The 57,671-nt window shown below is 65.1% G+C and carries 41 protein-coding genes (2 of these 41 running past the window's edge); 20 read left to right on the plus strand and 21 right to left on the minus strand.

What is annotated here, in order from left to right:
* On the minus strand, nt 1-1,726 hold the 5' portion of the coding sequence (locus tag ACYQ3G_RS15250; RefSeq protein ID WP_459827043.1) for a transporter substrate-binding domain-containing protein. The gene continues 1,433 nt to the left of window position 1, outside the view; 1,726 of the gene's 3,159 nt are visible here — the first part of the coding sequence; the start codon lies at nt 1,724-1,726; the stop codon falls past the left edge of the window.
* Nucleotides 1,727-2,414: 688 nt separating this feature from the next.
* On the opposite strand from ACYQ3G_RS15250, the gene ACYQ3G_RS15255 reads away from it, so the two are divergent.
* Together ACYQ3G_RS15255 and ACYQ3G_RS15260 are read left to right on the plus strand one after the other, a co-directional pair.
* Nucleotides 2,415-5,078, plus strand: coding sequence for an ATP-binding protein (locus ACYQ3G_RS15255; protein ID WP_459827045.1), 2,664 nt, complete (start codon nt 2,415-2,417; stop codon nt 5,076-5,078).
* A gap of 219 nt (nt 5,079-5,297) precedes the next feature.
* Nucleotides 5,298-8,309 (plus strand): PAS domain S-box protein, encoded by a 3,012-nt coding sequence (locus ACYQ3G_RS15260; protein WP_459827047.1) that lies wholly within the window; start codon nt 5,298-5,300, stop codon nt 8,307-8,309.
* A gap of 13 nt (nt 8,310-8,322) precedes the next feature.
* On the opposite strand, the gene ACYQ3G_RS15265 is transcribed toward ACYQ3G_RS15260, so the two are convergent.
* The 4 genes from ACYQ3G_RS15265 to ACYQ3G_RS15280 form a co-directional block, all read right to left on the minus strand.
* Nucleotides 8,323-8,994 (minus strand): ABC transporter ATP-binding protein, encoded by a 672-nt coding sequence (locus tag ACYQ3G_RS15265; protein ID WP_459827049.1) that lies wholly within the window; start codon nt 8,992-8,994, stop codon nt 8,323-8,325.
* Nucleotides 8,995-9,002: 8 nt separating this feature from the next.
* Nucleotides 9,003-10,166 (minus strand): ABC transporter permease, encoded by a 1,164-nt coding sequence (locus ACYQ3G_RS15270; RefSeq protein WP_459827051.1) that lies wholly within the window; start codon nt 10,164-10,166, stop codon nt 9,003-9,005.
* The gene (locus tag ACYQ3G_RS15275; protein WP_459827053.1) at nt 10,163-10,612 is read right to left on the minus strand and encodes a Fe-S-containing protein; all 450 of its coding nucleotides are present in this window, start codon (nt 10,610-10,612) and stop codon (nt 10,163-10,165) included. The genes ACYQ3G_RS15270 and ACYQ3G_RS15275 overlap by 4 nt, the downstream gene beginning before the upstream one ends.
* 249 nt (nt 10,613-10,861) lie before the next feature.
* On the minus strand, nt 10,862-11,794 hold the full coding sequence (locus tag ACYQ3G_RS15280; protein ID WP_459827055.1) for a putative 2-dehydropantoate 2-reductase: 933 nt from the start codon (nt 11,792-11,794) through the stop codon (nt 10,862-10,864).
* A gap of 225 nt (nt 11,795-12,019) precedes the next feature.
* Between ACYQ3G_RS15280 and ACYQ3G_RS15285 the strand changes: the two genes are divergently transcribed.
* From ACYQ3G_RS15285 to ACYQ3G_RS15295, 3 genes are all read left to right on the plus strand, one after another.
* Nucleotides 12,020-12,484: a hypothetical protein gene (locus tag ACYQ3G_RS15285; RefSeq protein WP_459827057.1), complete on the plus strand. Its 465-nt coding sequence runs from the start codon at nt 12,020-12,022 to the stop codon at nt 12,482-12,484.
* A complete protein-coding gene (locus ACYQ3G_RS15290) occupies nt 12,481-13,203 on the plus strand; it encodes a hypothetical protein (protein ID WP_459827059.1) in 723 nt (240 codons plus the stop codon). The genes ACYQ3G_RS15285 and ACYQ3G_RS15290 overlap by 4 nt, the downstream gene beginning before the upstream one ends.
* 76 nt (nt 13,204-13,279) lie before the next feature.
* A complete protein-coding gene (locus ACYQ3G_RS15295) occupies nt 13,280-14,194 on the plus strand; it encodes an AEC family transporter (RefSeq protein ID WP_459827061.1) in 915 nt (304 codons plus the stop codon).
* A gap of 104 nt (nt 14,195-14,298) precedes the next feature.
* Here ACYQ3G_RS15295 and ACYQ3G_RS15300 read toward each other — a convergent pair whose 3' ends face one another.
* Together ACYQ3G_RS15300 and ACYQ3G_RS15305 are read right to left on the minus strand one after the other, a co-directional pair.
* Nucleotides 14,299-14,871 (minus strand): 2-oxoacid:acceptor oxidoreductase family protein, encoded by a 573-nt coding sequence (locus ACYQ3G_RS15300; protein WP_459827063.1) that lies wholly within the window; start codon nt 14,869-14,871, stop codon nt 14,299-14,301.
* A gap of 10 nt (nt 14,872-14,881) precedes the next feature.
* A complete protein-coding gene (locus ACYQ3G_RS15305) occupies nt 14,882-16,744 on the minus strand; it encodes a thiamine pyrophosphate-dependent enzyme (RefSeq protein ID WP_459827065.1) in 1,863 nt (620 codons plus the stop codon).
* Between the two features lie 108 nt (nt 16,745-16,852).
* Here ACYQ3G_RS15305 and ACYQ3G_RS15310 point away from each other — a divergent pair, with 108 nt between their 5' ends.
* Together ACYQ3G_RS15310 and ACYQ3G_RS15315 are read left to right on the plus strand one after the other, a co-directional pair.
* Complete coding sequence (locus tag ACYQ3G_RS15310; protein ID WP_459827067.1) at nt 16,853-17,215, plus strand: carboxymuconolactone decarboxylase family protein; 363 nt, start codon at nt 16,853-16,855, stop codon at nt 17,213-17,215.
* 242 nt (nt 17,216-17,457) lie between these two features.
* Nucleotides 17,458-18,768, plus strand: a complete 1,311-nt coding sequence (locus ACYQ3G_RS15315; RefSeq protein ID WP_459827069.1) for an ATP-binding protein — start codon at nt 17,458-17,460, stop codon at nt 18,766-18,768.
* A 199-nt stretch (nt 18,769-18,967) separates the two neighbouring features.
* On the opposite strand, the gene nspC is transcribed toward ACYQ3G_RS15315, so the two are convergent.
* The 3 genes from nspC to speA are packed head-to-tail and all read right to left on the minus strand — an operon-like array spanning nt 18,968 to nt 23,327.
* Complete coding sequence (gene nspC, locus ACYQ3G_RS15320; RefSeq protein WP_459827071.1) at nt 18,968-20,137, minus strand: carboxynorspermidine decarboxylase; 1,170 nt, start codon at nt 20,135-20,137, stop codon at nt 18,968-18,970.
* On the minus strand, nt 20,137-21,327 hold the full coding sequence (locus ACYQ3G_RS15325) for a saccharopine dehydrogenase family protein (RefSeq protein ID WP_459827073.1): 1,191 nt from the start codon (nt 21,325-21,327) through the stop codon (nt 20,137-20,139). Before ACYQ3G_RS15325 ends, nspC begins: the two co-directional genes overlap by 1 nt.
* Before the next feature lie 32 nt (nt 21,328-21,359).
* Nucleotides 21,360-23,327 (minus strand): biosynthetic arginine decarboxylase, encoded by a 1,968-nt coding sequence (gene speA, locus ACYQ3G_RS15330; protein WP_459827075.1) that lies wholly within the window; start codon nt 23,325-23,327, stop codon nt 21,360-21,362.
* 203 nt (nt 23,328-23,530) lie between these two features.
* On the opposite strand from speA, the gene ACYQ3G_RS15335 reads away from it, so the two are divergent.
* Nucleotides 23,531-24,091: a manganese efflux pump MntP gene (locus tag ACYQ3G_RS15335; protein ID WP_459827077.1), complete on the plus strand. Its 561-nt coding sequence runs from the start codon at nt 23,531-23,533 to the stop codon at nt 24,089-24,091.
* 9 nt (nt 24,092-24,100) lie between these two features.
* On the opposite strand, the gene ACYQ3G_RS15340 is transcribed toward ACYQ3G_RS15335, so the two are convergent.
* Nucleotides 24,101-24,694: a hypothetical protein gene (locus ACYQ3G_RS15340; RefSeq protein WP_459827079.1), complete on the minus strand. Its 594-nt coding sequence runs from the start codon at nt 24,692-24,694 to the stop codon at nt 24,101-24,103.
* A 154-nt stretch (nt 24,695-24,848) separates the two neighbouring features.
* On the opposite strand from ACYQ3G_RS15340, the gene ACYQ3G_RS15345 reads away from it, so the two are divergent.
* From ACYQ3G_RS15345 to ACYQ3G_RS15390, 10 genes are all read left to right on the plus strand, one after another.
* The gene (locus ACYQ3G_RS15345) at nt 24,849-26,792 is read left to right on the plus strand and encodes an aldehyde ferredoxin oxidoreductase family protein (RefSeq protein WP_459827081.1); all 1,944 of its coding nucleotides are present in this window, start codon (nt 24,849-24,851) and stop codon (nt 26,790-26,792) included.
* 131 nt (nt 26,793-26,923) lie between these two features.
* Nucleotides 26,924-30,190, plus strand: a complete 3,267-nt coding sequence (locus ACYQ3G_RS15350; protein ID WP_459827083.1) for a PAS domain S-box protein — start codon at nt 26,924-26,926, stop codon at nt 30,188-30,190.
* Between the two features lie 77 nt (nt 30,191-30,267).
* Nucleotides 30,268-31,356, plus strand: a complete 1,089-nt coding sequence (locus ACYQ3G_RS15355; protein ID WP_459827085.1) for an HD-GYP domain-containing protein — start codon at nt 30,268-30,270, stop codon at nt 31,354-31,356.
* Nucleotides 31,357-31,381: 25 nt separating this feature from the next.
* A complete protein-coding gene (locus ACYQ3G_RS15360) occupies nt 31,382-32,518 on the plus strand; it encodes an FIST signal transduction protein (protein ID WP_459827087.1) in 1,137 nt (378 codons plus the stop codon).
* Nucleotides 32,519-32,520: 2 nt separating this feature from the next.
* Entirely contained in the window at nt 32,521-35,988 is a 3,468-nt protein-coding gene (locus tag ACYQ3G_RS15365; protein ID WP_459827089.1) for an EAL domain-containing protein, read from the plus strand.
* On the plus strand, nt 35,985-36,728 hold the full coding sequence (locus ACYQ3G_RS15370) for a UPF0280 family protein (RefSeq protein ID WP_459827091.1): 744 nt from the start codon (nt 35,985-35,987) through the stop codon (nt 36,726-36,728). Before ACYQ3G_RS15365 ends, ACYQ3G_RS15370 begins: the two co-directional genes overlap by 4 nt.
* A gap of 441 nt (nt 36,729-37,169) precedes the next feature.
* Complete coding sequence (locus tag ACYQ3G_RS15375; RefSeq protein WP_459827093.1) at nt 37,170-39,821, plus strand: hypothetical protein; 2,652 nt, start codon at nt 37,170-37,172, stop codon at nt 39,819-39,821.
* 1 nt (nt 39,822) lies between these two features.
* The gene (locus ACYQ3G_RS15380; RefSeq protein ID WP_043775889.1) at nt 39,823-40,023 is read left to right on the plus strand and encodes a YnbE family lipoprotein; all 201 of its coding nucleotides are present in this window, start codon (nt 39,823-39,825) and stop codon (nt 40,021-40,023) included.
* Nucleotides 40,024-40,033: 10 nt separating this feature from the next.
* Nucleotides 40,034-40,405 (plus strand): YdbL family probable chaperone protein, encoded by a 372-nt coding sequence (locus ACYQ3G_RS15385; RefSeq protein ID WP_459827095.1) that lies wholly within the window; start codon nt 40,034-40,036, stop codon nt 40,403-40,405.
* A 258-nt stretch (nt 40,406-40,663) separates the two neighbouring features.
* Nucleotides 40,664-41,539: a DMT family transporter gene (locus ACYQ3G_RS15390; RefSeq protein WP_459827097.1), complete on the plus strand. Its 876-nt coding sequence runs from the start codon at nt 40,664-40,666 to the stop codon at nt 41,537-41,539.
* A gap of 82 nt (nt 41,540-41,621) precedes the next feature.
* Here the strand turns inward: ACYQ3G_RS15390 and ACYQ3G_RS15395 are convergent, their stop codons facing one another.
* The 9 genes from ACYQ3G_RS15395 to ACYQ3G_RS15435 all read right to left on the minus strand — a co-directional run bounded on the left by ACYQ3G_RS15395 (nt 41,622) and on the right by ACYQ3G_RS15435 (nt 52,812).
* Nucleotides 41,622-42,941 (minus strand): (Fe-S)-binding protein, encoded by a 1,320-nt coding sequence (locus ACYQ3G_RS15395; RefSeq protein WP_459827099.1) that lies wholly within the window; start codon nt 42,939-42,941, stop codon nt 41,622-41,624.
* Nucleotides 42,942-43,030: 89 nt separating this feature from the next.
* A complete protein-coding gene (locus ACYQ3G_RS15400) occupies nt 43,031-43,945 on the minus strand; it encodes a universal stress protein (protein ID WP_459827101.1) in 915 nt (304 codons plus the stop codon).
* 23 nt (nt 43,946-43,968) lie between these two features.
* Nucleotides 43,969-44,886: a CoB--CoM heterodisulfide reductase iron-sulfur subunit B family protein gene (locus tag ACYQ3G_RS15405; protein ID WP_459827103.1), complete on the minus strand. Its 918-nt coding sequence runs from the start codon at nt 44,884-44,886 to the stop codon at nt 43,969-43,971.
* Nucleotides 44,883-45,449 carry a 4Fe-4S dicluster domain-containing protein gene (locus ACYQ3G_RS15410; RefSeq protein ID WP_028578043.1) on the minus strand — a complete coding sequence of 189 codons (567 nt, stop codon included), beginning with the start codon at nt 45,447-45,449 and terminating at the stop codon, nt 44,883-44,885. The genes ACYQ3G_RS15405 and ACYQ3G_RS15410 overlap by 4 nt, the downstream gene beginning before the upstream one ends.
* A gap of 18 nt (nt 45,450-45,467) precedes the next feature.
* Nucleotides 45,468-48,896 (minus strand): 4Fe-4S binding protein, encoded by a 3,429-nt coding sequence (locus ACYQ3G_RS15415; protein ID WP_459827106.1) that lies wholly within the window; start codon nt 48,894-48,896, stop codon nt 45,468-45,470.
* A gap of 16 nt (nt 48,897-48,912) precedes the next feature.
* Nucleotides 48,913-50,055, minus strand: coding sequence for a 4Fe-4S dicluster domain-containing protein (locus ACYQ3G_RS15420; RefSeq protein WP_459827108.1), 1,143 nt, complete (start codon nt 50,053-50,055; stop codon nt 48,913-48,915).
* Between the two features lie 20 nt (nt 50,056-50,075).
* Nucleotides 50,076-50,501, minus strand: coding sequence for a hydrogenase iron-sulfur subunit (locus tag ACYQ3G_RS15425; RefSeq protein WP_028578040.1), 426 nt, complete (start codon nt 50,499-50,501; stop codon nt 50,076-50,078).
* Between the two features lie 10 nt (nt 50,502-50,511).
* Complete coding sequence (locus ACYQ3G_RS15430) at nt 50,512-52,521, minus strand: FAD-dependent oxidoreductase (RefSeq protein ID WP_459827112.1); 2,010 nt, start codon at nt 52,519-52,521, stop codon at nt 50,512-50,514.
* A gap of 21 nt (nt 52,522-52,542) precedes the next feature.
* Entirely contained in the window at nt 52,543-52,812 is a 270-nt protein-coding gene (locus tag ACYQ3G_RS15435; protein ID WP_459827115.1) for a transposase, read from the minus strand.
* A gap of 453 nt (nt 52,813-53,265) precedes the next feature.
* Between ACYQ3G_RS15435 and ACYQ3G_RS15440 the strand changes: the two genes are divergently transcribed.
* Entirely contained in the window at nt 53,266-54,666 is a 1,401-nt protein-coding gene (locus ACYQ3G_RS15440; protein WP_459827118.1) for a sigma-54-dependent transcriptional regulator, read from the plus strand.
* Nucleotides 54,667-54,787: 121 nt separating this feature from the next.
* The gene (locus ACYQ3G_RS15445) at nt 54,788-57,622 is read left to right on the plus strand and encodes a PAS domain S-box protein (RefSeq protein ID WP_459827121.1); all 2,835 of its coding nucleotides are present in this window, start codon (nt 54,788-54,790) and stop codon (nt 57,620-57,622) included.
* Nucleotides 57,623-57,668: 46 nt separating this feature from the next.
* Here ACYQ3G_RS15445 and ACYQ3G_RS15450 read toward each other — a convergent pair whose 3' ends face one another.
* A protein-coding gene (locus tag ACYQ3G_RS15450) for a PaaI family thioesterase (protein WP_459827124.1) crosses the window boundary here: on the minus strand, nt 57,669-57,671 show its 3' portion. It continues 450 nt past the right edge of the window; 3 of the gene's 453 nt are visible here — the last part of the coding sequence; its start codon lies off the right edge, out of view; it ends in the stop codon at nt 57,669-57,671.

Raw genomic sequence — 57,671 nt, forward strand, 5'->3', positions numbered from 1 at the left:
GGATGACGCCCTTGTCGTGAATGGTGATGCCGCCGAAAGAGGCGTTGTGCAGGACCTTGAAGCGTTCCTCGCTTTCGCGGAGTTCCCCTGTCCTCATTTTGACCTGCCGGCGCAGCGTCCACGACCAAAGGAAAAATCCGAGCAGCAGGAGGAGCAGCGGCACGAGGACCATGGCGAGTTTGCGCAGGATGGTGATAAGCGACAGCGTTGGCGGCTCGTACACGCCCATCCATTTCTCGTAGAGGCGCCGGTATTCGCCGGAATCCTTGAGAACCCGCAGCCCCTCGCCGAACTGAGCCAGAAGCGCCGCATGCCCATTGGGCACGGCATAGCAGTAATCCAGGGAAAGGAACGTATTCTGGCCCAGCTGCAGATTCGTCCAGCCGCGCTCCTTGATGATGTGCAGGGCGATGATGCGGGGGGCCAGGGCGCAGTCGTATTTCCCCTCGGCCACCCCCCGCAGCATGTCCTCCTGGGTCTCGACGGCGGACACCTGGGACTCCAGGCCCTGCTCCAGAAGGTAGTCGTGGCTGACGTCCCCCTTCTGGACGGCGACGCTCTTGTCTTTGAGGTCGTCGAGTGAAGCCGGAGGATCGATGACCCCACGCCGCACCACGACGACGTAATTGTTCACCGAATGCGGTTGGGAGAAGTCGAATTTCCGGTCCCGTTCAGCAGAATAGAACATGCCTTGAACCGCGTCGATGTCGCCCCGCTCCAGATCGTGCAGCACGCCCGTCCAGGGCCCGAGACGGATTTCAACGTCCAGCCCCATCTCCTTGGCGATCATCCGGGTAAGCTCGACATTGAAACCGGCCGGGTTCCCGTGTTCGTCCAGATACTCGAACGGAGGATAGCGATGATCGCCGCCCACGACGATGCGGCGGTCCTTCGGCAACTCCAGGGCGGCGAACCACCGGGAGTGAAGACGGCGGTATGTCCCGTCGGCGATGGCGATGGCGAGCCCTTCGTTCAGCAGGGCCAGCATGCGGCTGTCGCCCTTTTTGACGGCGAAACAGAAATCCTGACGAAAGTCCTCGATGGGCTTGTCGACGATCCGCAGATTCGCAAGCCCGGTTTGCGGAATGAGACGCAGCGCCACAAGCCGTTGCACGACCACGGCGTCGTAACGCCCCTCGGACAATTCGAGCAGGGCTTGCTCAAAGGTGGGGGTGGTCGTGATCAGTATGCCGCGGTCTTCACGACGCAGAAACTCCTCGGCGTTGTCGCCCTGCATGACAGCCACGCGATGTCCCCGGAGATCAGCCAAGTCATTGATATCCTCCGTCCCGGAGCGCACCACGATGGCCCCGTGCAGGGTCATGTAGGGCACCGTGAAATCGAAGAACTCTTCGCGCTCGGGCGTGCGGCCGACCAGGGGCAAAACCTGCACCTCGCCCTTTTCCAGCCAGCCGCGGACCTCGGCCCAGGGGCCCGTCCAGAAGGTGACGTCGCGGCCCATGGCGGCCAGGGAGGCGCGCAGAAGCTCCACGGAAAAACCGTCGGCGCGGCCCGTTCTGTCGACAACGGAAAAAGGAGGGTAATCGATCTCGGCAGCGGAAACGATCGGCGAGGATGGGTCGGATGCGTCGGCAACGAGCGGCGTTTGCAGCACGAGGACGAGCAGCAGGAACGCCAGCGACACGGCGGCGTGCAGCCCCGATCCGCGCACATGCTTGCCCAAATGGTTCAAATCTCCGCCCACGAAGAGAATCTGTTCGCTCATCTTTCGGAACACCTTGGGGTATCGTCCTCCGTATTTTGATACCCTTGTGGATCAAATTGCTCAAAATCTCAAGGCATGGGAACAATTCGATTCGAGTTTTCCTGCACCAGGCACACATCTGGAGGCCGAATGACAGGATGGACCTCGGCAGGCATGGCCTGAAAGGCCGCCCGAGGGAATCGACGCACGCATCATGCCTTGGGCCGGAATCTTTCCGACCGCCATGATGCTATCCGTAAGCAGTACCGAATGACGGATTCATGCCATTCCGCACAACAAGGTATCGGTGCAGAATAATCCGCGAACGAGTCCAAGCGCCATTCCCGCGCAGGCCGGCCACGTCGGGAAGAGACATTAAACCAAATTTTTTCAGTAAGTTAAAGAAAAAACTTCTTCAAGGGGTTGCGACTTTTTGCCGTGACGTCACGGCAGTTCGCCGCCTTGACCTGCGACACCGACAAGAGAAACTTCCGCAATGATTTGAGCATAATAAAGGACATGCTGGATCCAAAAAGCAGACAATGCCGCTCAGCTCTCTTCTTTCCGGTTGTGCCCATGAGCAACCTGAACTAGCCTCGTTTCAGCGGTACGCGAATCGGCTGCACGATATTGCCGTCGACGTGTCGCGACAGGTCTGTTCGCAAGGGCTCCACACGAATTTACCACCCCGAATTCCGGAAGCAGGGAAATGCTGAAACACCTCCTCCACGGATCCATTCGCAAGAAGCTCGCCATCCTCTTTCTCGCTTCGGCCCTACCCGCCTTCGCCGTCATTTTCCTTTACGGCCTGCAAAGCCGCAGCGAGTCCATCGCCCGCTCGGAAAACGAGTTGCTCCGCTTCGCCGCACACGTGGCCGACATCCAGGAGACGACAACCCTCTCGATCAGGATTCTGCTGGAAAACCTGGCCATGCTGCCCGACATTCGCGACGGCCATGCCGCTGCGTGCAAACAGGTCCTGGACCGCGCCCTGAAAACAAACCCGAACATCAGCGCCATCACCCTCGCCGACCCCGACGGGCGCGTCATTGCCACCACGCGGCCACAGGCAGTCGCCAACCTCTCCGGCAGCAAGCACTTCCGGGATGCCGTGGCTACCGGGAAATTCGCTTCCGGCGAGTTTTTCATCGGCCGTCTTGCACCTATCCCCCTCTTTCCCTTCGCCTGCCCCGTGCTCGATGACGCCGGTCATGTCCGAGGAGTGCTGCTGGCGAGCATCCCCCTGGAAAGCTTCAGCACGCTGTTCAACACCATGGAGCTTCCCCCCGATTCCTTCATCGGCGGCTGCGACCATGCCGGCATCCGGATTTTCCGCTATCCTTCCGCAAGCCCCGGACCCGTTGGCGAGCCCATCCGGCGGCCGATGTTCCAGGCTGCGGCGGCGGGAGGCGTCGAGGGCATCAAGACGGATAGCGGCACCGATGGCATCGAACGCATCGTCGCCTTCCGGAACGTGCGCCTTGACCCGGATGGACCCGCGTACATGACCATCTTCATCGGCGCGCCGAAAACCATCGTGCACGCCAACGCCCAGCGGGAGATGGTCCGCAACCTGGGCATCTTCCTGCTGGCCATGGCCATGACCCTGATCAGCGGCTGGTTTTTCGGCGGCAAGCGGTTGGGGCGCAAACTCGAAGAACTGGCCGACGCGTCCGGGCGGTTCGGCCAGGGGGACCTCGCGGCCCGGGTGGAACCGGACCCGGATGTCACGGAAATCGCCACGCTGACGTCGGCCTTCAATGACATGGCCGCATCCCTGAGCCGCGAGATCGAGGGCATGAAGCGGACGGAAGAGGCCCTGCGCCTGAGCCAGGAACGCCTGGCGCTGGCCCTGGACGCAACAAGCGACGCCATCTGGGATTGGGATCTCGAAAACAACCAAGTGTATTTCAGCCCCCGGTACGCCACCATGCTCGGCTACACGCCCGACGACTTCCCGCCCGCCCTGGTCACGTGGGAGGGGCTGCTCCACCCAGACGACCGCGAGAACGCAAAACGCATCGTGGCGGACCACATCGAACGCGGCGAACCGTTCACGCTGGAATTCCGCCTCAAGACGAATGACGGCCGGTGGCGCTGGGTCATGGGACGCGGAAACGTCGTTTCCAGAAACGCATCGGGCAAGCCGACCCGCCTCATCGGCACGCACGTCGACATCCACGACCGCAAGCAGATGGAACTGGAACTGCTCAATGCCAAGGAAGCCGCCGTGGCCGCCAACCAGGCCAAATCGGAATTCCTGGCCAACATGAGCCACGAAATCCGCACACCCCTGAACGGCATCATGGGCATGCTCCAGCTTCTTGAAGCCGAGGTCCGGGACTCGGAACAGCAGAAATTCTGCGCCTTGGCCCTGCAATCGACGAACCGGCTGACGCGCCTGCTTTCGGACATCCTCGACCTTTCGCGCATCGAGGCGGGCAAGATGGAAATTCGCCAGGAGCCTTTCGACTTCCGGGGAATGCTGCAGCAGACCATCGACCTCTTCATGCCCATTTCCGTGCAGTCACAGGTCGCACTCCAACTTCACGTGGACCCCGCTGTCCCGTCAAACGTGAAGGGGGACCCTCTCCGGCTGCAGCAGGTGCTGACAAACCTTCTCGGCAACGCCTTCAAATTCACGCGCCATGGGCGCGTCGCCGTGGAGGTCTACCCGCTGCCAAGCCGCAACGAAAACGATACCCGGATCTTTTTCACGGTCTCGGACACGGGCTGCGGCATTTCCGAAGAGTCCCTGCGCAACTTGTTCCAGCCGTTCACCCAGGCCGCCCAGGGCTATGCCCGGAACCACCAGGGCGCCGGCCTGGGCCTGACGATCTGCAAGAATCTGGTCACGCTCATGGGCGGATCCATCGCCGTCGAGAGTGAGGTCGGGACGGGCACGAATTTTCATTTCTGCGTCACCCTCGGGAGCCTACCCAAGGCCCTGGCCGCACGGGCGCAGACGGACACGCCGCAGCAGGCGCAGGCCACGGGCCGGGTTCTTCTGGCCGAGGACGACGAAGTGACGCACTTCTCCGTGCGCAGGATGCTGGAAAACAAGGGATATTCCGTGACCTCGGCCCGAAACGGGCAGGAGGCCCTGAACCGTCTGCGCCACGAGGACTTCGACACCGTGCTCATGGATGTCCAGATGCCCGTCATGGACGGTCTGGAGGCCACCCGTCTCATCCGCGCCTCGCACGACCTGGGCCCGAAGCGGAACATCCCCGTCGTGGCCCTGACCGCCTACGCCATGCCCGGCGACAGGGAGCGTTTCCTGCAGGCAGGCATGAACGCCTATCTGGCCAAACCGGTCTCCATTGCGGAACTGACGTCGACCCTCGACAAATTCATGCGCGGGGGGGCATGATCCCGGCCGGAAACACCACGATACGGCGCATGCGCCAGTCCAACCGGTGCCTCCCGCTTTCAGACTTTTCAGGGTCCGCGTCCCGAACTCTAGGCAGCAGCTGCAAAAACAGATACGTGCATCATGCCGGATTCATCCGGCATGATGCACGTAAATCGGTCCGTTCGCCGGCGCTCCCGGCTGGATAAAGAGAGCCACACCTTCCGCCCGGAAAAAAACATGCTGACACGCACCCTTCACGGTTCGATACGCAAGAAACTCGCCCTGCTCTTCATCTTCTCGGCCCTTCCGGCCATCGTCATCGTCCTCTTGACCGGCCTGAACAACCGTCACAAAGCCATCACAGAGGCCGAAAAGGATCTGCTTCATTTCTCCTGGCATATCGCCGAAACCCAGACCAAAACCACCGAGAACATCAAGACGCTGCTGGAGAGCCTGTCGGCGTCGGAGGAAGTGCGCAGCAAGGATGTGGCTGGCTGCGAAAGGCTTTTCGCCGACGTGCTGCGCATCAACCCGCTGTACGGTGCCCTGCATCTGGTCGACACCCAGGGCAACCTCATCGCTTCAGGCACCGCCCACAAGCCCGCGAACTTCGCCCGGACCAAACATTTCAGGGACGCCTTGGAGACCAAACGCTTCTCCACGGGTGAATATCTCATCGGCGTCACCTTGCACGTGCCGGTCTTCGCCTTCGGCTGCCCCGTTTTCGGCGAGCGGGGCGAAGTCACGGGCATCCTGCTGACCAGCATCCGACTGGACCTTTACCGCGACGTGTTCAGCAGCGGAGCCTTTCCGCCCGATTCCTTCATCGGCATCTGCGACCGAAACGGCAACCGGCTGTACCGTTACCCGGAAAGCCCCGCCACACCCGTGGGTGGCCCCATCAAAAAGGAAATCTTCGATGCGGCCAAAAACGGCGGGACCGAAGGCCTGGTCGTGGGAAAAGACTCCGACGGCGTGGAACGCATCCATGCCTTTCACCAGGTGCGCGTCGCCCCCGACCAACCGCCCTACATGTACGTTTTCACCGGCGCTCCGAAAGCAGCCTTCTTTGCCGCCAGCCAGGCCCAGATGATCCGGGATTTCGGCCTGCTCTTCCTGGCCATTGGCCTGACCCTGATCATCGGATGGTACCTCGGAGGCCGAACCGTTGGCCTCAGGTTCGAGGAGATGGCCGCGGCCGCCAAGCGCATTGGCAGGGGGGACCTCTCGGCCAGGGTGCAGCCGGCTCCAGACATCGAAGAACTCGATATCCTGGCCGAAGCGTTCAACGGCATGGCAGAGTCGCTGGCCGCGGACACCGTCAGGCGCCAAAATGCCGAGGCGGCCCTGCGCGAAAGCGAGCAGCACCACAGGATCATCTTCCGGAACTCGGCGCTGGGCGTGGTCTTTTTCGACCGCGAAGGCACCATCATCGACTGCAACCCGCCCTTTGAAAAGCTCATGGGCTCCCCGCGGGAAAAACTGATTGGCTTCAACACCGCCCGCCAAAGCACCCCGAAAATGCGGGAAACCATCGTCAGGGCACTGGCCGGCGAGGTCGCGGTCTTCGAAGACCAGTATACCTCCATCACCGGAGGTCTGAGCAAACACCTGCGGGTGGTCTTCAACCCAATCACCGACGGGGGGAAATGCACGGGCGTCATCGCCACCCTTGAGGACATCGGCGAGCGCAAGCGGACCGAGGAGGCGTTGCGCGAAAGCGAGGCGCGCTTCCGCAACCTTTTCGAGCAGGTCCCCTCCGTGGCGGTCCAGGGCTATGACCTGGCCGGCACAACGATATACTGGAACGCAGCCTCGGAAACCCTTTACGGGTATACGGCGCAGGAAGCGGTCGGAAAAAACCTGGTGGATCTGATCATCCCGCCGGAGATACGGGAATTCGTGCAGCAGGACATGCGGTCCATGGCCGAGACGGGCATCCCCATCCCCGCCGGGGAGCTGTCGCTCATGCGTAGGGACGGTTCGAGGGTGCTCGTCTTCTCGAGCCACGTCATCGTCAAAAAGCCGGACAGCCCCCCCGAACTCTTCTGCCTCGACGTGGACCTGACGAGCAGAAAGCTGGCCGAAGACGCCCTGTTGAAGGCCAAGGAGGCGGCCGAGGCGGCCAACCAGGCCAAGTCGGAATTCCTGGCCAACATGAGCCACGAAATCCGCACGCCCATCAACGGCGTCATGGGCATGCTGCAGCTCATGGAGACGACGTCCCTCGACGCCGAGCAGTCGGAATACGTGGACCTGGCCAAAGGATCCATCGGCCGGCTGAACAGGTTGCTCGCGGATATCCTCGACCTGTCGAGAATCGAGGCAGGCAGGATGGAGATCCGCAAGGCGGAGTTCGGCCTCGGCGAGATCGCGGAGTCCGTGTCGACGCTTTTCGCGCCGACGGCCAACGCCAAGGGCGTCAGTCTGGGATGCCGCATCGATCCGGCCCTGCCCCTCCGCTTCGTCGGGGACGAGACGAGAGTGAGGCAGGTCCTCTTCAATCTGGTGGGCAACGCCCTCAAATTCACGGATCAGGGACGGGTCGACCTGACAGTGGAGGCCTTGTCGTCGCCCGGGCAGGGCGGGCTGAAGGTCGGCTTCACCATCACCGACACGGGCATCGGCATTGCCGAAGACAGGTTTAAGGAAATATTCGAACCGTTCCGCCAAGTGGAAAATTCCTACACCCGCACCTATCAGGGGGCAGGCCTCGGCCTGGCCATCGTCCAACGACTGGTCAACCTGATGGATGGCGAGATCTACGTCGAGAGCAGCCCGGGGCACGGCACCACGATGCGCGTCGTGCTGCCCCTGGAACCGGCGTCCGCCCCAGCGACGCACGAAACGGCTGAAGCTGCGGACGGCCAGGGGCGGCTGCGCATCCTTCTGGTGGAAGACGACCCATCCAACCAGATGCCCATCCAGATCATTCTGACCAGGGCCGGACACGAGATCGTCCTGGCCGAAGACGGCGGGAAGGCCGTCGAGGCCCTTGAGGGGCAGCGCTTCGACTGCGTGCTCATGGACATCCAGATGCCCGTCATGGACGGCGTCCAGGCCACGATGGCCATCCGGCAGTCCGAGAGCCTCCGGGGAAAACGGCGCGTCCCCATCATCGCCATGACGGCCTACGCCATGACCGGCGACCGGGAGAAGTTCCTGACCGCGGGCATGGACGGCTATATCGCCAAGCCCGTGGTCGTCGCGGATCTCATGAGGACCATCGCCGAAGTCATGCAGGGCTGAGCCGACCTCCCGTTCACGCCTCTGCGAGCACGACCCCGTCGGCCATGCGCACCACCCTGTCGGCGCGGCGGGCGTAGGATTCGTCGTGGGTGACCATGACGATGGACAGGCCGTCCCGCTTCAGGTCCGCCAGCAGCGACATGACTGACTCCCCCGTGGTCTTGTCCAGATTGCCGGTGGGCTCGTCGGCGAAGAGGATCTTCGAGTCCTTGACCAGGGCGCGGGCGATGGCCACGCGCTGCTGCTCGCCGCCGGACAGGTGTCCGGGCAGCTTGCATCCCTTGTCCGCCAGGCCCACGCGGGCCAGGCACTCGTCCGCCCTGGCCCGTTCATGGCCGCCCACGCGGCCCAGACCCGTCATGAAGGGCAGCAGCACGTTCTCGCGGGCCGTCAGGTACGGCAGCAGGTAGTGGAACTGGAAAACCACGGCGAAGTCGCGGTTGCGCAGCCTGTTCAGACGCTCGGGGGAGAAGGCGGTCACGTTCTCGCCGCCGTAGAGAATCTCTCCGCCGTCGGGAGTCAGCAGGGTCGAGAGGACGTTCAGAAACGTCGTCTTGCCGGAGCCCGAGCGCCCGACGATGCTGACGAACTCCCCTGCCCCGACGGTCAGGCTGACGCCCCGCAGGGCCGGGGTGGCGACCCCTTCGGAGGTGAAGATCTTGGTGATGTCTTTGGCTTCAAGCATTGCGTGCCTCACAGGGAGATGAGCGCCGTGGACGGCTCGATGGAAGCGGCCTTCCACGACGGGAAGAAGGCGGCCAGGACGGAGACGCCGACGATGAGCGCGCACGTCAGCACGAGATGCCCGGGGTGCATGGCAGCCTCGGCCTCCTGGGCCATGCCCAGGAGATCCAGAACCTCGACGCTCAGGAAAAATCCACCGAAATACCCGACGACCCCGGCCGCCAGGCCGATGAGCACCGCCTCGAAACAGAACACGCCGAAGATCCCGGCGCGGGAAAAGCCCAGGGAGCGCAGCAGGCCTATTTCGCGGACCCGCTCGTTGACCGAGGAGAGCATGGTCGCGCCGACCATGCAGCAGGCAATGAGGAGGATGACCAGGCTGACGGTCAGGATCAGGTGCTCGACGAAGTGGACCGAGTACATGCGCTGCTTGACGATGGACTGCATGGCCTGGATGTCCGTGTCGGGGAGCTTTTCCTCCAGCTGGCGCACGATGTCCTCGATGGGGCAGCCCGCGCACAGGGCGGCCACCTCGACAAAGCTGACCTTGCCCTCCTGCCCGAAGGCCGCCTGGGCGAAACCCAGGTCCGCGAACATGACGGAGTCGTCGTCGCTGCCCGTGGGGTCGAGGATGCCGGAGACCACCGCCGGCCGCCCGGCCAAATCGAACCCGTCCCCGACCTTCAGGCCGAGCCGGGCCGCGGCCTTGGAGCCGGCCAGGACGCCGTTCTCCGCGGCCGGAAAATCGCCCTGCATGGACCAGTAGCCCTTGAGGACCTTCTCACGCTCGAAGCGAACCCCGACCACGCCCACGGCCACATCGCCGACCCTGGCCATGGACACGAGCTTGGGCGCCACGACGCTGATGCGGTCGCGGTAGCCGATGGACAGGATGCGCTCCTCCGCGTCGGTCTCGCGCAGATCCGTCATGCCCATGAGCATGTCGCCCATGGAAAACCCGCCGTAGCTCACGGTCAGCTTCTCGCTCCTGGGCGAGACCAGGATGTTGGCGCCGAAGGCCGTCAGCTTCTTTTCGAGGGAATGGCCCACTTCCCGCGAGACGTAGTTGAGGGAGACGATGGCCACCACGCTCAGGGCGAACACCGTGAACAGAAGCGACGTCTTGAGCCACTTCTTTCGCATGGTCCGCAGGGGGATGGTCAGGATGTTCACTTGAAGAACTCCGCGCCGGCTGCCAAGTCGGCCACGGAAATGACGATATCGCCGCCCTCGACCCGGTGCGCAAGCGGCGCGGGGTTGCAGCCGCCCTTGACGTCGCCGATGCGGGAGGCGTGGAAGCGCATGCCGCAATTGTTGCAGATCACGAACTCCTTGTCCTGGGTGTAGCCCTTCTTGGCGTGGTAGCAAACGTCGCAGGCGTCGAAGGCGGCCCGCAGCCTGTCTCCGCTCTCGATCAGAAAGAACTTCAGCTCCGGCCCGTCTCCCGCGAAGCGGAAATGGTGGACCTTGCCGTCGGAGACCTCGGATGCCGGGATCCTGACGACGCCGTTCTCGGCCTGCACGTCCTTGGGCCCGGAAAACATGTCGAGAAAGGCGAAGGCCTGGGTAGCGGCCAGAGACATCAGGACAGCGAGAAACACGGCGCGAACGGTTTTCATGATCATCCCCCGAAAAATTCGTATTAATATGATCTGAATTTGAAAGCACGAAGCGTACCAACGAAAAATCGAATCATTCCAGTGGATGGACAGCACGAAATGCAGAACCTGGCACATGTGCGCGTAGCGGCATCAATCCTTTTGCACATGTGCAGGCCAGTCGCGACGCGAGGGCAGGCAGGCCCGCTCGGAGCGGGAAAACCCGGAGGCGCGGGGCCTCCGGGGGGACAGTCCGTATGAAGGGCGAATTCAGGCTGAGCGCAGGCGCTCGTCGAGAAAGAGCAGCTGAAGGTAGATGGTCCGCACCGCGGGCAGGTCCACGCCACGCTCGGCGGCGGTGCGCAGGGGCTCGCCGTAGATGGCCTCGGCCTCCAGGGGACGGCGGTTCTCGGCGTCGAGCATCATGCTCGGCTTGTAGGGGGCCATTCTGTCCGTGGAATCGAGGATGTCGCCGATGAAGGATTCGGGAATGTCGCGGCCCATGGACAGGGCGCCGGCCCGGACTTCGACCATCAGGTCGCGAGCCAGCCGGCGCGTGGCCGGACAGCTGACGATGAGGTCCGTGGTGGCGCCGAGCAGGGCGCACGGGCCGTTGAAGGCGATGTTCCAGAACAGCTTGCGCCATCGCGTCAGGATCAGGTCGTCGCATTTCTCCACCGGGATCCCCGCACCCTCGAAAAGCGTGGCGGCCCGTTCCAGTTCGGGCGTGACCCCGGCCGGGCGGTCGCCGCAAAGATAGTGGCCCAGGGTCACCTTGCCGTAATCGAGATGCGCGACGTGGCCTGGCCCGACCTTGTTGCAGCATACGAAGCACAGGCAGCCGATGACCGTCACACCCAGGCCCAAACGGTCGATGGCCCGCTCGCCGTTCAGGCCGTTCTGCATCAGCACCACGACACTCCCCGGGCCGCAGACCGGGGGCAGGAGCTTTTCCAGCAGATGGTTGGTGGTCGTCTTGGTGGCCACGAGGACGACGTCGCAGCGCGGCATGTCCTCGACGCGCCCGTAGGCGTTGACCTGCGGGAAGAACATGTCGCCGCGCACGGAATCCACGCGCAGGCCGTTGTCACGGACGTGTCCGTAGTCCGAGTGGAACAGGAAATGGACCTCATGCCCGGCACTCAGCAGCCGGGCCCCGTAGTAGGTGCCGATGGCGCCGGAACCGATGACGGCGATCTTCATGGATGCATCCTTGGGAATTTTTGTGGCGTCGGCCCCGCCGGTCCGGATTTCGGACCACCTGCGCGGTCTGGACCGGTACGGAAAACCGAAATGCTTCCGGGAGGCGGTTACGTCTCGCACGAGCGGCGCCCTGTCAAGAACGCCCTCTCGGCCGGCCAGCCCATTTCCCCTTGAACCGTCGCCGCCTCCCGCGCTATTCGTCCACGCACGAAACAAGGAGCGAACATGGACACCGCCGCATACAGAACGCACATCGACGCCTTCCAAAACCTCATGGACGCCAGCGCTCACCTGGCCGACATCCGCCTGACCGAAGACACATGGACCCTCAAGGAGATGGTCACCCATCTCGTGGACTCCGCCGCCAACAACCACCAGCGCTTCGTGCGCCTGCAGCTCGAGCCCGTCCTCGTCTTCCCCAAGTACGACGCCGAAGAGTGGCGGAATGTGACCGGCATCGGCCCCTTCGGCTACGCCGACGTGCTGGCCCTGTGGAAAAGCTACAACCTGTTCCTGCTGCACCTCATCGAAAGCGTGAACCCGGCCGCCCTGCATCATGTCTGGAGACGCGAGGACGGTGACATCACCCTGGAGGCGCTGATCCGCGACTATTTCGTGCACATGGAGTTGCACCGGAAGCTGTTCGCCGAGCGCGCCGCCGAAATCCGGGCCGTGAAAGGAAAGGCATGAGTCACGCCGCACGGGGCGAAATCCCGGACCGCGCGAAGGAAAGGACAGCGCAGCGCCCCAACCTGGTCCTGATCCTCGGCACCGACGCCTCGGGCAAGGATCACGTGGCCCAGCTGGTGATGGCGCATCTGCAGGAGGCCGGCGTATTCGTGGAGAAGCGACGCGGCTGGCTCTCGGCCCCGGCCTGCGCGGCCGAGTCCTCGGAGCACAAGGGGCCCGTGCGCCTGTTCGCCGAGAGGCTTTTCCTGCGCATCTATCCCCTCATCGCCTGGGCGCTGCCGACGACGCTGTCCCTGTGCATCCTGGCGGACGTCCTGGCCTACCGGCTCCTGCGCCGCAAGCCGGTCATGGTCGTCAGCCACACGGCCCTGCGCCTGCTGGCCTTCCACATGGGGCACGACGAGTCCTTCCGCATGCCCACCCTCCTCCGCGGAGCCCTGGCATCCCTGCGCGGCCAGGGGTTGCAGACCCTGTTCGTGACCACGGAGCGCGACATCCGCATCCGGCGCATCGACGACCGCATCCGGCGGGACAAGGTCGACCACTTCGACCTCTACATGGCCAGGCGGCCCCGTCACGGGGAGCGCGTAACGGACGCCCTGGAACGCATCGCCGCGGACTTTCTGCACGCGCACACGGTCCGCAACGATGCCCATGGGGACGAGCACATCGCCGCCGCACTGCACGAAATCTGGCCGGAGCTTCGCGCACGGTCCTGAGGCGCGAAAACGGGCGGCAGGCCCGCTGGACAGCCGCCAACCATGGGTCTAGTGTTCGCCGCTACGGAGGTGCGCGGTGAACGTTCTTCAAACCATCCTGCCGATTTTCCTGCTCATTTTGACCGGCTTCATGCTGCGCAGGGCCTCCTTCCCGAGCCTGGAGTTCTGGCCCCAGGCCGAACGCCTGACCTACTACGTACTCTTCCCGGCCCTGCTTATCGACAAGCTGACCTCCATGCAAACCGGGCAGCATCCCCTGCTGGCCATGGCCGCGAGCCTCGTCGCCGCCATATGCGTCATCGCCGCGGCGCTCATGGCCGCCCGGCCCCGGCTGCAGAACGACGGCCCGGCCTTCACCTCCATTTTCCAGGGGGCCATCAGGCCCAACACCTACGTCGGCCTTTCGGCCGTGGGCGGCCTTTTCGGGGACGAAGGGCTGTCCCTCTCCGCCGTGGCCCTGATGACCGTCATCCCCACCGTCAACGTGCTCTGCGTGCTGGTCCTGACCCGCCACGGGCGAAACACCCAGGCGCGCGGCCTGCGCGACACCTTGGTGCAGCTCGGCCGCAACCCGCTCATTCTGGCCTGCGCCGCAGGCTTCGCCCTGCACGGGACGGGCGTCACGCTGCCGTCCATGCTGCAGGAAGGGCTGCACATCCTCGGCAACGCCTCCCTGCCCCTGGGCCTGCTGGCCGTGGGCGCGGGGCTGTCCTTCTCCGCCGCCCTGGACGGCTGGAAGGACATCATCTCCAGTTCGTTCTGCAAACTGCTGGCCCTGCCCCTGCTGGCCTTCGCCGCAGGCAGGGCGCTGGGCCTTTCGGGCACGCCCATGGGCGTCTGCCTGATCTTCACCGCCGTGCCGGTCTCGGTCTCGTCCTACATCCTGGCCCGGGTCCTGGGCGGCGACCACGACCGCATGGCCGCCATCATCACCGTGCAGACCATGCTGGCCATCGTCTCCATGCCGCTGCTGCTGGGTCTGCTGCTCTGAGGCCGGCCCGGCCTCAAACTGCCTCCCAAAAAACAATAACGCGGGAACCCGACCGTCCGTCGGGCCCCCGCGTCAAGCCGCATCCGCTCACCCACGCCGCGACGTTACCCCGCGGCCCTGAACAGCCCCAGGTTCGCTTCCAGGGCAGCCCCCTTCAGCAGGTCGTCCATGGCCCTCTCGTAGTGTTCCGCCGCCACGCCGGGGATCAGGCCCAGCTTGTTCACGGCCGAGAGCACGGCGACGTTCTGCATGCGCGGATCCTTGATGTCCAGGCGCGTCACGGCATGGACCGTGATGGAGCGTGCGGCCGCCGCACGGGCGACGTCATCCTCGTTCACCTCTGCGGCCGTTCCGAGGCGCACGGGCAGGGGCTGCAGCACCGTGTCGTAGTAGACCAGGGTTCCGCCGTCGCGCAGGACCGTCTGCATGGCGCGCAGTGCCTCGTGCCGCTCCAGGCCCACGACGAGGTCCGCCTCCCCTGCGGGGATGATGGGACTGTGGGCAGCCTTGCCGAGTCGGATCTGCGAAACGACGATGCCGCCGCGCTGGGCCAGACCGTGGGTGTCGACGGCCTTGGCCACGTGGCCGGCGTGGTCCGCGGCACGCAGGATGATCTCGCTCAAAAGGCCGATGCCCTGCCCGCCGACGCCGCAAAGATGGATATTGAATATGGTCATGTGACGCTCCTTAGCGGGTGATGGCCTTGCTGGGACATGTCTGCATGCACGAGCCGTCGCCGATGCACAGCTCCGGGTTCACGGTCACGGCCCCGTCTGCAGCACGGGTGAAGCTCGGGCAGGCGAAGTCCTGCACGCAGACGTGGGAGCGGGTGCAGAGTTCCTGGTCGATGGTCACGTGGCGATCCACGTATCCGCTCTTGCGGCGCTGGTTGCGGGTGAAGAGCAGCATGCAGGGGTGACGGGCGATGACCACGCTGAAGGCGTCCACGTCCAGTGCCTGGCGCATGAGATCCGTCAGTTCGGTCTGCTTGTAGGTGTCTGTCTCGAATATGTGCGTGACCCCGAGTCCTTCGAGGACCTGCCGCACCGGGATGGCGTCGGTCGGCTCGTTGAAGTTGCGCCCGGACCCGGCGTGGTCCTGGTGCCCGGTCATGGCCGTGGTGCCGTTCTCCATGAGCACCAGGGTCAGGTTGTGCCGGTTGAAGAGCGCGTTGACAATGCCCGGCAGTCCGGCGTGGAAGAAAGTCGAGTCGCCCAGGAAGGCCACCACCTTGCGCGTGTCGTTGAACAGAGTCAGCCCCGCCCCCATGCTCGTGGACGCGCCCATGCACAGCAGAATCTCGCCCATGCGGTAGGGCTCCATGAAGCCTAGGGTATGGCAGCCGATGTCGGCCACGGTGATGGCGCCTTCGGGCAGGGCCTTCTTTATGGCGTGGAAGGCGCTGCGGTGGCCGCAGCCCGGACACATCTGGGCCGGACGGGCGGGAACGGGGGCCAGGGGCTCGGCCGCCGCCCTGCGGGCTGGGATCATGTCGGGCCAGGTGCGGTGCAGGATGTCCCGGACCTTGTCCGCCGTGTACTCGCCCACCCAGTCCTCGTCGTCGGCCTTGCCCATGACCCGGGCGGCGAGGCCACGGTCGTAGGCCAGGGCCTTGATGTCCTTCTCCAGGGTGTCGTCCAACTCCTCCAGCACCTTGACCTCGGCGTGGCTCTGCAGAAAGTCGGCGACGGCGCGCGACGGCATGGGATACGGCATGGCCAGCTTGAGCACGTCGGGCCGGCTCGGGAGGCCCTCCAGGACGTCGGCCACGGACAGGGCGACCATGCCCGAAAGGATGATGCCGCGCGGGCTCCCATCGCCCGTGACCGTGTGCAGGCCGCGCTCGTTCACCCAGCGCTCGGCCTTCCTGAGGTTTTCCAGGGCAGTGCGCTTCTTGGGGAAGACGGCGGCCGTGAGGGGGATGTACGGGCCGTTGGCCGCGTCGAAGCGCGGGTTGTTCTCGAAGGCTTGCGGCTCCCAACCGGCGAAGGCGACCTTCTCCTTGGCGTGGCAGACGTGGGTTGTCAGGCGCAGGATGACCGGGCGGCACAGGCTGCGGGCCAAGGCCGCGGCCTCCTTGTAGTAGGCGTAGACCTCGGCCGGGTTGGCCGGCTCCAGGAGCGGCGTGTAGCTCATGGCCGCGTAGTGGCGATTGTCCTGTTCGTTCTGGGAGGAGTTGGCGCCGGGGTCGTCGCCGAGCACGACGACCATGCCGCCGATGAGGTTCAAAAGCGACAGCTGCACGAAGGCGTCGGCGGCCACATTGAGCCCCACACTCTTGAAAAAGACCGTCGACAGGTAGCCGTTCAGGGATGCGCCGAGCGCAACCTCCGTGGCCACCTTCTCGTTGGTCGAGAACTCGAAATAAAAAGGCCGCCTCTCCGGCGCGATGGACTGGATCGCCGTGGCGATCTCCGGTGTCGGCGAACCGGGGTAGGACGTGACCACGCGCGTCCCGGACTCGACCATGGCCCGCACCAGGGCCGTGTTGCCCATGACGATCTCCGAAAACGGCGCCCGGGTCAGGAGCATTTCACCCATGTACTTCATGTGCTTCCTCGCTGTAGGGAGGTTTCGGACCCCCGAAAACGGAAATCCTGACATTCGTACCGCCTACCCCACACGGAAGCGGGAGGCAATGACCCCACGGAGGAAACCATGTCCGACCTGAGCTTCATGAAGATCGAGCAGAGCATCAAGGACCGCAAGCGCCTGCACCTGACCTTCCTCAAGAACGTCAAGACCTACTCCCCCTTCCTGGAACTGGAGGAAAAGGCCTTCGCCGACGGCGCCCTGGACCGGAAGACCAAGGAACTCATGGCCCTGTCCATCTCCCTCGTCACCAAGTGCGAGCCGTGCATGGAATGGCACCTGGACCAGGCCATGCAGCACGGCGCCACGGACCAGGAGATCTACGAAACCATCGACGTGGCCATCGAAATGGGCGGCGGCCAGGCCGGGGCCTACGCGCGCTTCGTGCTCAAGGCCATGGAGTATTTCAAGGGAAGGCGGGAGGAATGAGCGGGCCAGACCATCGGAATCCAGAACCCAAGATTTCAGCGCATAAAAGGAGACAAGTTTGACCCCACACCGTCTCGTTAAACTTTGAAATTTCAAAAATCTAATTGTCTAAATTATTAAATTTATATCGATATCCATACATTAAAACTGACACATGGACGAACATCAACTTGCACCTGGACGAGCATAAATTTTCAATTAGACGAACATAAACTTGCAATTGGACGAACAACGATCTACATATGGACGCCATGGAACCGACAGACCTCTACCCACGTTTCATCCGTCCACGCCTGTTGGAAGCGCTCGCCGATGCTCCGGTCGTCCTCATCCATGGCCCCCGCCAGTGCGGCAAGACGACATTAGCCCGTCAGGCGGGCGAGACCGTGGGCTTCGACTATATCAGCTTTGATGACGACGTGCAGCGCGCCGCCGCACAGAGTGATCCTGTGGGATATGTCGCAGACCTTTCGGCACGGGTTATCCTGGATGAAATTCAGCGGGTGCCGGAACTGTTCACGGCGCTCAAAGCGGCCGTGGACGCCCGCCGGGAGCCCGGCCGTTTCATCCTGACCGGCTCGGCCAACGTTCTCCTGATTCCCCGCCTGGCGGATTCGCTGGCCGGAAGGATGGAGATACTCAGACTCCACCCGCTGGCCCAGGCGGAACTCTCCGGGAAGAACCCGGAATTCCTGACCGCGTTGCTGCAAGGACGATTCAAGGCAGGCATCACAGGCCGGCGTCTGGGCCGGGATCTGGCCGAACGCGTGGCCGCAGGGGGCTATCCGCCCGCCTTGAAGCGAACTGCGGCCAAACGCAGAGCCGTCTGGTACCGCGATTACGCCGAAACCCTGGTCCAGCGGGACATCCGCGATCTGGCCCGCATCAGCCAGATGGACGCCCTGCCCCGCCTGCTGACACTGGCGGCCGGACAGACGGCCCGCCTGCTTAACGTGTCCGACCTGTCTGCGCCCTTCCAGGTCACCCGCCCCACCATCCGCGAATATGTGACCCTGTTGTCACGGATTTTCCTGCTGGAGGAACTGCCCCCCTGGCACAGCAATCGGCTCAGCCGGCTCATCAAAACTCCGAAACTGCACCTCGGAGACACGGGCCTGGCCTGCGCCCTGCTCGGCCTGGACGCCGACGCCCTCTGGAACGACCGCGCCGTGTTTGGCCAGGTCCTGGAAACCTTCATCTATCAGGAACTGAGGCGCCAGGCCGGCTGGCTGGATGACGCAATCTCGTTCAGCCATTTCCGGGACAAGGACAAGACGGAAGTGGATATTGTGCTGGAATGCGGCGGACGGATCGCAGGGGTCGAGGTCAAGGCGTCATCGACCGTGACCGCCAACGATTTCAAAGGACTGCGCAAACTCCAGCAGGCCGTTGAAAACCGCTTCGCGGCCGGGATCATAATGTACGACGGCGAGGCCGTCGTTCCTTTCGGGAATCAGCTTTATGCCGTGCCGATCTGCTGCTTGTGGGAAACTACGCGGTCATCGCCATCGCAGAAACAAATTGACGGAGCACCCGAAGATATTTCGAGATAATTACCCGATATAAAAACAATAATAGCGCTACGATATTTTTACTCAATGGAACGGGCAAAAATACTCAGCCATTGAGTAAAGTTACTGCTATGGATATATTTTCTTATCTCATAAGCGGTTACGCTCTGAATCGTTCATAATAAAAGCGGGAGCCCGGATGATCCGGACTCCCGCTTTTTTGCATCTTTCCCAAAAACCTTCAGGACAACCGGCCCTTGAAATCCTCGTAGCCGAAGCTCCGCACGACCCGCATGGAGTCGTTCTCGGGTTCGAAGACCGCGATGCTTGGCAGTTGGATGCCGTTGAAGGTGTTGGTCTTGACCATGGAGTAGTGGGCCATGTCCGTGAAGACCAGGCGGTCGCCGGGGACCAGCGGCCGGTCGAAGGAGTACTCGCCGGCCACGTCGCCGGCCAGGCAGGATTGGCCGCCCAGGCGGCAGGTCCAGGGTTTTTCGCCGGGCAGGCCGGAACCGACGATATGCGGGCGGTACGGCATTTCGAGCACGTCGGGCATGTGCGCCGGGACCGAGGTGTCGAGGATGACGATGGGCATGTCGGCGTCGGTCACGTCGAGGACGGTCGAAACCAGATAACCCGTGTTCAGGGCCACGGCCTCGCCCGGCTCCAGATAGACCTGCACGCCGTGGCGCGCCTTGAACTCACTGATGAGTCGGCACAACAGGTCCAAGTCGTAGTCGGGGCGGGTGATGTGATGGCCGCCACCGAAGTTGACGTACCGCATGCGCGAAAAGAACTCGCCAAAACCCTTCTCGGCGGCGGCAATGGTCCGCTCCAGGCAGTCGGAGTTCTGCTCGCACAGGTTGTGCCAGTGCAGGCCCGTCACCCCGTCCAGCAGGTCGGGGCGGAAGTCCTTGCGCCGCACTCCAAGGCGCGAGCCCGGCGAGCACGGATCGTAGATGGGCACCGCACCTTCCGAATGCTCGGGATTGATGCGCACGCCAAGCTCGATCTCGCGTCCCAGACGCGCCGCCTCGGTGGCGATCAGCCCCCGGAATTTTTCCAGCTGTCCGAAGGAATTGAAGACGATGTGGTCGGCTGTCGTGCACAGGTCGAAGATGTCGGCCTGGGAAAAGCCCGCCGCGAAGGCGTGCACCTCGCGCCTGAACTCTTCCCGCCCGAGCCTGGCCTCGTGCGGTGAACTTGCGCAGACGCCGTCGAGCACCTGCCGCAGGACCGGGAAGACGCTCCACATGGCGAAGCCCTTGAGGGCCAGCAGGATCTTGCAGCCCGTGCGCTCCTTGACTCCGGCCAGCACATCCAGGTTGCGGCGGATGAGGCCCAGATCGACCACGAAGGACGGCGTGGCGACTTGGTGCGTGTCGAAGCGGTACGCGGTACGCCCGTCCATCACAGGTCGACCACCACCCAGGGCAGGCCGTGGATGTTGAGCTTCTCCATGAACGGATCCGGGTCGAGCTGCTCCATGTTGAAGACGCCTGTGCCGCGCCATTTGCCGGTCAGCATCATCATGGCCCCGATCATGGCCGGCACGCCCGTGGTGTAGGAGATGGCCTGGGAGCCGACCTCGCGGTAGGCCTCCTCGTGGCTACAGATGTTGTAGATGTAGGCCTTGCGCTCCTTGCCGTCCTTCACGCCCTTCATGACGCAGCCGATGCAGGTCCGCCCCTTGGTCAGGGGCCCCAGGGAGCCCGGCTCGGGCAGCACGGCCTTCAGGAACTGCAGGGGCACGATCTTCTGGCCCTTGTAGTCCACGGGCTCGATGGAGGTCATGCCGATGCCTTCAAGCACCTTCAGGTGGTTGAGATAGTTTTGGGAGAAGGTCATCCAGAAGCGGGCGCGCTTGAGGCCCCGGATGTTCTGCACCAGGGATTCGAGCTCCTCGTGATACATGAGGTAGCAGTCCTTGGGGCCGATGCCCTCGGGAAAGTCGTAGCTCATGCGCCAGGACAGGGGATCGGTCTCGACCCACTCGCCCCGCTCCCAGTAGCGGCCGCGCTGGGTGATCTCGCGGATGTTGATCTCGGGGTTGAAATTGGTGGCGAAGGGCTGGCCGTGGTCGCCGGCGTTGCAGTCGATGATGTCGAGCTCGTGGATCTCGTCGAAGAGGTGCTTCTGGGCGTAGGCGCAGTAGACGTTGGTCACGCCGGGGTCGAAGCCCGAGCCCAGCAGGGCCATGAGCCCCTTCTCCTTGAAGCGCTCCTGGTAGGCCCACTGCCACTTGTATTCGAACTTGGCCTCGTCGAGGGGCTCGTAGTTGGCCGTGTCGAGGTAGTCCACGCCGGTTTCGAGGCAGGCGTCCATGAGGGCCAGATCCTGATAGGGCAGGGCCACGTTCAGGACCAGCTTGGGCTGAAACTTTTTGATGAGGGCCACGGTCTCGGTCACGTTGTCGGCGTCGAGGGCCGCGGTCTGGATGGTGCGTCCGGTCCTCTCCTTCACCGACGCGGCGATGGCGTCGCACTTGGACTTGGTCCGGCTGGCCAGCATGATCTCGCTGAAGACTTCGGGCGCCTGGGCGCACTTGTGGGCCACCACATGGCCGACGCCGCCGGCGCCGATGATGAGCACTTTGGACATGGCGATCCTCCTTCAATAAGGCATGGTTCGAATTACACGCCGGCCGTGGGGCCGCTCGCGCACACATCGGGATTGTCGCAATCCCGGCCCTCGTTCAGATAGGTGTAGCCGCGCAGGCCGCGCTCGTAGGCGCGCATGATCATGAAGCGCTCCTGGGGGCTGATCTTGCCCTCGCGGACGCCCTGCTCGGCCACCTTGCGGAAGTTCTCCAGGACCTGTTTGGGTTCGAACTCGACGTAGGACAGCACGTCGGCCACGCTGTCGCCCTCGAGCTCGCGGATGAAATCGTAGGTGCCGTCCTCGTTGATGCGCACGCTGACGACGTTGGTGTCGCCGAAGAGGTTGTGCAGGTCGCCCAGGGTCTCCTGGTAGGCGCCGACCAGGAACGCGCCCAGATGGTAGGGCTCGCAGGGCTTGACCGAGTGCAGCTCCAGCACGCGCTTGACGCCGTGGATGTCGATGAAGCTGTCGAGCTTGCCGTCGCTGTCGCAGGTGATGTCGGCCAGGATGGCCTGCTCCGTGGGCAGTTCGTCGAGCCGGTGCACGGGCATGATGGGGAAGAGGTGGCCGATGGCCCAGGCGTCGGGCAGGGACTGGAACACGCTCATGTTGCAGTAGTAGATGCTGGCCAGGGCCAGGTCCACGTCCTTCAGGGCCGAGGGCGGGTTCTTCATCTCGGGCAGCTTCTCGGCGATGGCGCGGATCACGGCCCAGAAAATGGTGTCGGACAGGGCGCGCTGGCGCAGGCTGCACTGGCCCAGACGGAAGAGCTGCCGGATCTGGTCGCGGTAGTAGATGGCGTCGTTGTAGCACTCCTGCAGGTTTTTGAGCGACAGGGAGTTGTAGACCTCAAGGAGGTTGTGCACGGCCTCGGGGTCGTCCTCGTCCAGGGTCTGGGGCACGGGGCGGTTCTCCAGGAGGCTCACGTCCAGCACGTTGAAGAGCAGCACCGAGTAATAGGCCACGGTGGCGCGGCCGGACTCGGTGATGATGTTCGGGTGGGGCAGGTCGTGCTCGTCCACTGTGGCCATGACGGACTCGACGATGTCCGTGCAGTACTCCTCCAGGGTGTAGTTGCGGCTGCTGGCGTAGTTGGTGTGGGAGCCGTCGTAGTCCACGGCCAGGCCGCCGCCGAGGTCCAGAAAGCCCATGGCGCAGCCTTCCTTGGCCAGCTCGGCGTACATGCGCGCGGCCTCGTGCACCGCGGTGCGGATGTCGCGGATGTTGGGGATCTGGGAGCCCAGGTGGAAATGCAGCAACTGCACGCAGTCGAGCATGTCGCGGGAGCGCATGAGGTCGAGCACATCCACGACCTCGGCCGTGGACAGGCCGAAGATGGACAGGTCGCCGGCCGACTCAGCCCAGTGGCCGCCGGCCTGGGTCGAGACCTTGATGCGCACGCCGATACGCGGCTTGATGCCGAGAATCCTGGCGCGGTCAAGGATAAGGGGCAGTTCGCTCGGCATCTCCAGGACCAGGAAGCAGAGGAAGCCCATCTTGCCGGCGTAGAGGGCCAGGTCGATGTAGTCCTGGTCCTTGTAGCCGTTGCAGACCAGGCAGGCCTTGGGGTTCTTCAGGAAGGACAGGGCCGCGATGAGCTCGGCCTTGCTGCCGACCTCGTAGCCGTGGTTGTAGCGGTCGCCGACCTTGGAAATCTCCTCGAAGACCTGCTGCTGCTGGTTGACCTTCACGGGATAGACGCCGCGGAACTCGGCGCCGTACTGCAGCTCCTTGATGGCCTTGGCGAAGGAGTCGTGCAGCAGGGAAATCTGGGCGTCGAGCAGGTTCTCGATGCGCAGCAGCACCGGCAGCCCCAGGCCGCGTTCCTGCAGGCCGCTGATGATGGACGGGATCGGCACGCAGACGTCCTTTCCCGGGAACGGCGTGATGCCCATCTTTCCGTCGGGCGTGATCCTGAAATAGCCGCCGCCCCAGTTGTCCACGCCGTAGAGCTCCGAAGAGCGTTCAACCGTCCATTTTTCGAGAGTCCGAGATCGCATCGATGTCCTCCGCCTTCATACCATAGAATATGCAGGCCACGGCGAGAACCTGGCCAGCGCACCCCTCTAAACGCGAGGGGTCCCGTCGTCAATAAAACTTGTGCGGGCCCGCAATTTCCGCCGCAAACACGCAAAAAGGTCCTGGCCTTGGGCGCGGGCCTGGGCTATCTGCCTTGTGCCTACTTCATCCCCGGGAGTCCCGCATGTCTTTTCTAGAACTGATGGCCGTGGCAGTGGCCCTGGCCATGGACGCCTTCGCCGTGGCCATCGCCGCCGGCGTGGCCCTCAAGGTCGTCACCCGCCGCCAGACCTTCCGCCTGGCCTGGCACTTCGGCCTGTTCCAGGCCGCCATGCCCGTCATCGGCTGGTTCGGCGGCCTGCTGGTGCGCGACTACTTCCTGCGCTTCGGGCACTGGATCGCCTTTGCCCTGCTCCTCTATATCGGAGGACACATGCTCTGGGAAGGTCTGCACCACGACGAGGACGACACCTGCCAGGACCCGACCGTGGGCTCGCGCCTGATCATGCTGTCCGTGGCCACAAGCATCGACGCCCTGGCCGTGGGCTTCACCCTGGCCATGCTCGCCGTCCCCATCTGGGTCCCCGCGGCCGTCATCGGCGTGGTGGCCTTCGCCTTCACCGCCGCGGGCCTGCACCTGGGCATGCTGCTGGGCTGCCGAACCCGCCTCGGACAGCGCGCGGAAGTGCTCGGCGGACTGGTGCTCCTGGGCATAGGGGTGAAAATTTTGTGGCAGGCGCTTTGACATCCCCACCTACCCCTTTTTGCAGTCGTCGAAGTCCTTCCTGATGTCCCCCAATTCGCGCCGGTAGCCCTCGGCGTCGCCGTAGTCCACGAAGCGGTCGTAGCGCGAGTGGGTGCTCTTCGGCAGACGCGCGTGCCGGATGGGGCACCAGTACTGTTCGGTGCGGCCGGCGATTTCGCGCAGGTAGGCCATGAGGCCGTTGAAGTAGCCGCAGTACATGCAGTTGCACTTCTCCACCCAGTTCAAATACTTGAGCCTGTGCCGGTCCAGCACGATGTAGTCGCTGCGCCTTACCAGCGGGATGCCGTAAACCGGGAAGCAGATCACCTGATACAGCATGACGAACACATCCAGGAACATCGCCGGGATGAGCGCGAACCAGATGATCGGTATGGTCAGAACCTTGAACACGCCGGATTCATAGGCGTAGGCCGTCCAGCGCGTGACCAGGGCGCGGTGCGCCTCCTGCACCTCGCGGCTGAAACGGACCTTCTTCTTCTCGACGGTGTAGCGGAACTCCTCCTGCTTGGCGGCCAGTTCCTGACGCAGCTGCTGCTCCAGTTCGTCCATTCTGGAGCGAATTTCCCTGAACGTGTCTCTCATCGCATCTCCTTTTTGGTGTGCAGACTGGTCTATACGCTCCGGCTCATCCCCACAACCCGCGAAGCGGGACCTTCCAACCACCCGTCCATCTAGGCAGGGCGCCTGCGCTCTGGTATGGTTTCATCGCCGCCAACTTTTTTCCCAGGAGGCCCGCATGAACGGCTGGACCGGAAGGACCATCGACATCGACCTGACCGCCATGATGGTGCGCACTCCCACCCTCGACCGGGAATTGGCCCTCTCCTTTCTCGGGGGACGGGGCCTCAACTCCAAGATTCTCTTCGACCGCGTCCCCCCCGGGATCGATCCCCTCGCCCCGGAAAACGTGTACTGCATCGCCCCCGGTCCCCTGTCCGGCACGATACTGGGCATGACCAGCCGCATGGAGGTCTCCACCCTCTCGCCCTATTCGGGCATCCTGGGCGACGGCAACGCCGGTGAGCGTTTCGCCTCAGTCATGAAACACGCCCGGGCGGACCAGATCATCATCACGGGCCGCGCCGCTTCCCCCCGCTACCTGCTGGTCACGCCGGACTCGGCCGAGCTTCTCGACGCCCGCGACCTCTGGGGCAAGGACACCTGGCAGACCACGGACCTGCTCATGGCCCGGCACGGCGCGAAGGCCTCGGTGGCCTGCATCGGCCAGGCCGGGGAGAACCTGGTCCGTTTCGCCTCGACCATCGTCGACAAGTACGCCTCGGCCGCGCGCGGCAGCGGGGCGGTCCTGGGCTCCAAGAACCTCAAGGCCGTAGTGGTCCTGGGTGACCACCGCGTGCCCCTGGCCGACCCCGAGACCTTCAAGGAACTGGCCAGGCTCGACCGGGAATACTTCGCCCGGGACGATTTCCAGCGCAACGTGGCCAGCCGCTACGGTTCGCATCACGGCGTGGTCAACTGGCGGCCTGGCTTCCAAAACTACAAAAAGTATCTGGAACCGGAAGAGATCCCGCAGCAACTGCGCCCCGAAGCCTGGAAAGAGTTCGAGACCGGCCGCACGGGCTGCGGCAACTGCCCTGTGCGCTGCAAGAACGTCTACGAGATCCCGTCGGGCGCCCGCAAAGGCGAGCACGGCGAGGCCCTGGAGTACGAGTCCATCTTCTGCATGGGCACCAACTGCGGCGTGACGGACCCCGTGGCCATCATGGAGATGAGCAATCTCGGCGACATCTACGGGCTCGACGTCATTCCGCTGGGCAACGCCATGGCCCTGGCCAAGGACCTCTTCGCCCGCGGCATCCTGACCCGCGAACTGACCGGCGGCCTGGACCTGTCCTGGGACAACGTCGCCGACCAGGTGGAACTCGTGCACCTCACGGCCATGCGCGAGGGCTTCGGCAACCTTCTGGCCGAGGGCATGCTGTCCATGGCCAAAATCATCGGGCCCGCGGCCCTGCCCTACTGCTACCATGTCAAGGGCCTCAGCCGCGGCCCCTACCCGGCCGGCCTCTTCGCCCTGGCCCACGCGACGTCCACACGCGGGGCCGACCACCTGCGCGGACGCAGCTGGGCCTACGGCGAGAACGACCCCGCCCTCTACCCCAAGCTGCAGGCCTCGGGCGCCATGCACGCCGACATGGACGACCCGGTGCAGGCCATCATCCTGTCCGAACGGGTCTGCACCCTGGCCGACAGCGTGGGGCGCTGCAAGGGCGCGGTCAACTCCTGGGCCAACGCCCTGCCCCTGGCCTGGAAGGAGCCCCTCTTCGGCGGCCTGGCCCGCCTGCTGACCGCCGCCACGGGCGAACCGTTCGACGAGGACGCGCTCATCCACGCCGCAGACCGCATCTACACCCTGGAAAAGGCCTTCAACGCGCGCCGGGGCATCACGAGGGTCCACGACGCCATCCCCCTGAACCCCGACCTGTTCAGCCCCGAAGACGTGGAACGGGAAAAGGCCAGGCACAACACCATGCTCGATCGCTACTACGCCCTGCTGGGACAGGATCCGGCGACGGGCATCCCCACCCGGGAACGCATGGAGGAACTGGGACTCGGGGCCGAGGCCGCGAGGCTGCACTCCGAAGGTCCCTACCGCCAGTGGGACGGACCGCAGCTCTGGCCCCCGCAGAGCTATCCCCACGGCGGCAGCCGCGCCTGAACGCGCAGCCCGGAGGCGCAGGCCGCCCAAGGGTTTGAAAAATGAACCCATTCTTGCGTCCGGCAGGGGGTAGGTGCTACATACTGCCGAGACCGGCTGACCTTAAACACTCTGCGAACTCGGACAGGTTCATGCGGCTTTTCTGCACCATTCTGCTCCTGCTGGCCCTGGCCGGCACGGCCCCCGCGGCCCCGTCACTGAACCTGACCGTCGAGGAGCGGGCCTGGCTGGCCAAAAACAGGGACAATCTGGTCCTGTCCTTCGACCGCTCCTTTCCCCCCATCGAATTCGAGAAGCCCGACGGCACGTTCACGGGCATGAGCGCCGATCTCGTGGAGCGCATCGAGGAGCGCCTGGGCATCACCTTCCGCAAGCAGGCCCTGCCTTGGGAGGACGTACTGCGGGGCCTGCGCGACGGCACGACGGCCCTGGCTCCGGCCCTGATGTACACGCCGGAACGCGCGCAATACACCCTGCTCTCCGCGCCGTACGCACGCATCCCGCTGGTCATCGTCACGTCGCGGCGCATTTCGCAAACCCTGACCCTGAACGACCTCGGCGGCATGCGCGTGGCCCTGGTCAAGGGCTACGCCTCGGGCGACATCGTGCGCGCCTCGAATCTGGGACGTTTCACCGTCGTCGAGGTCCAAAGCATACCCGAAGGCCTGCGCGACGTGGCCTTCGGCGCCGTGGACGCCTTTGTCGAAAACCTGGCCGTGGCAGCCTGGTACATCCAGCAGCAGGGGCTCTCCAACCTGAGGGTGGCGGGGGATCTCGGGCTGAACCAGGAACTGTCCATCGGCGTCAGCCGCAAATATCCCCTGCTGGCCAGTGCGGTCTCCAAGGCCCTGGACTCCCTGGATGAAAAGGAAACGGCCGAAATCAAGAACCGCTGGGTCAAGCTGCCGGCCTTCCTGGATCCGGCCACCCGCAGGATTTTGATCTTTGCCGGCCTGTCCGCCCTGACCACGGTCGTGCTGCTGGCGGGACTGACCTGGATCCTGAGCCGCAAACTGCGCCGCAAGGTGTCCGAGCTTGAAGGCACCGAGGCCGCCCTCATGGACCAGGTCGGCCGTTTCCGCCTGGCCATGGAAGCCACCCAGGCAGGTTACTGGGAATTTTTCCCTATCGAGGAGCGCGAGGAGCACAGCCCCGAATGGCACGCCATGCTCGGCTACCCGGCCCGGCAGACGTCGGACGGCCTGAACAGCTGGAGCAACCTGATCCACCCCGCCGACAGGACCTACGCCGCCGACGCCTTCGCGGGCTATATCCGCGAGGGCGGATACGGGCTGTACGAGGCCGAATACCGCATGCGCGACCACGACGGGTCCTGGCGCTGGATCCTGGCCAAGGGCCGGACCGTGTCCTGGGATGACCGCGGCCGCCCGGTGCGCATCATCGGCCTGAACATCGACGTCCACAAGACCAGGCAGGCCCAGGAAGAGGCGCAGCGCATCCAGGCCCTGAACAAGGCCCTGCTGGAGCAGACCACGCAGTTCATTGGCCTGTTGAACCTGCAGGGCCGTCTCCTCTCGGCCAACAGGAGCGCCCTCGAATGGGTCGGAGCCGACGCCGGGAAGGTGATCGGCAAGCCGTTCTGGGAGGGCCCGTGGTGGCCGGACAGCGCAGAGGCCGAAACCATGCTCCGCCAGGTCATCGAAAGCGTGCGCAACGGCGAGACGATCCGCCACGAGATCACGCATGTCGATGCGGCAGGGCGGGAAGCCTTTTTCGACTTCACGGCATCGCCCTTCCGGGACGAAAACGGCAGGGTCGTCAACATCATCATCGAAGCCAGGGACATCACCGAACTCAAACGCAAGCAGCAAGCCGTCGAGGAAAGCGAACGGCGCTTCAGGACCATCTTCGAGAGTTCGCCCTATTCCATCGTCATCAACCGTCTCTCCGACGGTCGATACATGGACGCCAACTCCATTTTCCTGGAACGGCTGGGCATCAGACGCGAAGATCTGCTCAAGCTCACTCCCGGGGACGTGGGCGGCCTTCCCGAGCAGCACAGAAAAGAGATCATGCTTGCCGTCGGCGCCAGGCAGACCCTGCACAACATGGAGACGACGACCGTGCGCCCCGACGGCAGGGTCGTCCACCTCCTCTATTCCGGCGGCTTCATCACCCTTGGCGGCGAGGAATGCATCCTGTCCATGACCGTGGACATCACCGAACTCAAGGAGGCCCAGGAGGCCCTGCGGCGTTCGGAGGAGATGTTCTCGCGCCTCTTCCATCTCTCGCCCGACATCATCACCCTGGCCCGGTTCAGCGACGGGCGACTGCTTGAGGTCAACGAGGCCTTCACCGCCATCACCGGGTTCAGCCGCGAGGAGGCCCTGGGGCACAGCACCGTGGACATCGGCCTCTTCGCCGTTCCCGGACGGCGCGCGGAGTTCGTCGAAATCCTCGCCCGCGACGGGCAGGTCGACAACTTCGAGTTCGACATGCGTCACCGCGAAGGGCACACCCTGCGCGTCTCCGTGTCGGCCAGGGTCGTGCCCGTGGCCGACACGCACTGCATTCTGGCCATCTCCCGCGACATAACCCACCTTCGCGCCATGCAGGAGACCATGGTCCAGTCCGAGAAGATGCTTTCCCTGGGCGGCATCGCGGCCGGCATCGCCCACGAGATCAACAACCCCCTGGGCATCGTCCTGCAGGCGGTGCAGACCATCGCCCTGCGCACCCGTCCGGACTTCCCGAAAAACATCGAAGCGGCGGCCAGAATCGGCGTGGATATCGAACAGGTCGAACGGTACCTGACGGATCGCAAGATCGACATCTTCATCCGCGACATCCAGGGCGCGGCCGTACGCGCCGCCGAGATCATCCGCCACATGCTCGACTTCAGCCGGCGCAGCGAGTCCAGACGCTCGGTCTGCGACATCGCGGCCATCATCGAAAATGCCCTGCGCCTTGCGTCCAGCGACTACGACCTGAAGAAGAACTACGATTTCAAGTCCATCGAAATCATCAAGGACATCCCGTCGGGGCTGCCTGGCTGCGAATGCACGGAAACGGAGATCGAGCAGGTGCTTTTGAACCTCCTGCGCAACGCGGCCCAGGCCATGGCAGAGACCGAGCCCCCCACGCAGGCGCCGCGCATCGTCATCCGGGCCAGGATCGAGGGGGACGGCCTCCGGCTCGACATCGCCGACAACGGGCCGGGCATCCCTCCCGAACACCGCAAGCGCATCTTCGAACCCTTTTTCACGACCAAGGCCTCGGGCGCGGGCACCGGTCTTGGCCTGTCCGTGTCGTACTTCATCGTCACCAAGGGACACGGAGGGCGGATGAGCGTCTCCTGTCCGCCCGAGGGGGGCACTGTTTTCACCGTGGAACTGCCCTGCCGGGCCCGCTCCGCAGAAGCCGCGGCAGGGTCCTAGACGAAGGGACTCCATTCAACGTATCGGGGCACGAATATGTCTGACACTTTCTGTATGCCATATGGGTGGGAATGCGTATGAACATCCTGGTCATCGACGACGAAGAAGGCCTGCGCCGCTCCCTGTGCGCCTATCTTGAAGACCTGGGATACGATGCCCTGGACGCGGGCAACGGACTCGACGGGCTCGCGGTCATGCGCGCGAACCTGCAGGATCTGGCCGCGGTCATCGTGGACCTGAACATGCCGGTTCTCGACGGCTACGGTTTCCTGCGCCAGGCCAGGGTAGAGGCCCCGGAGCTGCCCATCGTCGTGCTCTCGGGCGTGGGCGTGGTCGACGACGCCCTGCAGGCCGTGCGTCTCGGGGCCTGGGACTTTCTGACCAAGCCCCTGCACAATTTCAGCATCTTGGAACACACCCTCGGCAAGGTCATGGAAAAGGCCAGGCTCCTCAGGGAAAACAGGGAGTACCAGACCAACCTCGAGGAACTCGTGCGGCAGCGCACGGCCGAACTGGAGCGCACGCGCCGGCAGATCATGCACCGCCTGAGCCGGGCGGCCGAGTACAAGGACAACGAGACCGGGCACCACGTCATCCGCGTCGGGGAGATCGCGGCCGTCCTGGCCGAGGCCCTGGGCCTTGGCGACGAGCAGTGCGCCAACCTGCGCGACTGCGCGCCCCTGCACGACATCGGCAAGATCGGGGTGCCCGACGAAGTGCTGCTCAAGCCGGGCAAGCTCGACCCTGCGGAATGGAAGGTCATGCAACAGCACTGCATGTTCGGCTGCGAAATCCTGGGCCCCCTGACGAGCACGGCGGAGGCTCACGCCAGCTGCGAAAACTGGGCGGCCAAAGACCCGGAAGGCAACGAACTCCTCGATCTGGCCCGCATGCTGGCCCTGCTGCACCACGAGCGCTGGGACGGCACCGGCTACCCCTTCGGTCTGGCCGGCGAAGCCATCCCCCTGGAGGCGCGCATCGTGGCCGTGGTCGACACCTACGACGCCCTGGCCAGCGAGCGACCCTACAAGAAAGCCTTCCCCGAGGAGAAATGCCTGGAGATCATCAGGGAAAGTTCAGGCACCCATTTCGACCCACAGGTGGTCGAAGCCTTTTTCAGGAACACCGCGCGCATCCGGACCATCCGCACCAGATGGAACGACTAGGCCCTGCGCAACCCGGACGAACGTCATGAAGATCAACCAACTCCACATGAACAGCGCCGGGGGCCGGATCACGTGCCCCTCGGCCGAAACGCCACGCGAGCGGCCCCTCGCCCTTGTCTTCTGGTCCGACCTGGACGAGCAGGGAGTGCGTAACGCGGCGCGAATGCTGCGTGAATCATGCGGCGAACCGGTCATCGTGGGATGCTCCACCGGCGGGGTCATCCAGGGCGGCCAGCTCTTCGAGAACGCCCTCAACGCCACGCTCGTCACGTTCGAGCACACCCGCTTCGAAACCGTTTCGGCCATGGCGGCCGATCATCCCGACAACCGCGCGCTCGGCCGCCACCTCGGCGCCGCCCTGAACAACGAGGGGCTGGTCCATGTCTTTGTCCTGTCCGACGCCCTGACCATCAACGGATGCGCCCTCGCGGCCGGGCTGGCCGAGGCGCTGCCGTCCCATGTCGGCGTGACCGGCGGGCTGGCCGGCGACGGCGAGCGCTTCGAACGCACGACCCTGCTGCACGGCTGCGACATCTTTTCGGGCGGAGTCATCTGCATCGGCTTCTACGGGGACAGGCTGCGCGTGAGCCAGGGGACGCGCGGAGGGTGGGTGCCTTTCGGGCCCGAAAGGCTCGTCACGGCCTCGCACGGCAACGCGCTGCTGGAAATCGACGGCGAGTCGGCCCTGGACCTCTATGAACGCTACCTCGGCAAGCATGCCAAGAACCTCCCGGCCAGCGGCCACCTCTTTCCCCTGAACCTGCGCGAGGTCGGCAGCTCCGTGTGGGTGGTGCGCACCATTCTGGGCCTCGACCGGGAGCGCAAGGCTCTCTTCTTCGGCGGCGACGTCCCGCTGGGCAGCACGGTGCGCCTCATGCGCGGCAGTATCGACAATCTGCTCGACGGCGCGGAGGAGGCCGGCAAGGCAGCCCGACCGGGCGAAGGCAAGGCCTTGGCGATTCTGGTCAGCTGCGTCGGGCGCAAGATGCTCCTCAAGCAGTTCACGGAGGAGGAAATCGAGGCGGTGGCCGAGGCCCTGGGCCCCGAAACGACCCTGACCGGCTTTTATTCCTACGGGGAAATCGCCCGAGGGATCGAGGGGGAGCCCTGCTGCCTGCACAACCAGTCCATGATGGTCACCGTCCTCCAGGAGATCTGCTAGACATGCACCGTCTCCTCCAACGACAGCTCAAGCGGGCCCGCCTCAACGCGGCCGACATGCCTGCGGACATCGGGGCCTTCGTGCGCCTCGTGGACGAGGCCTATGGCCATTTCGACGACGAGCGGGAGATTCTGGACAGGTCCCTGGAGATCAGCTCCGCGGAACTCGTGCAACGCAACGCCCTCATGCGCGCCGTGTTCATGGCCCTGCCCGACGTCTTCCTGTGGGTCACGCGCGACGGTGTGATCAAGGAATGCCGGGGCGGAGTATGGCCCCTTTTCGGTCTGGAACGGGTCGCCCTGTTCAAAAAAAAGGTGACCGAGATCCCCGAAGTGGCCGACGCGGACGCATTCTCCAAGGCTCTGCGCACGATGGAGCACACATCGCTCCACCAGACCGAGTACGCCCTGCAGTCCGGCGGCCGGACCCGGTATTACGAAGCCCGCTTCGCCAATCTCGAACGCGACATCATTCTCATCCTCATCCGCGAAATCTCCGACCGCGTCCTGGCCGAAGAGGCCCTGCGCGGCGCGCAGCAGCGCCTGGACCACATCATCGAGTTCCTGCCCGACCCCACCCTGGTGGTCGATGTGGAGCACCGCGTCATCGCCTGGAACAGGGCCATCGAGACCATGACGGGCCTGCCCAAGGAGCAGATTCTCGGCAAATCCGAGTACGCATACGCAGTCCCCTTCTACGGACGGCCCCGCCCCATCCTCCTGGACTTCATCGGCAAGGACCCCAGCCGGGACTATCCCATGTACCGGCACGAAGGGAGCACGTCCGAAGGCCTGGCCACGGAAATCCATGTCCCGGAGCTGTATGGCGGCAGGGGAGCCTTTGTCTGGGCCAAGGCCACGCCGCTCCTCGACCGCGAGGGAAACATCGTCGGCGCCATCCAGACCATCCGCGACATCACCGAACGCAAGAGGACGGAACTGACCACGCAGGTTCTGTACCTGATCTCCACCGCCGCCAGCACGCCCATGGCCGACGAGGAACTCTTCGCCCGCGTTTTCGGCATCCTCTCCGACCATCTCGGGGCCAGGATCATGTACGTGTCGTTGCTGGTGGAAAACGGGGCCGTCCAGACCTATCCCTTTTTCCAGCACCAGAGCCAGGCCAGGCCCGGCACGCTCAAGATCCTCTCGGGCCTCGCGACGGAAGCCAGGCTATCGTCTGCGGGCCGCCTGACCACCATCCCCGACGAAGAGACCCTGGACGCGACGGAGCTCATCAGCTGGTTCGCGGCCCCGCTGCGCTACGGAGAACAGGTCCTGGGTTCCGTGGTCGTCCAGATCGTCGAGGACAGCCTCCGCTTTTCGGCCCAGGATGCGCCGGTGCTCACCTCGGCGGCGGACCATCTGGCCATGGCCATCTCCCGCAACGCCACGGAAAAGGCCCTGCGCGAAAGCGAAAAGAAGCACCGTTCCATCTTCGAGAACGCCACCGAGGGCATCTTCCAGATCTCCCTGGACCACGATCTGCTCAGCGCCAACCCGGCCATGGCGCGGATTTTCGGACACGACAGCGTCGACGAACTCATGGCCCGCGCCGAAGGGTTCCTGCAGCAGGCCCTGAACTCGGACGACCGCGTCAGATTGCTCAGCCAGGTCCTGGAGCAGGACACGGTGCAGAATTTCGAGACAGGCACCGAGAAGGTCGACGGAAGCCGGATCTGGATTTCCCTGAACATCAGGACGGTCAGGCGCCGCGACGGGTCCATCATGCATCTGGAGGGTTCGGTGCACGACATTTCCATGCGCAAGGAGGCGGAGCGCAGGCTGGACATCCAGAAGAGCCTCTTCAGGCAGCTCTTCGACAACTCCCCCCAGGGCATCCTGCTCCTGGGCAAGGACGGCGCGCCCATGGACCTGAACCCGAGCTTCACCAGCCTTTTCGGGTTCACCCGGGACGACCTGCATTCCCTTTTCGAGGTCCTGCTGCCCCCCGACAGCCTGGAGGAGAGCTTCACCTTCCTCTCGGCGGTCCTGAACGGAACGCCCGTCAGCACCGAGACCACACGCAGGACCAAGGACGGCCGCGCCATTCCCGTGTCCATGCTCGGCTACCCCTACGTCCTGGACGGGGCCATCTCCGGCGCCTTCTTCATCTTCGGCGACATCTCCGAGCGCAAGCGCTACGAGGCGCAGCTGACCCAGCAGGCCCTGCGCGACAACCTGACGGAACTGCCCAACCGCATCCTCTTCCTGGAGCGCCTGAACCGGGCCATGACGCGCCAGCGCCGCAACTCGGAATACCGCTTCGCCGTGCTGATGATCGACCTGGACAGCTTCAAGCGCGTCAACGACACCCTCGGCCACCAGGCCGGCGACCATCTCCTGCAGGAGGTGGCCAAGCGCCTGACGGCCTGCCTGCGCAGCATGGACACCGTGGCCCGCATGGGCGGCGACGAGTTCGCGGTGCTGCTCGAAGACTTCCAGAGCAACCAGGAGGCCATCGGCATCACCCGCCGCCTGTTGCAGGCCATCCGCCAGCCCATGAACATCCAGGACCACGAGATCCAGGTCAGCGCCTCGGTCGGCGTCGTGCTGCAGACGGGGCGCTACACCTCGCCCAACGACCTGTTGCGCGACGCGGACATCAGCATGTACCGCTCCAAGGAGCTGGGAAAAAACCAGTTCAAGGTCTTCAGCAAGAGCATGTACGAGCATGTGGTGCGTACGGTCCAACTGGAGAACGACCTCCGCCAGGCCCTGGCCGAGGACGAGTTCGAACTCTATTTCCAGCCCATCTTCGACATGGCCGAGAACCGCCTGAGCGGCTTCGAGGGCTTGCTGCGCTGGAACCACCCCGAGCGCGGGACCCTGGCCCCCGGGGCCTTCATCCACGTGGCCGAGGAGGCCGGTCTGATCACCGACGTGGGCACCTGGGTCCTCAACCACGGCTGCAGAACGCTGGCGCAGTGGCATGAGCGCTTCGACGGGTTGGAGGTGAGCCTCTCCCTGAACCTTTCCCCCCGCGACCTCCTCCAGCCGTCGCTCATCCCCATGCTGGCGGAACTGTTGCTCGAGACGGGCCTCGACGCCAGACACATCAAACTCGAGATCACCGAGACGGCGGTCATGGAAAACCCCGAGATCGCCACGGCCAGGTTGGAGAGGCTGCAGAAGATGGGATTTCAGGTGGCCATGGACGACTTCGGCACGGGCTACTCCTCCCTGTCCTACCTGCAACGCCTGCCCATCGACATCCTCAAGATCGACCGCTCCTTCGTGCAGACCATGCTCGAAAACCCCAACAACCTGGAGATCATCAAGGCCATCATCGGCCTGGGCAAGATCCTGGAGCTGCGCATCGTGGCCGAAGGCGTGGAGACTCCGGAGCAGTTGACCACCCTGCAGGCCCTGGGCTGCGACTTGGCCCAGGGCTATCTGCTCGGCAAGCCCATGCCGCGGGAACAGGCCGAAGCCCTGCTCTCCGGGTGCGGCGCCGGTCCGGCGGCATGACCGGGCCCCGCGTCCACCGCTCGCCGTTTCGCGCCTACCGCGCGGACCAGCGGCCGGACCTCGCGAGCTTTCAGATCGTCATCGAGGAAACGGACCTCTGGGTTGCAGCCCGCGAAGACCTCTCTGTCCCCATGGCCGACCACGTGCGCCTTCTGCGCGGGCAGATCCGGACCTACGCGGCCATCCACCCCGAGTTCCTGCCGTCCCTGACGCCCCTGCATGCGGCGCCCGGCGCCCCGGAGATCGTCCGCCGCATGTGCCGGGCCGGCGAACTGACGGGCGTCGGCCCCATGGCCGCCGTGGCCGGGACCGTGGCCCAGATGGTCGCCGAAAAGTTCTGCCGGGAATCGCCGGACCTGCTCATCGAGAACGGCGGCGACACCTACCTGTTTTCCACACGCGACCGGCACATCGGCATCCTGACCATGCCCGAGGAGGACATGCGCGTGTGCGTGCAGGTCCCGGCCGAGGAATTCCCCTGCTCCTTCTGCGCCTCATCGGCCACCATCGGCCACTCCCTGAGCTTCGGGAAGGCGGACCTCGTGGTCACGCGCTCCCGCGACGCGGCCCTGGCCGACGCCGCGGCCACGGCCCTGGCCAACGCCCTGAAGGGGGCCGAAGCCATGGACAGGGTCCTGGACATGGCCCGGGCCTGGGAGGGCATCGGCCTGGACGGGGCCTTCGCGCAGTGCGAGGGCAGGATAGGGGTGTGGGGAAAGATGGAGCTGTCCGTTCTCTAGCTCCAATGCGGACGGTGGTGCTGCGCCCTGCCGGGCGCACAAAAAAATACGCCCCGCTTCGGCTCGAAGCGGGGCGTTGTGCGTGAACGTATGTGTTTGTCGTACTCTGTAAGTTCTGTCTGTTTCCGGTAAATTCGGTAGGTGAACCTTCCTAACCTGCGGAGCGTTGGTGACGGTCTCACCGTCTGGATCGCCTGGGCTGTCGGACTTCTTCTCCCGCCTCTAGGCCTGCCCTTTCGCTCCCTTCACGCCTCAGACTCTTCTGTATGGCCCAATGGTCTTCCCTCCGTTGAGGTTGATCCACTCGTCTTTGATTCCCATATATATCTTCACGAGATCTCTGTCCAGAGGAGAGACTCGCTTGGCACATATTTTCCCGGCACGCCCCTCCCGTTGGCCGCCGGGCTTTGCCTTTGCGCTGCGCTCTGGTAGACGGGCGCCATGACGACGGATCCAGCCCGAAACGAGACCCGGCCCCGACCGACCCGCCCTCTGCGCCGGATAGCGGCGGCGCTGTGCCTTCTCGCGGGGGTCGCGGCCGTGCTGCTTGTCGTCCTCTGGGCCGCGCTCCCACGGCTGGCCGAGGGGCTGCTCCTGCCCGTGGCCGCCGAAAGGCTGGGAGTTCCCGGCCTCGCCGTCGACATCCGCCGCGTCGGCCTGTCGGGGCTCGACCTGGGGACCATCTCCCTGGGACCGGACGCAGGCCTCGAAGCCTCGGCCGTGCAGGCGGACTGGAGCCTGTCCGGCCTCGCAAGGGGCCGCGCCGACACGGTACGGGTCATGGGGCTGCGCGTCACGATTACGGAAAAGGACGGCGTGTGGGTTGTGCGCGGCCTTCCCCGCGCCGCCGCAGCGGCCGGGTCCGGCCCGTCCTTCCTGCCGCAGATCGACGCGCTTTCCGTGGACGGGGTCGTGGAACTCGACGGTCAGGCCACGGACCTTCGCCTTCCCGTCAACCTGGAAGGCAGCCTGGGCCAGGACGGACTCGCGGTCCTGGAGGCGCGCACCGAACTGGCCGGGCAGACGCTGCGTCTCACCGTCCGGGCCGATCTCGCCCGTGGGGATGTCCGCCTGACCTGCTCCCTCCCCCCGGCGTCCCTGGCGGCGCTGGCCAGCCTGGTTCCCGGGCTGCGCGATCTCCCCGTGAGCGGGACCCTCGAAGCCCTGGCCGAGGCGGCCCTGCCTCCCGAAGGCCCCCCGCAGGCGCAGGCCCGCCTCGACCTGCGTTCGGTTCAGGCCGTGCCGGGCCAATCCCCCATCACCCAGGACGGCGGAACGTCCTTGCGCCTCGACTGGCGCGAAGCAGTAGGCATCACGCTCGACCCCGTTCGCCTGCGCGCGCCGCTGCCGCTGGTCCTCACAATCAGCGACATCAACATGAATCCGGAGGCCGGCGCCCTGGACTGCGGCTGGGAGGCGACCCTGGCCGCCGTGCCCGGACTGCGCCTCGCGTCGCCCCTGCGGCTGGCCGGAACCACCTCGGCCCGGCGCACGCCACACGGCTGGGACCTGCGTTCCAGGGGGCGGCTGGACCCCGTCCAGGCCGCGCCGGAGAACGCCCCGGACCTCAAGGCGACCGTTGAAGCGTGCACCGTGGACCTGGCCGTGTCGTCATCCGCAGGCGCAACGCGCATCGACGCCAGCCTCGATCTTGGAAAGTTGCAAGCGGCGCGCGGCGACATCAAGGGCAGCCTGTCGGGGCTCGGACTGGTCTGCAACGCAACGGCCGACGCCGAGGGGCTGACCGGCAACCTGTCCTTGTCCGGAGGACGCCTTGAGGCCCGGCGCCCGAGCCTGACCCTGAACACGACACGCCTGGAGGGCGCCTGCACCTTTGCTTTCGGCCCGGAGCCGACGCTGGCCGGCAGCATCTCCGTGGGCCTCGCGGCCGGAAGCGGCGACGCGACCGCCACCATGGCCCTGCGCCTGCCCCTGGCCTGGCCGGACCCGGCGACGGAGGCCGGCAGCCTGTCCGTGGACCTCGGTCTGAAGAAGAGGTCCGTGGCAAAAATTTCATCCCGCATCGCGCAAAACCTTCACGGACTGGCCCTCGAAGGGACCCTGTCCGTGCCGCCGCTGGCCGTGCGGGCCTCCCTCAAGGGCCGTGCGGACCTGGCCAACCCCCGTGCGTCGTGGCTGGAGGCCAAGGCCGACCAGACCGTGACCCTGCCGGGCGACCTGCCCCGCTTCGTCCCGGCCCTGACGACCCTGGGGGGCAGCGCCCGGCTGCAGGCCTCGGCCAGGCTCGATCTGGAGCGCGGAACCGCGGCCATCCCGGCTGCCCTGAAGCTCACGGGCATCGCGCTGACCCACGGCAAGGCCAAGGCGGCGTTGAGCGGCGGGGCCCTGGCCGTCGCCTTCTCCGACGCGCTGACCATGCGCTCGGACCCTGACCAGCGCCTGACCTTCGAACGCCTTCAGCTCGGCGAGATCATTCTGGAAAAGGGCGACGTCCGCTACCAGGTCGAGGCCCCGCACAGCATCCTGGTGGAAGGGTGCAGCTTCCGCTGGGCGGGCGGCCGCATCGGCACCCAGGCCTTCCGCCTCAACCCCGGCGTTGAGGACTACACCGTGGAGATGTACTGCGACCGGGTGGAACTGCCCAAGGCTTTGGGGCAACTCGGCATGACCCGGGCCAGCGGCGGTGGCACGGCCAACGGGCGCATCCCCGTGCGCTGGGCCGGGGGGAGGCTGACCTTCGACAACGGCTTCCTCTATTCCACTCCCGGCGAAAAGGGGGTACTGCGCATCGAGGGCACGGAAATCCTGACCGCCGGGGTGCCGCCGGGCACGCCGCAGTACGGCCAGTTGGACCTGGCGTCCGAGGCCCTGAAGGATTTCGGGTACGAATGGGCCAAGGTGAACATGAACACCGTGGACGGCGAGCTCGTCGTCTCGCTGCAGCTCGACGGCAAGCCGGAAAAACCCCTGCCCTTCGTCTATGACCGCGAATTCGGGGGCTTTGCCCGGGTCTCGGCCAGCTCCCCCGGCTCGGTGTTCCAGGGCATCCGGCTGGACGTGAATTTCCGGCTCCCCCTGGACCAGCTCTTGCAGTACAGACAGATCCTGGAACTGATCAACAACGGAGGTTGACGTGCGAACCCCACTTTTGGCCCTGGCCGCCATGCTCCTCCTGCAGGGCGCCTGCAGCACCCGCCACGAGGTGCAGATGGCACCCGTGGAGGTCAAACCCATCCACATCACCATCGACGTGAACGTGCGGGTCCAGAAGGACCTGGAAGATTTCTTCGGCGACATCGACAAGGCCGAGGAAAAACTCAACACGAACAACTGACGGAGAGACCATGCGCACACCGAAATTCCTCATCGCGACGATCCTGGCGGCGCTGACCGTCCTCCTGCTGGCCCAGGCCGGGCTGGCCGACGACATCAAGGACCGCATGAAGGCCCGCCTGCCCGTCATCACCGAACTCAAGGCCCAGGGCCTTCTCGGCGAGAACAACAAGGGATTCCTTGAGTTCCGGGGCGGACAGAAGCCCAATGCCGACGTCGTGCAGGCCGAAAACGCCGACCGCGCGGCAGTGTACAAGGCCATCGCCCAACGCCAGAAAACCACCCCCGACTTCGTAGGCCAGGCCCGGGCGGCCCAGATTGCCGAGAAGGAGCCCGCCGGCTTCTGGGTCCAGGACGCGGGCGGGGCCTGGAAAAGGAAGTGAGGGGGAGAGTGAACTAGAAAGGACTAGAATGGACGATATGGACGGTGTGGACGAACACGGACAAACACGGGCCCTTGAAGTTGCGGTGGGCTTATCTGTTCGTGCCGTCCGTGTCAGTCCGTGTTCGTCCATTCCAGTCCATACCGTCCATCCCCATCCCCTGCCCCCCCAGCCTTGACGCCCTGGTCCCCCCGCCGGTACAGCGTGCCGCTGGACCGCGGCCATTCCCGCCTGCGGCCGCCTCAACCAGGACCAGTCATGAACTCCCGCACCACTCGCGCCAACATCCTCCTTCTGCTGACCGCCATGATCTGGGGCGCGGCCTTCGTGGCGCAGCGCGTGGGCATGGACCACATGGGCCCCCTGACCTTCAACGCCGTGCGCTTCGCCCTGGGCGCGGCGGCCCTGCTGCCGCTCATCGCCTTCCTGAACACGAAACGCACCGTGGCGCCGCCGCCCTTTTCCACCCTGCTCAAAGGCGGCGTCCTCATGGGCTTGGCCCTGTTCCTGGGCGCCTGGCTGCAGCAGTTCGGGCTGTGCTACACAACGGCCGGCAAGGCCGGGTTCATCACCGGGCTCTACGTCGTCTTCGTGCCGCTGATCGGCATCTTCCTCGGCCAGCGCTACGGCACGGGCACCTGGGCCGGGGCGGGGCTGGCCATCGCCGGCATGTACCTGCTGAGCGTGACCGAGTCCTTTTCCATGGACAAAGGCGACACCCTGGTCCTCATGTCCGCCTTCTTCTGGGGCATCCACGTGCTCCTGGTCGGCAGGCTGACCAGAGGGCTCAAGACCGTGGACGCCGTCCGGCTGGCCGCCATCCAGTTCGCCACCTGCAGCCTCATCAGCTTCGCCGGGGCGGCCGCCACCGAGGACATCACCCTGGCCGGTCTGCGGGCCGGAGCCATCCCCATTCTCTACGGCGGCCTCATGAGCGTGGGCGTGGCCTACACCCTGCAGGTCGTGGCCCAGCGCGACGCCCGCCCGGCCCCGGCGGCCATCATCCTGAGCCTCGAAGCGGTGTTCGCGGCCCTGACGGGCTGGCTGATGCTGGGCGAAATCCTGACCACGCAGGCCGTCATCGGCTGCGCCCTCATGCTCTGCGGCATGATCTGGTCCCAGGCCAGGCCCTGAAGCAAGCAGCGCCCGCTCCACAGCAAAGCGGCCACCTCCCCTGCGGGAAACGGCCGCTTTCGTTTTGAACGGATGTTCTCCCCTAAACCGCAATCTCTGGGTGAAAGACATTGACCTCCTTCAGGTCGTCTCCCAAATACGTGCGTTCGTTGGGCCCCAGGATGCCTAGCGAGAGGCAGATGAGCGTCCACAGGTGCACCACGCCGTAGTGCCCTTCGTAGTGCTCGCTCAGCTCATGGATCTGGGCGTGGCAGTTATGGCAGGCTGCGATGCAGTAGTCCGCCTTCGTGGCCTTGATCTGCTCGTCCTTGACCCGCCCGTAGGCCAGACGCTGGTCCTTGAAGCCCGATTGCAGGAACCCGCCGCCCCCGCCGCAGCAGTAGTTGTTGGAGCGATTGGGAACCATGTCGACGAAGTTCTCCTCGCCGACCACGGATTTGACGACAAAGCGCAGGTCCTCGGCGATGGCGTCCCCGTAGCTCTTGCGAACGATCTGGCAGGGGTCCTGAACCGTGAATTTTATGCCCAGCTCCCTGTTCCAGTCGGAGTTGACCTTGAGCTTCCCCTCCCTGATCCATTTGGCGTAGTATTCATAGATGTTCTTGACTTCGAAACGGTGCTCTATGCCGAATTTGTTCAGTCCGGCCCGGACTGAGTACGTGACGTGGCCTCACTCGGTATTGAGAAAGACCCGGCACCCCAGTTCGCCCGCCTTCTGCGCCGACTGCCGCGTCAGGCGCTCCCAGCTCTGGTCGTCGGCCAGGAACATGCAGTAGTTCTCACCGGCCCAGCCCTTGGAACCGTAGGTCCAGTCGGCCCCGACCAGATGCAGGATCTTCCACAGGGGCAGCAGCTCGTCGGGCTCGGTCACCGGCTCGCGCGAATTCTGGTTGAGGAAGAATTCGGCACCCTCCTTGTCGATGGGCGCCTCCATGTCCTCGAACTCCGGCTGCGACTCACGGCACTCGGACAGAACGTCCTCGATCACGTAGGCGAAGTCCTGGGGCGCGGTGCCCATGGCGCTGCCGCTCTCGTTTTTGAGCGCCATGTCGCAGGACCCCATGATCCCCTTGGGGCGGGTCTCGCGGGGCCAGGAAGCCCTGGCCTCATAGACGAGCCTCGGGATGTCGATCTTCATGGGGCAGACGTAGATACAGCGCTGGCACATGGTGCACATCCAGACCCACGGCGTGGAGGTGACCTCCTCGTCGAGGCCCATGGCCGCCATGCGCAGGAACTTGCGGGGGTCCATGCCCTCCAGCCCCGTGGCCGGACATCCGGCCGAACACGCCCCGCAGGTCAGGCACATGTTCAGGTTGCCGCCTTCGGGCAGCATGTCCTGCACCTTCTGCATGAAGGCGCTTTTCCCGCGCCCAAGGTCTAAAATCTTTCCGTTCAGCATCCCGGTATCCCCCGCGATGAATGATTGCGACGCCGACAGACAGGGGCGGGGCCGCCCGCGCGGCCCTGCCCGTTATCGCCCGCAGCGCCCTAAACCGTGGCCGAGACCTGCACCGCCTGACCCGTCTGGTCGTACATGAGCCCGCACCTCAGGTCGAAGTGACGGTTGACGCTCATGGTCGGACACGGTGCGTTGACCGAGACCTGCACCACCGTCGAGCCGAGGAAGGCCTCCTCGGGGTCATCGGCCTTGGAGTGGTGGGCCATGATGATCAGATCGGACCCCAACTGCTTGGCCATGTTCAGAATCTCCATGGCCGGGCGTCCGAAGCGGCCCATGAAGCCGCACTTTTCGATGCCCTGCAGACGGTCGCCATATTCCTTGCGCAGCCGCTCCTCGATCTGGGCTCGTCCATCGGGCGAATCCGTGGCCGTCTCGCTGACGTTCATGACCGTCAGACCGGCCTTGTACTGCCGGGCCATCTGGCCGCCGTAGCTGACGGCGCACTCGGACTGCTCCGAGAAGTCCGTGGCCACGAGGATGCTGCAGAAGGCCGGGTCCTTGCACTCCACGGCCTGGTGCACGATCATGACCGGGCAGCGGGCCTTCTGGCTGACGCGCTCCAGGGTGCTTCCGGCCATGCCCCACATCTGGGCGCGCTTCTCCTCGTACTCCTTGGTGTGCGGGCCCATGACCACGAGGTCCGTGTCCTTCTTGCGGGCCAGGCGCAGGAGCTCGTTGTGCGGGATGCCGGCCACGACCTGCACCGACGCGCTCGGCACCGCGGCCAGCAGCGGCGCGTACATCTCGCGGATGCGCGCCTCCAGCCGGGCCGTCTCGCCCGAGGCATCCAGGGTCTCGATGGAGCCCCAGCCCTGCTCCATGCCGGCCACATGCACCAGATACAGGTTGGATTCGAACTTCTTGGCGAAATTCACGGCGGCCTCGACCGCGCATGCATCCACACCGGTGGGCGTCACGCCTACGATGATGTCCTTGAACATAACTACCCCCTCTGTTTTGTGTGTCAGATTCCTTCAGTTCGCGTTTCCTCCGGCTCGCCCGACGGCTCGTGCCGCCAGGCCCGGGACCTGATGCCGGCGCGCGTGCTCCCGTTCAGGCTCATGTTCGTGTCCAGCAGCACGGCCGGCTCCTCCAGGCCGAAGGCCAGGGCCATGAGCTGGGTCAGGTAGAGGACAGGCACGTGGTGCCCTCCCGCCGCCGCATCGTGCTGATAGGCTTCGAGATTCATCTGGCACAGGGGGCAGACCGTGGCGATGGCGTCCGCCCCTTCGGCCGCGCCCAGGATGGACTCCACCGAATGCATGGCCACCTCGGGATGCGTGACCATGAGCGACGCCCCGCAGCAGCGCGCCCCCATGTCCCAGGGATGAACTTCGGCCCCCATGGCCGTCAGCACGATGTCCATGGTCACGGGTTTGCGCGGGTCGTCAAAGACCTCGTACGGCCGCAGGATTTGGCACCCATAGTACGGGGCCACGCGCATGCCGTGCAGGTCGCGCCCGACCTTGCCGCCGATGGCCTCCAGGCCGATGTCGTTGACCAGGATGTCGAGGATGTGCCGCACGCGGACCCCGCCCCCGTATGCCAGGCCGCAGGCCTCCAGGGCCTCGTTGACCCGGCCGTGCAGGGCCTTGTTGCCGACGACCTCGCGGTTGACCTTGAGCAGGTTGAGATAGCAGGCGCTGCAGGGGGCCAGCACGTCCAGGCCCGCCAGTTCCCTTTCGGCCAGGGCCAGATTGCGGGCCGGCAGGGCGTAGTTCATGAGTTCGCTGACCGGCTCGGCGGCGCTGGCCCCGCAGCAGGTCCAGTCCGGGATTTCGACGAGTTCGACCCCGAGACTGTCCATCACGGCCCGCACGGAGACGTCGAACTCGTGGGCGCTCTCCTGCAGGGAGCAGCCGGGGTAGTAGGCGTACTTCATGACTCTTCCTCCATCTCCCGCACCTTGGCGAACAGGGCCTTGAGGCGTCCCTTCTGGCTGCCGTCGGGGACGTGCAGCTTGCCGACCCGCATCATGCGCACCCCCAGCGGCAGGTAGTGCAGGGGGAGCAGCGGGTCGCGCTTTTTCAGGAAATAGCCGGGCATGAGACTCGTCTCCTGCACGCGGCCGTATTTTTCCACGTTGTCCATGAAGGCGTCGTAGAAGGCGCTGTTCCTACGCACCTTCCAGGTCCCACGCTGCCTGGCCAGGCGCTTCAGGGCGCCCATGGCCTTGGTCAGCTTGAGGCCGCGCGGGCAGCGCAGGGTGCACATGTAGCAGGACGAGCACATCCAGAAGGTCCTGCTCTCCAGGATCCGGTCGAGCATCCCGAACTGCACCATGCGCCACATCTGCCGGGGCGTGACGTCCATGGCGAAGCCGTTGGGGCATGACGCCGTGCACGTTCCGCACTGCATGCAGGCCCCGAGTTCGCCGCGCAGCTCGTCGAGGATCTCCCGGCTCGCCGGGTCCGGGCTCCAGGCCTGGGGTTTCGTCTGGTTCATGGTCCACCTTCCCTTGGCTTACGCCAGTTGTTCCAGGGCGGCGTCGATGACCGCCATCATGGGTCCGTCATGGAAACTGGTCAGAATCGTGGCGCTGTTGGGGCAGACGGCCGCACAGGCGCCGCAGCCCTGGCAGAGCATCTCGTCGACCTTGATGACCTCGTTCTCCAGGTCCACGCTGCGCGCCCCGAAGGGGCAGGCCGCGATGCAGGCCTGGCAGAGGGAGCACAGGGACGGGCGGACAGTGGCCACCACGTTCTCCCTGGCCACCTTGCCGGCGGACAGGATGCGCATGGCCCGCTGGGCCGCGGCCTTGGCCGAGGCCACGGTCTCGGCCATGCGGCGGGGCGAGTGGGCCAGGCCGCAGAGGTAGACGCCCTGCTTCATGGATTCCACGGGCCGCCACTTGCTGTCGGCCTCCTGGAAGAAGCCGTTGCGGTCCAGCTCCACGCCGAAGATCTCCACCAGATCCTCCACGTCGTTGGGCTCCACCCCGCTCGACAGGGACAGGATGTCCGCCTCGACGCGGATCTGCGCCCCGAGGACCGGGTCCAGGGCCGTGATGACGGGCTTGCCGTCGGCGAAGGCGACCTTGGGCGGGTTGTCCAGGTCGTAGCGCACGAAGATCGCCCCCGCCTTGCGCGCCTTGGTGTAGTAGCTCTCCAGGAAGCCCTGGGCCATGATGTCGCGGTAGAAGACGTAGATGGGCAGGTCCGGGTTGCGCTCCTTCATGGTCAGGACGTTCTTGAGCATCTCCGGACAGCAGATGCGGCTGCAGTAGTTGCGCTCGCCCCCGTCGCGGGAGCGCCAGCACTGGATCATGGCCACGGCCTTGAGCCCCCCGACGTCAAGGGCGCCGGTGGCCAGCTTCTCCTCCAGGCCGAAGTGGGTCATGACCGACTTGTGCACGCAGAAGCCGCTCTCGTAGATCTTGGCCTCGTGCCCGCCCGTGGCCAGGATGGTCACGCCGTGCTCCAGGGGGAAGATCCCGCCGTCGCCGCTGATGGCCGAACGGAAGCGCCCGGCGCTGCCCCGCGAGAGGACCACGCGGGAGTCCTTGAAGACCTTGATCTGCGGGTGCTTCTCGACCTGGGCCACCAGGTCCTCCATGTATTTGCGCGGGTCCGTGCCGTCGAGCTGGGTGTGCAGGCGCATGGCCATGCCGCCGAGTTCCTCCTCGCTCTCCACCAGACAGACCCCGTAGCCCTGGTCGGCGATGGCCATGGCCGCCGTCATGCCGGCCAGGCCGCCGCCGACCACCAATGCCGAGCGGTTCACGTCGACCATGACCGCAGGTGGCGTCGGGTCGGCGCCCTGCAGCTTGGCCACGGCCATGGACAGGGTCGAGAAGACCTCGCGCGCCACGTCCACGGCGTCGCGGCCGTTGAAGGTCGGCGTGTGCACGTCGACCACATCCATCAGGGACGGGTTGAGGCCGACGGTGCGGCCCAGCTCCCGCAGGCGCGGGATGTAGGCGTAAGGCATGCACGCCCCGAGCAGGATGCGGTTGGGCCGGCCCGAGGCGGCCGCCTCGCGGATCTGCTTCCAGCCCTCCTCGGTGCAGGCCTGCTTGACGTGCACCACGTCGCGCACCGAGTGCACGCGGGCCACGGTATCCGTCAGCGCCTGCAGATCCACGCTCTTACCCAGTGTCGGACAGGACGTGCACACGGCGACCATGGTCCGCACGGGCTCGCGGGACACGTCCGGGTAGTCGGGTTCTGGGGCCGGGGGGGCCGGGCCGAGCACGTCGTAGATCTTGATGATGCGCGCCGCCGCCTCGGACGCGGCGCCGGCCTGCATGACGGCCTCGGAGATGTCCTTGGGCTCGCCGAAGGCCCCGGCCGAGAACACGCCGACGCGGCTGGTACGCTCCGGCGCATAGGGCTGGGTCTGGCAGAAGCCCCAGTCGTTGAGCTCGATGCCGGCGGCGGCGGCGAAGGCGTCCATGCCCGCCGGGGGCCTGGCGCCCACGGCCAGCACCGCCATGTCGAAGGGCTCGCTGCTGCGCGTGCCGTCCTCATGGAAACATTCCAAAACTACCCCGCCGTCTGCGGCAGGAAGAACCGAATGGGGCCTGCTGCGCACGAAGCGCACGCCACTGTCCGCGGCGCGCTGCCGGTATTCGTCCCAGCCTTTGCCGAAGGTGCGCATGTCCATGTAGAAGATGGTGGCCTCCACCTCGCCGCCCGTGGCCTTCTTGGCCAGCATGGCCTCCTTCATGGAGAACATGCAGCACACGGAGGAGCAGAAGTCGGCGTTCTTCTTCACGTCGCGCGACCCGACGCACTGGATCCAGGCGATGGAACGCACGGGCTTGCCGTCGCCGGGGCGCAGGAGCTTGCCGCCCGTGGGGCCCGTGCCGCTCATGAGGCGCTCGAACTCCACGGCCGTGAGCACCGCCGGGTGGCCGTAGCCCCACACGTCGCGCCCGCCACTGGGGTCCATGTTCGGGTGGTAGCACTCGAACCCGCCGGCCAGCACCACGGCGCTGACCTGCAGGTCCTCGGTCGTGTCGGAGACGATGCGCATGTAGTGCTTGTCCAGCCAGGGCACAAAGGTCTTGACCTTGAGGGGCTTGACGAGGGTGTCGCGGGCGCCGCGCCGGATCAGATCGGCGACCTGCTCCTCCTGCCCCGCCTCGGCCAGCACGGCCACGGGCAGGCCGGGCCGCAGTTCCCGGGCGCGGGCCATGACGCGCTGGGCGTCCACGCCTTCGAGGTTCAGGCCCACGAGCAGATAACCCACGCCGGCCCCGCCTTCGAGCAGGTCCAGGGCCTCCTGCCCACCCGCGGCTTCCAGCACCGGGAAATGCAGGTGGTCGAGGCTCTCCCGGATCAGGGTCCGCGTCTGTTCGTCCGCGTCCGCGACGAGGATGTTGAAGCGCGCGCGTTCGTCGAGCTTGAGGTCGATGGCCCCGGTGGGGCAGGCCTCGTGGCACTTCCAGCAGCGGATGCAGTTGTCCAGGTCGAGCACGTAGTGGTTGGGGATGGCGTGGGGCACGGGCAGATACACGGCGGACCGCTTTGTAAGCCCGGCGTTGAACTCGCTCGGGACCTTGACCGGGCAGACCTCGGAGCACTTGCCGCAGCTCACGCACTTGTTCGGGTTGATGAGGGGCGAGCGCCGGTTCAGGGTGACGAAGAACTTGCCCGGCTCGCCTTCCAGGGAAGCCAGCTCCGTATTCAGCATCAGGTCGATGTTCTCGTGGAAGAGCCCCTTGCGCAGGCAGAACTGGCTGGCCGAGTCCCGGTTCATGAGCGGCAGCATGCGGCACATGCCGCAGTGATCCGAAGGAAACTGGTAGTCCAGCTGGGTCAGGATGCCGCCGTGGCTGGGCCGCTTGTCGATCAGGGCCACCTTGTGCCCCATCACGGCCAGATCGAGGGCGGCGCGGATTCCGCCTATTCCGGCGCCGACGACCAGCGCGCCATATTGCTTCCTCATTGCGTCCTCCTCGGGCTCAAGCCAGGTGCGAGACCGTGTCCTGAAATTCGTCTTCCTTGAACACCGTGAGCGGCGGAGCCTGGTCCAGGCTCAGGCCCGGCAGGTAGTCGAAGCCGGCCTGGGTGCGCGCGGCCACCGTGCGGAAGAGCTCCACCACCTCCACCCCGTTGGGGCAGGCGTTGGAGCACTGGCCGCAGCCGATGCAGGCCGTACTCATGTGCGCCATGCGCGTCAGGTGGTAGAAGACCGTGTCCGTAGGGAGCTTCAGGCTCCCCTTGCGCTTGGCCCAGCCGAGGTACTGCCAGGGCTTGTGCTCGAAGACGTCGGTGTTGAAGACGCACTCCTTGCAGTAGCAGACCGGGCAGGCCACGCGGCAGTTGTAGCAGTTGACGCAGCCCGAAAGGTACTCGGCCAGCTGTTCGAGGGTGGCCGTGCGAGCACCGACCTGCGCCATCATGGCGTCGCGGGCCTGGAGGCGGGCCGCGGTCAGGGCGGCCAGGACCTTCTCGCGCCGATCGTCGGGCTCGGACGCGGGCAGCCCCATGGCCCCGAGCAGGGCCTCGCCGCGGGCGCTGGTGGCCATGACCGGGATGGCCTGGCCCAGATCGGCGCCATGCAGGCCGATGACCATGTCCGCGCCGTGGGGCGAAGGGTATTCGCAGACCTTGCAGGCCGGAGCCAGCTCCAGCCCGTCGCGCAGGCCGCCGTTGCCGAGGGACGTGTGGAACTCGACCGTGGCGGCCGGTCCGTCGGCCTCGCCCAGGAAGCTCTTGTAATGGGCGTTGTCGAAGGCGCCTGGGCAGTCCATGCCGATCAGGATGACCTCCTCCAGGGAGCCCTGGTTGAGCTTGACCAGCTCGATGAAGGCCCTGATCTCGCATGGCCTCATGACCACGGCGATGCGCTCGCCCGTCGTCCCCCTGGTCAGGCGCGAGACGAGCTTGGCGCTGTTCATGGGAAAGGCCGGCGCCAGCGGGTCGGCCCGGTCGAGCTGCTCGGGCCTGGTGACCAGGGTCGGCATGGGCATGCCGTGCTTGAAGAGATGGACCGGCAGCATGACGCCCGAGAGGGATTCGTCCTCCAGCAAGCGTTTGAAAAATCCCTGCAGGGCGACGACCGGCCCCTGACCGTCAATCTGTATCTTTGCCGTGGTGGCCATGATGTGTCCTCCTCATCCCGCTACAGGGCGGCCAGTCCGCGCGTGTCGAGCGGCCCGAGTTCCCGAAGGTCGTTGATGAAATTGTTCACGGTGGCGGCGAACTCCTGCCCTTCGCTGGCCCCGACCCAGGTCAGGCGCACGCGGCGGCGGTCTATGCCGAACTGGGACAGGATCTCGTTCAAGAGCCTGACCCGGCGGCGGGCCTTGTAGTTGCCGTTCTGGTAGTGGCAGTCGCCGGGGTGGCATCCGCTGATGAGCACCCCGTCGGCCCCCGAAAGCAGCGACTTGATGACGTACTTGGGGTCGACCATGCCCGTGCACATCATGCGCACCAGCCGCACGTTGGGCTGCTGGCTCATGCGCGAGGTCCCGGCCAGATCGGCGGCCGTGTAGGTGCACCAGTTGCAGACAAAGGCCAGAATGGCGGGCTCAAAATCCTGGTTCATGCGATCCTCCTCACGCCGGGGCATGGGTCGTGGTTGCGGAGACGTCCGCGGCCGGCATCAACAGGTCCGGCAGCGGGTCGAGCATTCCGTCGATTTCGTTGAAAACCTGGGTCTGGCGGAAGTGCTTCACCTGGGCCGCCCCGCTCGGGCAGTACCCGGCGCAGCTGCCGCAGCCCTTGCACATGGCCTCGTTGATGACGGCAATGTGCCGCCGCTCATCGAACTCGATGGCCGAGTACGGGCACAGTCCGATGCAGACCTTGCAGCCGACACAGACGTCGGGATTGATCCACGAAGTGGTCGGGGAGATGGACACCACCCCGCGCGCGGCCAGGGCCAGGGCCTGGGCCGCGCCGCCTGCCGCGTGGGCCACGGCGTCGGGGATGTCCTTGGGCCCCTGGCAGGTCCCGGCCAGATAGATGCCGTCCGAGGCCGTGGACACGGGCCCGAGCTTGGGGTGCTCTTCCAGGAAGAACCCGTCGCGCCCCTGGGCCACGCCGAAGATGCGGGCCACGTCCGTACTGTCGGGGCGGGCCTCCATGGCCGTGCACAGCACCACCATGTCCACGGGCACGCGCACGTGGCTGCCGAGCAGGGTGTCCTCGCCCACGACCACGAGGCGGCCGTTCTCCTGGACCACTTCCGACGGTCTGCCGCGCACGAAGGTCACGCCCTCCTCCTGCACGCGACGATAGAATTCTTCATACCCTTTGCCGAAACAGCGCATGTCGATGTAAAAATTGTAGACTTCGCACCCATGCCCGACCTTATCCTTGATGAGGTGGTCGTACTTGAGAGCGTACATGCAGCAGGTCCGTGAGCAGTACTCGTGGTAGTTCCTGTCGCGGCTGCCGACGCAGTGGATGATGGCCACACTTTTGGGCAACTCGCCGTTCTTCATCAGGATCTTGCCGCCGGTGGGGCCCACGGCGTTGTTCAGGCGCTCGAACTGCAGGGCCGTGTAGACCTCGGGGAAGCGCCCGAAGCCGTACTCGCGCATGGGGGTCGGGTCCATGGTGTCGTAGCCCGTGGCCAGAACCACGCTGCCGACGTGGTAGACCTCCCGGCGGTCCTGCATGGTGAAGTCGATGGCGCCCGTGGGGCAGGTCTTCTGGCACGCGCCGCACTTGCCCTTGGTGAGCATCTTGCAGTGGTCGCGGTCGATGACGGGCGTGCTCGGCACGGCCTGGGGCGAGTTGCGGTAGATGGCCCGGCGGTGGCCCAAACCTTCCTCGAACTCGCTGACGACCTTGGTCGGGCACTTTTCGAGGCACGCGCCGCAGCCCGTGCAGATGTCCTCACGCACGTAGCGGGCCTTGCGGCGGACGGTGACGGTGTAGTTGCCGACGAAGCCCGAGACCTCCTCGACCTCGGTCCAGGTCAGGAGCTCAATGTTGGGCTCCTGGGCCACGGCGACCATCTTCGGCGTGGAGATGCAGGCCGCGCAGTCCAGAGTCGGGAAGGTCTTGTCGAACTGGGCCATGTGGCCGCCGATGGAGGGCGATTTCTCGACCAGAATGACGCGGTGCCCGGACTTGGCGATGTCGAGGGCAGCCTGAATGCCGGCGATGCCCGCGCCCACGACCATGACGTCGGGCAGGACCTCGACCTCGCGGGAGTGCAGCTCCTGGTGCCGCCCGACGCGCAGCACCGCGGCCTCGACGATGTGCTTGGCCTTGAGGGTGGCCTCGCCCTTGTCGGGGGTCACCCAGGAGCAGTGCTCGCGGATGCAGCAGTGCTGCATGAGGTAGGGGTTGAGACCGGCCCGGGCGCAGGCCTTCTGAAATGTCTTTTCGTGCAGGCGGGGCGAACAGGAGGCGACCACCACCCGGTCCAGCCCGTGCTCGCGGATATCCCGGATGATCATGTCCTGCCCGGGGTCGGAACACATGAACTGATAGTCGCGCGCGACGGCCACGTTCTTCAGGCCCCCGGCGAACCGGGCCACCTCCGGGCAGTCGACCCTGCCCGCGATGTTCGACCCGCAATGACAGACGTACACTCCGATCTTTCTGGCCATGTCATCCCCCTTGTCCCGCGATCACCTGTGGCTTCCGCCGTTGTTCAGTTCCAGGGTCAACTCGCCCACCAGCCGCTTGAGTTTCTCGTTCTCCACGGCAAGATCCGACTGGCTCGGCGGACGCGGCTGCTCCTCGAACACGATGTGGCAGTTCTCCAGAAAATGGTTGCGCCACTTGTAATACAGCCCCGGCCGCAACTCATGGCAGCGGCAGATCTCGTTCACGCAGCCGCCCATGAGTCCTTGAAGCACGATCCGCGCCTTGGTCCTTGCGTCCCACTTGCGTTTCATCCTCATTTCCTCCCGTCAGGGGCCCAGCCGACCCCGGGGTCACGGACCGCTCACCCGGAAAGGAAAACGCATTCACCTTTCCTGAACCACGTTAATTCTATGTCATATCAAGCATATATATCTGTTAAAGAACTCTTTCCCACCACACTGCTGCTCTCTCACATCGTCCCTATGTCATAAAGCATGCCAAATCCATTTTAGTATTCCAGCAAGCCATGATAGATAGAAATATATGATTCAAAACAGGAGAAGACATGGAGAGTGACGCGTGTCATTCATCTCGAAGAAAAATAAATGTCTTGCTTGACGAGACACACGACACATGTATGAGAGAGTCATATCGTCCTACGAGTCTATCCACGCCAACAGGCAATCCGTCACCCTCACCTTGAAAGGGCGAGCCGGGACGAGACAACCGTCTCGCCTCGCAAGACAAACCGACAGGAACAGCCCATGAGCAACATCCTCATCATCGACGCGGACAGGGATCTGGGCCAGGATCTGATGACCGATCTCTCCAAGCGGAGCCTGCACGCCTCCTACAGCGCGAACCTCTCCAGGGGCCTGGCCATGCTCCATGTGGGGGATTTCCGGCTGGTCCTGTTGGGCGAGGAGGCCGGGGACAGGAACACCCTGGAATACCTGTCCACGCTGCGCGAGATCCCGTCGCGCCCGGAGATCATCGTCCTTTCCAGCAGCCGCGACCCGGACGCCGCCGAAGCCGCCATCCGCGGCGGCGCGTGGAACTTCATGCCCAAGCCCGTCAACATGCCGCGCCTCATGGTCCTCGTGGAGCGGGCCCTGGAGTACCACCGCGAACGGCCGGCCAAGAGCGCCCCCGTGTCCCTGCGCCGCGAAGGCATCATCGGCAACAGCCGGCTCCTCAACTCCTGTCTGGACATCGTGGCCGAAGCCGCGGCCTCGGACGTCAGCGTGCTCATCACCGGCGAGACGGGCACGGGCAAGGAGCTCTTCGCCCGGGCCATCCACGCCAACAGCGGCCGGGCAGGGAAGCCCTTCGTCGTCGTCGACTGCGCCGCGCTGCCCGACACGCTGGTGGAGAGCATGCTCTTCGGCCACGAGCGCGGCGCCTTCACCAGCGCCGAAAGCCGATCCGTGGGCCTGATCAGGCAGGCGGACGGCGGCACCCTGTTCCTCGACGAGGTTGGCGAACTGCCCCTTTCGGTGCAGAAGGTCTTCCTGCGCGTGCTCGAAGGCCGCAGCTTCCGGCCCGTAGGCGGAGCGCAGGAGGTGACCAGCAATTTCAGGCTGGTCGCAGCCACCAACCGCGATTTGGAAGCCATGGTCCGCTCCGAGACGTTCCGCCGCGACCTCTACTACCGCCTGCGCGGCATCCGCCTGGAGCTCTCCCCACTGCGCGACCTGCTGGACGACATGAACGACCTCGTCTGCCACTTCATCCGCCGCGCCTGCCAGCGCCAGGGCATCGACAACAAGGGTTCGTCCCCGGATTTCCTGGACACCCTCATGCAGTACACATGGCCGGGCAACATTCGCGAATTGTCCAACGCCATCGACCAGGCCGTGCTGCGAGCAGGCAGCGAACCCATCCTCTACCCCCAGCACCTGTCGCGGAACATCCGCGCCAGCGTGGCCCGGCTGCAGGTCGCCGACCTCCCGCCCCTGGAGGAGAGAACCCCGCCCATGACCAGCCCGGACGACTTCCCCGACCTGCGCACCTACCGCGAAAAGCACCTGGCCGAGCTGGAGACGTGGTATCTCAAGAACCTCATGCTCATCAGCAAGGGCCAGATCGCCGTCGCCTGCCGGCTATCCGGCCTGTCCCGGCCTCGGCTCTACGCATTGCTCAAGGAACGGGGTGTGGAGCGGTGATGACCGCCCTTGCGGAAGCGGTCAAAGTGCGTGTCCCTGGTTGTCATCACGGGCAAAAGATGCAATTGCTCTCGCATACCCCGAATTCGCCCCGCATTCTCAACCCAGGACAGGATGCACCATGGACAGCACGTGGGAAATGCCCCTCGCGACGGCCCTGCAGCCCCTCATCGACGCATCCCCTGAAGCGATCTTCCTCATGTCCCCCGACGGGCGCATTCTGGCGGCCAACGCAGCCATGGGCAGGCGGGTGCACACCCCTGCCGGGGAACTGATCGGCAGAAACGTCTATGATTTCGTCGATACCCACGCCGCGACTCAGCGCAAAACCCACGTCGACAAAGTCCTGACCACGGGAAAACCTGTCGTCTTCCGCGACGAACGCCTCGGCCAAAGCCTCGAACACCATCTCCACCCGGTCCCGGACGCAACCGGCAGGACAGCCTTCGTGGCGGTCTACGCCAGGGACGTCTCGGGCAGCAGGCGCATTGAGGAGGAGCGTCTCAAAAACGAGGCCATCCTCCGGGAGAGCCAGGCTCTGGCGCATGTCGGAGGGTGGGAGTGGGACGCGGCAGGAAACCGGATGTACTGGACCGAGGAGACGTTCAACATCCACGACGTGCCGCCGGAAGAACGCGAACAGGGCACGCCCGACCTCATCCGCAGAAGCATCGAGTGCTACCGCCCCGAAGACAGGGGAGCCATCGCGGCAGCCTTCGAGGCATGCGTCGAAACGGGCCGGCCCTACGATCTCGAATTCCCCCTCACGACCTTCGCCGGGCGCCGGCTCTGGACCCGAACGACGGCCCGGCCCGTCTGGAAAGACGGGCGCGTGTCCAAGGTCGTGGGCAACATCATGGACATAACGGCCCGCAAGAAATCCCAGTCCCTGCTCGAAGCCCGCGTCCGGCTGAGCGAACTGTCCGCCACGCTGGACACCAAGGCCCTGCTCGGGGCCTTCGTCGACGAGGCCGAGGCCCTGACCGGCAGCAGGATCGGTTTCGTCCACTTTGTGGAAAATGATCAGTCGACCCTGGCCCTGCAGACCTGGTCCGCGAGCACCCTCCACCATTTCTGCACGGCCGAGGGCGACGGGCTGCACTACCCCGTCGAGCAGGCGGGCGTGTGGGTCGACGCCATCCGGCAGCGCAAGGCAGTCATCCACAACGACTATGCGAGCCTGCCCCCCGGACATGCGCCCGTGATCCGCGAACTCGTCGTTCCCATCTTCCAGGGAAGCCGCATCGTGGCCGTCTTCGGAGTCGGCAACAAGGACGAGGACTACGACGACCGGGACATCGAACTGGTTTCGACCCTGGGCGGCATGGCCTGGGACATCCTCTCCCGTGCGAAGAGCGAGGAGGCCCTGCGCCAGAGCGAGGAATACCTTGAGGCGATCTTCCGCGTCGCCCCCACGGGCATCGGCGTGGTCAGGAACAGGGTCCTGACGCGGGTCAACGAACGGGTCTGTGAAATGACCGGCTACCGTGAGGAGGAGCTACTGGGCCAGAGCGCGCGCGTGCTCTACCCCACCCAGGAGGACTTCGACTTCGTGGGACGGGAGAAATACCGGCAGATACGGGAGAAAGGCACAGGAGAGCTGGAGACCCGTTGGCAACGCAAAGACGGGGACGTCATCGACGTGCTCATGGCGTCCACCCCGCTGGACAGAAATGACCTCTCCGTCGGGGTCACCTTCACGGCACTGGACATCACCGAACGCAAACGGATTCAGGCAGAACTGGTCCAGGCCAACCTCGACCTGGCCGAAAGCACGGACAGGGCCCGGGATCTCGCAGCTCAGAGCGAGGCGGCGAGCAAGGCCAAGAGCGAGTTCCTGGCCAACATGAGCCACGAGATCCGCACCCCGCTCAACGGGGTCCTGGGCATGCTGCAGCTCATCGAGACGACCGACTTGGACCCCGAACAGCGAGATTATGTGCGCACGGCCATAACCTCCTCGACCCGACTGACGCGACTGCTTTCGGACATCCTCGACATTTCGCGCATCGAATCGGGCAAGCTCGTGCTCTCGGAGACGGATTTCGAGGTCCAGGCTCTCAAGGGCTCGGTGCTCGAACTCTTCGCGCCCATCGCGCGGAAGAAGAACCTGGACCTCCTCTTCCGACTGGCCCCCGGAGTACCCCGGCGTCTCGTCGGTGACGAAACGCGCCTGCGCCAGATCCTCTTCAACCTCGTGGGCAACGCCATGAAGTTCACGCAACGGGGCGCGGTCAGCGTGGAGATATCCCCGCTCCTGCCCCGCTCCGCCTCCGAATGCCGCATCCTGCTGTGCGTGAACGACACCGGGCCGGGCATCCCGGAGAACCGGGTCAAGGACATCTTCGAGCCGTTCGTCCAGGTCGACGGGTCCTACGTGCGTGAACACCAGGGCGCGGGCCTCGGTCTGTCCATCGTGCGGCGCCTGGTGCGGATGATGCGCGGGGATCTGGCCCTGGATTCGACCCTCGGCGAAGGCACGACCATATGCATCTCCCTTCCGCTGCGCGTGCCGCAGGGCAGGATGCCCGTGGCGCAGGACGGACAGGAGGCGGGATGCCCGCTGCCGGCCTGCCGGATCATTCTGGCCGAGGACGATGAGGTCAACCTGTGGGCGGGCCTGAAGATTCTCGAAAAAATGGGACACAGCGTGACGCCGGCCGCCAATGGCCGGGAAGTGCTGGACCATCTGGCCCGGCAGGATTTCGATCTGATCTTCATGGACATACAGATGCCCGTCATGGACGGGGTCGAGACGACCAGAGCCATCCGGCAGGACGAAAGCCTCGGGAACAAGGCCTCGATCCCCATCATCGCCATGACGGCCTACGCCATGACCGGCGACAGGGAGGTCTTTCTCGCGGCAGGCATGAACGACTATCTGGCCAAACCCGTCCGGATGGAAGGAATACGCCAGGTCATGGCGCGCGTTCTGGGAAACGTCCACCGAACCTGAAAACCCCGTGCATGGGTCTTCGCGGCTGAAGCCCGCAGAGGGGACGTCA

The sequence above is a fragment of the Desulfomicrobium salsuginis genome (assembly GCF_054657795.1).

Excerpts from the sequence above, each read along its gene's own strand:
- ACYQ3G_RS15425 (WP_028578040.1), bottom strand. The coding sequence starts at position 50,501 with ATGAACCAGGATTTTGAGCCCGCCATTCTGGCCTTTGTCTGCAACTGG.
- ACYQ3G_RS15385 (WP_459827095.1), top strand. The coding sequence starts at position 40,034 with ATGCGCACACCGAAATTCCTCATCGCGACGATCCTGGCGGCGCTGACC.
- ACYQ3G_RS15340 (WP_459827079.1), bottom strand. The coding sequence starts at position 24,694 with ATGAGAGACACGTTCAGGGAAATTCGCTCCAGAATGGACGAACTGGAG.
- ACYQ3G_RS15335 (WP_459827077.1), top strand. The coding sequence starts at position 23,531 with ATGTCTTTTCTAGAACTGATGGCCGTGGCAGTGGCCCTGGCCATGGAC.
- ACYQ3G_RS15300 (WP_459827063.1), bottom strand. The coding sequence starts at position 14,871 with ATGACCATATTCAATATCCATCTTTGCGGCGTCGGCGGGCAGGGCATC.
- nspC (WP_459827071.1), bottom strand. The coding sequence starts at position 20,137 with ATGGACGGGCGTACCGCGTACCGCTTCGACACGCACCAAGTCGCCACG.
- ACYQ3G_RS15315 (WP_459827069.1), top strand. The coding sequence starts at position 17,458 with ATGGACGCCATGGAACCGACAGACCTCTACCCACGTTTCATCCGTCCA.
- ACYQ3G_RS15370 (WP_459827091.1), top strand. The coding sequence starts at position 35,985 with ATGACCGGGCCCCGCGTCCACCGCTCGCCGTTTCGCGCCTACCGCGCG.
- ACYQ3G_RS15445 (WP_459827121.1), top strand. The coding sequence starts at position 54,788 with ATGGACAGCACGTGGGAAATGCCCCTCGCGACGGCCCTGCAGCCCCTC.
- ACYQ3G_RS15365 (WP_459827089.1), top strand. The coding sequence starts at position 32,521 with ATGCACCGTCTCCTCCAACGACAGCTCAAGCGGGCCCGCCTCAACGCG.
- ACYQ3G_RS15265 (WP_459827049.1), bottom strand. The coding sequence starts at position 8,994 with ATGCTTGAAGCCAAAGACATCACCAAGATCTTCACCTCCGAAGGGGTC.
- ACYQ3G_RS15410 (WP_028578043.1), bottom strand. The coding sequence starts at position 45,449 with ATGAACCAGACGAAACCCCAGGCCTGGAGCCCGGACCCGGCGAGCCGG.
- ACYQ3G_RS15350 (WP_459827083.1), top strand. The coding sequence starts at position 26,924 with ATGCGGCTTTTCTGCACCATTCTGCTCCTGCTGGCCCTGGCCGGCACG.
- speA (WP_459827075.1), bottom strand. The coding sequence starts at position 23,327 with ATGCGATCTCGGACTCTCGAAAAATGGACGGTTGAACGCTCTTCGGAG.
- ACYQ3G_RS15310 (WP_459827067.1), top strand. The coding sequence starts at position 16,853 with ATGTCCGACCTGAGCTTCATGAAGATCGAGCAGAGCATCAAGGACCGC.
- ACYQ3G_RS15255 (WP_459827045.1), top strand. The coding sequence starts at position 2,415 with ATGCTGAAACACCTCCTCCACGGATCCATTCGCAAGAAGCTCGCCATC.
- ACYQ3G_RS15325 (WP_459827073.1), bottom strand. The coding sequence starts at position 21,327 with ATGTCCAAAGTGCTCATCATCGGCGCCGGCGGCGTCGGCCATGTGGTG.
- ACYQ3G_RS15305 (WP_459827065.1), bottom strand. The coding sequence starts at position 16,744 with ATGAAGTACATGGGTGAAATGCTCCTGACCCGGGCGCCGTTTTCGGAG.
- ACYQ3G_RS15345 (WP_459827081.1), top strand. The coding sequence starts at position 24,849 with ATGAACGGCTGGACCGGAAGGACCATCGACATCGACCTGACCGCCATG.
- ACYQ3G_RS15355 (WP_459827085.1), top strand. The coding sequence starts at position 30,268 with ATGAACATCCTGGTCATCGACGACGAAGAAGGCCTGCGCCGCTCCCTG.
- ACYQ3G_RS15415 (WP_459827106.1), bottom strand. The coding sequence starts at position 48,896 with ATGAGGAAGCAATATGGCGCGCTGGTCGTCGGCGCCGGAATAGGCGGA.
- ACYQ3G_RS15390 (WP_459827097.1), top strand. The coding sequence starts at position 40,664 with ATGAACTCCCGCACCACTCGCGCCAACATCCTCCTTCTGCTGACCGCC.
- ACYQ3G_RS15260 (WP_459827047.1), top strand. The coding sequence starts at position 5,298 with ATGCTGACACGCACCCTTCACGGTTCGATACGCAAGAAACTCGCCCTG.
- ACYQ3G_RS15435 (WP_459827115.1), bottom strand. The coding sequence starts at position 52,812 with ATGAAACGCAAGTGGGACGCAAGGACCAAGGCGCGGATCGTGCTTCAA.
- ACYQ3G_RS15440 (WP_459827118.1), top strand. The coding sequence starts at position 53,266 with ATGAGCAACATCCTCATCATCGACGCGGACAGGGATCTGGGCCAGGAT.
- ACYQ3G_RS15405 (WP_459827103.1), bottom strand. The coding sequence starts at position 44,886 with ATGAAGTACGCCTACTACCCCGGCTGCTCCCTGCAGGAGAGCGCCCAC.
- ACYQ3G_RS15275 (WP_459827053.1), bottom strand. The coding sequence starts at position 10,612 with ATGAAAACCGTTCGCGCCGTGTTTCTCGCTGTCCTGATGTCTCTGGCC.
- ACYQ3G_RS15280 (WP_459827055.1), bottom strand. The coding sequence starts at position 11,794 with ATGAAGATCGCCGTCATCGGTTCCGGCGCCATCGGCACCTACTACGGG.
- ACYQ3G_RS15290 (WP_459827059.1), top strand. The coding sequence starts at position 12,481 with ATGAGTCACGCCGCACGGGGCGAAATCCCGGACCGCGCGAAGGAAAGG.
- ACYQ3G_RS15420 (WP_459827108.1), bottom strand. The coding sequence starts at position 50,055 with ATGGCCACCACGGCAAAGATACAGATTGACGGTCAGGGGCCGGTCGTC.
- ACYQ3G_RS15430 (WP_459827112.1), bottom strand. The coding sequence starts at position 52,521 with ATGGCCAGAAAGATCGGAGTGTACGTCTGTCATTGCGGGTCGAACATC.
- ACYQ3G_RS15285 (WP_459827057.1), top strand. The coding sequence starts at position 12,020 with ATGGACACCGCCGCATACAGAACGCACATCGACGCCTTCCAAAACCTC.
- ACYQ3G_RS15375 (WP_459827093.1), top strand. The coding sequence starts at position 37,170 with ATGACGACGGATCCAGCCCGAAACGAGACCCGGCCCCGACCGACCCGC.
- ACYQ3G_RS15400 (WP_459827101.1), bottom strand. The coding sequence starts at position 43,945 with ATGTTCAAGGACATCATCGTAGGCGTGACGCCCACCGGTGTGGATGCA.
- ACYQ3G_RS15360 (WP_459827087.1), top strand. The coding sequence starts at position 31,382 with ATGAAGATCAACCAACTCCACATGAACAGCGCCGGGGGCCGGATCACG.